Origin of the sequence: Streptomyces uncialis, from assembly GCF_001905345.1 — a bacterium.
GTDB classification, from domain to species: Bacteria; Actinomycetota; Actinomycetes; order Streptomycetales; family Streptomycetaceae; genus Streptomyces; species Streptomyces uncialis.
Genome location: NZ_LFBV01000002.1, coordinates 1,204,826 through 1,261,969 on the forward strand (window position 1 = coordinate 1,204,826; position 57,144 = coordinate 1,261,969).

Sequence of the window (57,144 nt, forward strand, 5' to 3'; positions counted from 1 at the left end):
GAGGTTGCCCATGGTGAGCGGACAGACGTCGGGGCAGTTGGTGTAGCCGAAGTAGAGGAGTGTCGGCTTGCCCTTGGTCTCGGCCCGCAGGTCGAACTTCTTGCCCTTGGTGTCGGTCAGGACGAGGTCGGGCTTGGTGAAGGGGGAGTCGAGGGGCGTGGCGGCCTTGGCGTCCGGCTCGGCGGTGACCTCAAGGATGTTGTCCGCGGCACTGTCGCCACCGTTGCCGCACGCGGTGAGGGTGAGGGCGGCGGCGGTGAGCAGGGCGGAGGCGAGGAGGGTCTTCTTGCGCATACTGCATTCTCCAGAGGGACCGTGGACGGCCTCCGGCCGGACCGGGGTGTCCGGCCGGAGGTGCGTCGTGAGCGTCCCGGCTGTCGGGGCGGGCCGAGACGGTGGAATCGGCCCGGGTGGTACGGCCGGCGGTCAGCCGGTGCTGTTCTTGCGGCGGCTCGCGAACACCCCGAAGGCCGCGCCGAGCAGACCGACGACGATGCCGGTCACGCCGAGGACGCGGGCGGTGGTGTCGCTGTCGTCGGACCCGGCGGCCGAGGAGGACTCGTGCCCGTCGTGTCCGTCGGCCTTGTCGTCCTTGGCCTCCGCGTCCTTGCTGTCGGCGGTGGCGGTGGCGGTGGCCTTGTCCTCGGCCTTGTCGTCGTCACCCGAGCCGTGGTGGTCGTCCTCGGCCTCGCTCAGCGCGAGCACGGGCGCGGGGAACTGCGGCTCCTCGCCACCCGCCCCGGGCACCTCGATCCAGCGCACGACCTCCTTGTTGGAGTACGTCTGGACGGCCTTGAACACCAGCTCGTCGCCCTTCTCGGGGAGCTGGCCCACCGAGACCGGGAACCGCTGGAAGAAGCCGGGCTCGATGCCCTTGCCGTCGGCGGTCCAGGTGACCTTGGTGACGGCCTCGGTGATCTCGTTGCCGTGGATCTTCAGGGGCTTGTCGAGCTTGCCCTTGGTGACCTCGGCCTTCCAGCCCGGCACCGGCTGCGGCAGGACGGAGGCGAGCGGCTGGCCGCCGGGGAACGTCACCTCCAGCTTGGTGGTGGAGGCGTCGTCGCGCTCGTTCGGGACCTTGAAGCCGATCGTGGCGTAACCGCCCTTGGCCGCCTCGCCCTCGGGCTGCACGGAGACATGCGCGAACGCGGGCGACGACAGGACGACGACCGCGGACGCGGTGGCGGCGACGGTGGCGGCGTACAGCGGCACACGGGACTTCTTCATGGGAAACACTCCAGTTCCATGGCCGGGCCATGGCGGTTCGGTGGTCATGACGGACGACGGGCGCGCCCTCGGGCCCGGACCGCCCCGCACTCCTCCGCGACGACGGCGGCGGTTGCCGCCAGCCGCGCGGCCGGGGACGGGCATCCAGGAGGACGCCGGCGGGCGCGCACAGGTGCCACCCGGCACCGGAGGACACGACGGACACCGCACGGGCCGGTCAGGGCGCCGGGCGGGCCGGGGGACGATCGCGGGCGGCACACGACGGCGTACGGACGCATGGCGCTCCCCGGCGGCACGGCGACGGGGCCGTGCCGGTACGGATCCCGGTACAGGGTCCGGCACATGTCCCGGCGCGAGTCCGGTACGGATGCCGTCCCGCATGCCGCTACGGGCTCCGGCAGGGAATCCGTCACGGATGCCGTCACGGATTCCGGGTGCGGGGGAGGAACGTCGGCACACCGGGGTCGCGGCGCCTGGGTCGGCGTCGGTCCGGGGCGAGGTGGGTCAGCGCGTCACGCGCAGAGCGCGTGGGCGGCCACCGGGGACGGCGGCCCCCGTCGGATCACCGAGTGCTGGAGTGCCTCGGTCCGGGGCACGGGTGGCTCGGACCGGTCGGCGGGCACGGGCCGGGGGCCGGTCGACGGCGCCCCGCCGGACTCCGCGAACAGGCACCGGACGAAAGCGAGCGCCGACCGCAGCGCGCGGACCAGCGCCGCCTCGGCGACGCCCTGCGCGGAGAGCCGGACCAGCCGGATCAGCGCGAGATCGCCCCGCCGCAGCAGCCAGCCCACCAGCGCGGCGGACAGCACATGCGCGAGGAGCATCGGCAGGGTGGGCAGCAGATCGGCCACCGAGCCGGAGCCGGACGCCACGGGGGACGCCGGGTCGAAGTGGTGAGGTACGCCGCCGCCCGCACCGCCGCCGGGCAGCACCCGGGCGTCGGTGAGGATGCGCTGGGCCTGCGCCGGGCCGATGGCCACGGCACCCGCCCCGCACATCAACTGCGCGGCCTGCGCGATCAGCGAGGCGTCGGACGGCGCGCCCGGCACGGCCGGACCGTGCTGGCCGATGCCGAAGAGCGTATGGAGCGTCAGCTGACCGGCGGCCAGCAGCGCGGCGATGCCCGGCAGCGACCGGGCCCGTCCGGCCAGCGGCACGGCCACCGCGAACACCACGAGGAACCCTGCCGTCACCGACCACAGGGGCACGGACTCGTACGAGGCGAGCACATGACCGGCCGCGGACAGCACGACACAGACCGCGGCGAACACCGCGGCCCGCAGCAGCCGGAGGTCTCTTCCGGCGCGTCCCTCGCGCTGGTGGGGGGCAGTCATGGCCGGGACATCATCCCACTGGGCCGACGGCCGTGGTGCGGCAGGTCCAGGACGGTCCGGTAGGTCCCAAAGGTCCCGGCCACGGGCGGTGCCGGACCGGCGGCCGGGCGGTCACGACCGGCGTACGGGGTGCCCGCGAGCCGTCCGGACGCCCCGGTGGGAAGGCGGTGCGCCTCCGCCGTATGGGCGGCATCACGTCGGCCGCGCGATTGCGGTCACGCACCGATGGCAATACGTAACGGTACGTCGAACCGCAGCCAGGAGGCTGGAGCATGAGCATCTCGTGGTCTCTCCATTTGCGGCGCGACGCTGCGAGCGTCCCCCTGGCCCGGCGGCTGCTGCTGCGGACGATGGAGACGGCGGGGGTCGACCCGGACATCTGTTTCGATGTGTCGGTCGCCCTCAGCGAGGCGTGTGCCAACGCCGTGGAGCACGGCGGCGCTGCGCGCCCCGGCGGGGCGTCGGGCGCGTACCGGGTCAGCGCGTACCTGGACGGCGAGAAGTGCTGTATCGAGGTCGCCGACTCAGGTCCCGGTTTCCCGTCGGCCCCGCACCCCAGACCGGCCGCCGCCCGGACCCCCGTGTCCGACGACGCCGAGCACGGCCGGGGACTGCGGATCATCCGGGAGCTGGCCGATCACGTGCACTTCACCAACCGCCCGGGCCGCGGCGGCGCCGTCGTCAGCTTCGACAAGATCCTCAAATGGACCGAGGACGCACCCCTGATGACGGTCTGATCCCCCCCCTGATCCCCCGACCTCCTGATCCCGGTGGCCCGGTCGGTCCGGTCGGCCGGTCAGGCGTCGGACGGTGCGCGGACACCGGCAAGGCGCCCGGACCCCCCGCGGTCCGCGCTCACAGCACCGCTTCCAGCCGCAGCGGGTCGGGCAGTTCGCGCCGGTAACGCCGCAGCGGTCCGCCGGGCTTCACGCCCGCCGTGACCGTACAGCTCAGTTCGGTCACCGTCCCGGCGCCGCAGCGCACCACGAGCCCGAGCGGATAGCTGCCGGTCAGCTCGGTCGCCTCGGTGCGGCGGAACTCCCACGCGGGCCTGGCGCTGCCGAGGTCCATCGCCTGGACGAGCGGCTGATGGGTGGTGAAGTCGCGGGTCCGGCCCAGCTCGCCCAGGGACGCCTCGGCGCCGAGCAGCGCGAGTTGCGGTCCGAGCCGCCAGGACCGCTGGGACCGCACCTCGTCGCTCAGCCGCAGCGGGTCCATCGAGTGGACGACCGGCTGCGGCGCCCATCCGGTGGACGACAGGGTGATCCCGACATGGGCGAACTCCAGCCGGGGCGCACGCGGTCCGGTGGCGAAGGTGATCGCGAGCCGGACCAGATAGTGGTCGTAGAGCGCGGCCTGGTCCTTGGCGTACCGCGCGAGTTCCGGGTCGGCGGCGAGCTCCTCGGGCGTCAGCCGCACCGCGTGCGGCCCACCGACCCGGACCCGTCCGGCCAGCGGCTCCGTCCCGTCCCCTCCGGCGGGCACGGGCCCGCCGGTGTCCCGCAGGACGCCCATGGGCGTCAGGACCAGGTCCCGCTCGACCAGCTGGGGATCGTTCAGTTCGATCATCGGCCACCTCCCGGGCTCGGGCCACGGCCGCGGAGGTGGTGGGCTGTCATGACGAGCCCCCGGTGCCGCGTCCCCCGCGGGTACCCATGCCCGGAAGCCTAACGACCGCGGACCGGTCACGCCCAACTCCGGGGCGAACCAGGGCGGATGGGCCGGACCGGGGACGCGTGCCCGTCCGGAGAGGTGGAGGTACGCCGACGGGCCCGGGACACCTGAAGGTCCCGGGCCCGTCGGCTGCGCGGCCCGCCGGAGGGCGTCCCGCTGGACCGCGCCCCCGCCGGAGGCCGTCCCGCCGGGCCCCGTCAGGGCATCGCGCTCAGCCCTGCTGGAGCTTCGCCATCCACAGCTCGATCTCGTCGGACCGCCGGGGCAGCGCGGCCGACATGTTCAGATGGCCGTCCTCGGTGACGACGATGTCGTCCTCGATCCGGACGCCGATGCCCCGGTACTCCTCCGGCACCGTGAGGTCGTCGGCCTGGAAGTACAGACCGGGCTCGACCGTGAGGCACATGCCCGGCTCCAGGGTGCCCTCGACATACGTCTCGGTACGGGCGGCGGCGCAGTCGTGCACGTCCATGCCGAGCATGTGCCCGGTGCCGTGCAGGGTCCAGCGGCGCTGGAGGCCCAGTTCGAGCACCCGCTCGACCGGGCCCTCGACCAGACCCCACTCGACCAGCTTCCCGGCGAGGACCCGCTGCGCGGCGTCATGGAACTCGCGGTACTTCGCACCGGGACGCACGGCCGCGATCCCGGCCTCCTGGGCCTCGTACACCGCGTCGTAGATCTTCTTCTGGAGCGCGGTGAAGGTGCCGTTCACCGGCAGGGTGCGGGTGATGTCGGCGGTGTAGAGGGTGTGGGTCTCGACCCCGGCGTCCAGCAGCAGCAGGTCGCCCGAGCGGACGGGGCCGTCGTTGCGGACCCAGTGCAGCGTGGTCGCGTGGGCGCCGGAGGCGCAGATCGAGCCGTAGCCGATGTCGTTGCCCTCGACGCGGGCCCGCAGGAAGAACGTGCCCTCGATGTAGCGCTCGCTGGTGGCCTGCGCCTTGTCGAGGACCTTCACCACGTCCTCGAAGCCGCGGACCGTGGAGTCGACGGCCTTCTGGAGCTCACCGATCTCGAACGCGTCCTTGACCAGCCGCGCCTCCGAGAGGAAGACACGCAGCTCCTCGTCGCGCTCGCCGGTCACCTTGTCCGTCAGGGCGGCCTCGATCGCGGCGTCGAAGCCGCGGACGACCCGGACCGGGCCGGTGGCCGCGCGCAGCGCGTCCGGCAGGGTGCGGACGTCGGCGGCGGGGATGCCGTACAGCTTCCCGGCCTCGGTGAGGGAGGTGCGGCGGCCGACCCACAGCTCCCCCTGGCCGTCGAGCCAGAACTCGCCGTTGTCCCGGTTGGACCGGGGCAGCAGATAGATCGTCGCGTCATGCCCGGTCGCGGTCGGCTCCAGGACGAGCACGCCGTCCTCGGTCTGGTTGCCGGTGAGGTACGCGTACTCGACGGACGAGCGGAACGGGTACTCCGTGTCGTTCGAGCGGGTCTTCAGGTTGCCCGCGGGAACGACCAGCCGCTCGCCGGGGAAGCGGGCGGACAGTGCCGCACGGCGTGCCGCGGTCTCGGCGGCCTGTGCGACGGGGGCGAGATCGTGCCTTTCCGTGTCCGCCCAGCCGGACCGCATGCTTTCGGCCAGCTCATCGGACACGCCGGGGTACAGCCCGTTCTTGCGCTGCTTGACCGGCTCTTCCTCCTCGGCGCCCTCCGAAGCGTCCGCGATGGCCTGGTTCTCCGGGTTCTCCGGATCTGCCAGCCTTGCTGCGGTCTCCGGGGCGAGCTCCTCCGACACGGTCTTCCTCCTTGGATACGGCTTTGGACCCCCTCCATCGTACGGTCGTACGGAAGGGTGCCCTGGCCGGAAGTGGTGGGTTCCTGTGGGTGCCATGTACACGCTGGGCGTACCGGGCCTCGCCCTGGGTGATCGAACCCGCGCCGCACCGGACCGTACGGCCCGCCACCCCGGTGCCCCTTCTCCCCTTTATTACGCCCAACGCGTGACGCCCCGTACCGCGCCCAACGCGTGACGCCCCCGGCCCCGAACCACGAACGACCCGCACAGGAACCCGTACGCCCCCCGGCCCCGCACCACGAACGACCCGCACAGGAACCCGTACGCCCACCGGCAAGAACCCGCGGGCGCGAGCGAGGGCGCCCCGCACGGGACAGGCGAACCCGCCCGCCCGACCCCCGCGCGCAGCCCGAAGCCCCCGCTCACCGCCCCGAAGCCCCCCGCCCGCTGCCCGAAGCGCCCCGCCCGGTTCGAACTGCTCCGGCTACTCGGACTACTCGGGCTACTCGAAGCGCGCCGCCAGCAGGACCACGTCCTCGTCGCTGGACGGATCGTCCGCGCCGTCCGGCAGCATCGCCCGCACCACATGGTCGGCGACGGCCTCCGGCGAGTCCCGCAGCCGCGCGGGCACACTCGCCGCCGCCGCGTGCAGCCGTGTGAAGGCGCGGTCCATCGGGTCCCCGGTGCGCTGGAGCAGGCCGTCCGTGAACAGCAGCACCGTTTCTCCGGGCTCCGGGCGCAGCTCCACGCTCGGTGCCTCCCAGCACGCCAGCATCCCGAGCGGCGCCGACAGCGAGGTCTCCACGTACTCGGTGCGCCGCTCGCCGACGATCAGCGGCGGGCAGTGTCCCGCCCCGGCCAGTGTGATCTTCCGTGCGGCGGGCTCGCAGTACGCGAACAGCGCGGTGGCGCTGCGCGCCGGTTCGGTCAGCCGCAGCAGCAGTTCCAGATCGGACAGAACCGCCACCGGGTCCTCGCCCTCCATCACCGCGTACGCGCGCAGCGAGGCCCGCAGGCGTCCCATCGCGGCGACCGCGCTGGGACCCGCGCCGCCGACCGAGCCGACCGACAGTCCGAGCGCCCCTTCCGGCAGCGGCAGCGCGTCGAACCAGTCGCCGCCGCCGCGCGGCCCGCTGTGGTGCCGTACGGCGAGCCGCATCCCGGGCACCCGGGCCAGCCGGCCGGGCAGCAGCTCCCCGGTGAGGGTCGTGGCCGCCGCCCGGACGCGCTCCAGATCGAGCAGCCGGCCGAGCTGTTCGCCCGCCTGGCGGATGTAGAGGCCGACCAGATGCCGCTGGCGTTCGACCGGTTCGGCGGGTTCGTCGTAGAGCCAGACCGCCGCGCCGAGCCTGCCCGCCGATCCGGCGGCCAGTGGCAGTGCGTAACTGGCCGCGTACCCGAGCCGGTCGGCGACCTCGCGGTGGCGAGGGTCGAGGGCGTCGTCCGCGCGGAGGTCGGGCTGCGCGATCTCGCGCTCGCCGTCCGGGGCGTCGAGGAGCCTGCCGTACGAGGTGGAGTCGCGCGGCACTGTCTCGATATGGCCTAGATCGGCGCGTGCGAGGCCCAGTCCGACCATGGTGTCGGGCCCGAGTCCGTCGGCCGGTTCCAGGACGACGAGTCCGCGTCGCGCCCCCACCAGGGCGCCTCCGGCGCGCAGGATCTCCTGGAGCGCGTCGTCGATGCTCCCGGTGCGGGTCAGCCGTTCGGTGAGTTCGTGCAGCGTGGTGAGGTCCGAGACCCACCCCGCGAGCCGGTCCTGGAGGACCGCAGAGGCGGGCGGGACCCCGGCTTGAGGATGTCCGTCGCCCGGGGCTCCGGCGCCCGGTTCGGCGGCGGACGGCCCGGTTCCCGGGGGTACTGGCGCGGCGACCGGCGCGACAGTTTGTGCGGGCGCGGGGACCGCGGAATCGATTCCGGCCACTTTCGGCGGATGCGGGGTTGTCATGGTGTCCGACTCCCGGGCCGGTGCGTATTGCTCAATAGCATCGCAAACCCCCTGTCATTCTGCGCCGCCAGCAATGTCTCCACATCTACACGCACTGGGAAGGGGATGTCCAGCATTGTCCTGCCGGGATGCCTGGTGTCCCATCGGTATTAGGTGTCAGGCAAGTTGGCCAAAAACCGACCTTGGTAACGGCATATTGCGGTCGACTGGCATTGTTCGACGGAGCGTCATAGCGGTCTTGATGGGTACGTAATCGGTGAAGGCCAGGAGCGGCCGGGAGCGTCCCGGAACCTGGCGGCGGAACCGGGCGTCATAACCTTCAGTGACCGTGCCCCATCCTCCGTGGCTCAGGCGGCGAGTACGACGCGGGACGGCGAAACGCCGAGCGCCGCCACCCCACGCCACGGCCATGCTTTTGATAGACGCAATACGGACGCAGCCAACGCCCGGCCCAGGGATCATCATGCCCACCGCGGGGACGTCCGGCGCGCCAGTACGAGTGCACGGTGAACAGCCGCTTCGTACGCACGGTGAACTGATCGATACATGCTGTGATGTGGTCTTCGGCGTTCAAGGAAAGGAACGAGCGCTCATGCGCGAGATCCTCGGAAGGCGACGCGGGCTCCTGTCCAGGCGGAACGACGGACGGCCCGAGATCCTCGGTGCGGCCCTGACCTTCGCGACCCAGTGGCAGTGGCCCGTACTCCCGGGGGTGGGGACTCGGCCGCGCGATGCCGGCTGTTCCTGCTCCGACCCCGACTGCGTGGTACCCGGCGCGCACCCCTTCGATCCGGGCCTGCTGGCCGCCACCACCGACGAGCGCATGGTGCGCTGGTGGTGGACCAACCGGCCCGGCGCACCCGTCATCCTGGCCACGGGCGGCGACGCGCCGTGCGCGGTCAGCCTGCCCGCCCCCGCGGGAGCCCGTGCCCTCGCGGCACTCGACCTCGCGGGGATGCGCCTCGGTCCGGTCATCGCGACCCCGGACCGCTGGGCGCTGCTCGTCGCCCCGTACTCCCTGGAACAACTGGGCGAGCTGCTCTACGCGAAGGACCACGTACCCGGCTCGCTCCGGTTCCACGGCGAGGGCGGCTACATCGCCCTGCCGCCGTCGGTGACCGGCGCCGGCCAGATCCGCTGGGAACGCGCGCCGCTGCCCGGCTCCGCGACCCCGTGGGTGCCCGGTGTGGAGGCCGTGGTGGACGGTGTGGTCGACGCGCTCACTCGTACGGGTGTGAGCGCGCCGGAGATGTAGGCGCGTAGGCGCGCGTGAGCGCCGGCGGCGGCCGCCCGGGGTCTATCTTCGGGCCATGAACTCCCGCCTGGTCATGCTCATGGGTGTCGTGGCGCTCGCCGCCGTGCTGCCGTTCGCGGTGGCGTCGGCGGGACCCGTCCGCGGACTGCTGGACGGTACGAACGGCGAGGCGGGCTCCGTGGGAGCGGGGGCCGCCGCAGCGCCGGGGGGTTCCTCCGCCACGGAACGCGGGAGTCTTGCCGCCTCCCGGGTGACGGGCGTGGCCGCGGATGCCCGTGCGCGCCCGGGGGCGCACGCCCGGCCCTGGAGCTCGGACGACTCCCCCACGCGGACCGGGGTCACGACCGCTCCCGGCGGGTCCGCCGTGTCCGGCGGCCCGGGTGCGCCGGCCGGTCCGGACGGCCCGGCGTTGGCCGGGAACCCCCGCCCGGAGCCCGGCCACCCGGATATGGCCGATTCCCCAGGGCACCGCACCCCGCCGCCGGACGCCCGTCCGAGGGCCCGGTGCGGCCCCGAACTCTCCTCCCCCGACGGTCTGGAGGCCCAGACCTGTGTCCTCGCCCATGACGGCGACACCTGGGCGCGCACCTACTACCGCAACGCGTCCGGGGCGAAACTGACGGCCGTCCTCACCCTGATGGCACCCCGCGCGCAGACCCTGCGGACCCGGTGCCCGGTGGGCGCGGCCGATGAGCCCGGGGTGTGCGAGACCCCGAGGGAACCCACGTCCGGCGGCCCCGGCGGGTACGCGGCGGTCGCGGAGTTCGCGGCGGCGCCCGGTACCGCGCACGGTCCCCACGGCGGCCCGCTGCTGCTGCGCTCGGGCAGCGGGACGAGGGCGTAGCGGGACGGGGTCCACCGGGACCGGGGCGGTACGGAGGTGCGGCGGTACGAGGGTGTGGCGGGGGCGCAGGCATGGCGGGGGTGCGGCGGCACGACGGTGTAGCGGGACCCGGGTGCGGCTGGACGATCGTCGGCCGGCGCGGGTCGGTCCCGGAGGTGCGGCCCGCCCGGCCCATGTGCGGGGCGAGGGCGGAGTGCGGTGGGGACGCGCGAGAACTGCGCTGTCCGGCAAGGGAGTTGAAAGTCCTGGTCGGCGTTGGGAATCGCCCGGCGCGCGGGGCGCGGGACCGCGGACATGGAAGCGCCCGGTTGCTGGCGACGGGGGATGCACCAGCAACCGGGCTACCAGAACGGTAACAAGAGATCGGCGGTTAGCAAATTCGATCTCGCCTATTCGGACAGCGATTCAGGCTTCCACGCGGGCAGTTGTGACCGGAGTCACCCGCCCTCCTTGCTGACCGGCCGGTCAGTTCGTGGCGACCGCCCGGACCGGCGACAGCGCTGCTGCGGGCCGTACCCGATCGGCCTTGCGCGGTGTGCCGTCCACCGGAGCTGGGGGTATGCCGACGGGCCCGGAAGGGGCGGCATCGGACGGTTCCTCCGCGGCCGTCCGACCGCGGTCCGGCCCGCCCGAGGTTGGCCGGAGCCTTGCGCCCGCGCGGGCGTCCGGAGGCGATCCGGGCGCGGCGGGCGGCGCGGTGCGGACCGGGGCGGGGGGCCGACGGGACCGTGGCGCGGGCCCGGAAGGTCGGACCTCTGCGGAGCCCCGGCCCACCGGACCCGGCCCACCGCACCCGGTGCCCTCCGGCCCCGGGCGCACGGGCGCGGTCGGCCCCGGTCGCACGGGCCCGGTCCACGGGACCCGGTCCCCTGCGGCCCGGTTCAGCGGTCCAGCAGTTTCAGCGGTTCAGGGGATCAGGGGATCAGCTCAGGGTGATCTGACGGTTGGTGAGCCCTCCGCGCGCGCGGCGCTCCTCCGGGGTGAGCGGCGTGTCCACCGCGAGCGCGGCGGTCAGACGCTCGGCGAACGCCGCGGCGGGCTTCTCGACATCCTCGGCGGTGGCGCCCGTGGGCAGGTCCCAGACCGGCACGGTCAGCCCGTGCGCCCGGAACGAACCGACCAGGCGGGTGTCCGCGCCGAGCGACGAGGTCCCGGCGGCGTGCAGCCGCGCGAGCGCGTCGAGCAGCTCGTCCTCGCCGTACGGCATGACCCAGCGCAGATGGTTCTTGTCCGGGGTCTCGCACCAGTACGCGGCGTCCACACCGGTGAGCTTCACCGTGGGGATCGCGGCCTCGTTGGCCCGCTCCAGGGACGCGGTGACCTCCGCGGTGGCGTTCCCCGCGTCCTGCACCCAGAACTCGAAGCCCGGGTGCACGACCGGCTCGAAGGCGCTGTCCGCCGCGATCAGGTCCTGGAGGCGCGGCCCGTCGACGGGGACCCGGCGGCCCTGCACGGGAGTGCCCGGCGCGACGTCGAGCGCACGCTGGAGGGTGTCCGCGAGGTCCCGGCTGAGGTCACCCGAGGAGGTGTCGTTCTGCACACCGAGGAGGACCGAGCCGTCGTCACGGCGCAGCGCGGGCCACGCCATCGGCAGGACCGTGGCGAGGGTGACCGAGGGGACGCCCTCGGGGAGCCCGCCCTTGAGCGTCAACTCCACCGTGGCGGCCGGGACCAGCTCGCGCAGCGCCACCCAGTCCGCCTCGCCGGGCAGCCCCTCGAAGGGCCGCTGCACCAGCTCGGTCGCCGCGTGGGACGCTTCGCGGCCGTGGCACGCCTTGTAGCGCCGGCCCGATCCGCACGGGCAGGGCTCGCGGGCACCTACGACCGGGATCTCCCTGTCGCCGGCACCGGCGGATCGCGGCTTGGCCTTGGTCTGGGGGCGCTTCTTGGCCATCGTGCGTGTCTCCCGCTCAGGGCTGGTCTGGTGTGCGTCGACCCTATCCGCTCCCACTGACAGTGACGGCCCGCCCCTGACCCGGGCCCGCGCCAGGACGGTCCGCCGGGACATGGAGTGCGTCCCTCCGCAGGGGCGGACGCCACCCCCGACCGGGCGTTCCACCGTGCGGACCGTTACGGCGCGGGGTGGACGGTACGGCCGCGACTGGCGTAGCGGGGGTACGCGCGCGGGGGACCGGTGGACCGCGCAGCGCGCGTAGACCGATCGCGTCGGACGTTCGCGGAGCGCGCGATACACGCCCGATCGGGCGTGACGCTTGCGGCTGCCGTACGGGCCCGCGGGCGCACCGGGGCGGCATAACGGGCATCACCGGACGGCACGCGGGAGTCGCGGCATACGGAGCGGCATACGGAGCGGCATACGGAGCGGCATACGTAGCGACGTACGGAGGGTGCCGCCGGGACGGCGTGCGAACGCGAAGCGGCGCGTTCGCGGCCATCCCGTGCGTGTCATGCCCTACGTGTCATGTCCTGTATGTCCTACGGCGCGCACCGTTCCACCGACCCACCGAGGCTGTGCGGACCCGGTGGATCTGGCGGACCTGGCGGATCTTGCGCGCCCGGTGGACCCGGCGGACCCGGCGATTCCGGAGGCGACGGGCCTCCGGCGGGCCACCGCGCGGGGATGCGGCGGACGGTCCTCAGGGCTCGGCCGGGGGTCCGGACGGCCGGGCCGTCTGATCCCGCCCGCTCATGCGTGCTCGTCGACGGCGCCACCGAAGTCCAACTCGGGGATCGCCGTGACCTGCGGTGATGTGACGCGCGTAGCGAAATCACCGCGACGGTCCGGGACATCGGGACGATCGTCCTGATGGTCGCGGACCACGACCCAGACGGTCATCTCACCGCGTGCGTCGTCCCGTACGCCCCAGTCGTCCGCCAGGGCGGTGATGATGTTGAGCCCACGGCCGCCGTGCGCGGTGACCGAGGGCGTCGCCGGAACCGGACGGGTCGGACCACCGCCGTCCGTCACCTCGACCGTCAGCCGCCCGGACGGGTCCACCCGCCACGCGGCCCGGACATCGCCGTCGCCCGCGAGGGCGTCGCCCAGCGGCCGACCGTGCCTGCACGCGTTGCTGAGCAGTTCCGACAGGATCAGGACGGCATCGTCCACCACCTGCTCGGGTACTCCGCCGCCCCGCAACTGCCCCCGCATCCGGCGCCTCGCCATTCCCACGCCCGCAGGGCCATGGGGTACGGCCATGCTCGAAGACGTGGGCACTTCTTGTGCCACCACAAATGCCACCCCCGAGACCTCCTTCGCCCCACGCCACCGTTTGGATGCCCCAATGGACTGGACCGGAAACCGGTCCGCGGGACTCCTGTGACGCACTCGTGGAGATCGGACACGCAGTGAACGCGCCGGGGCACACCCCGTGACGGGAATCAGCTCCGGCCGAGCTGTGCGAGCACCTGCTTGGGCCGGTTCGTGATGATCGCGTCGACCCCGAGACCGACGCAGAGTTCCACGTCCTCGGGCTCGTTCACGGTCCAGACGTGCACCTGGTGGCCCGCGCCCCGGAGCTTCGCCACGGCACCCGGGTGGTTGCGCAGGATGCGGATCGAGGGTCCCGCGATCCGCACCTCCCTGGGAAGACGTCCGTCCCGTATGCGCGGGGTCAGGAACTGCGCGAGGTACACCGTCGGCAGCGCGGGAGCGGCGGCCCGGACCCGGTGCAGCGAGCGGGCCGAGAAGCTCATGATCCGGACCGGGGAGTCGTCCCCCGCGCGCGGGGCGTCGAGTCCGAACCGTCCCAGCTGCGCCAGCAGCCGCTCCTCGACCTGACCGGCCCAGCGGGTGGGGTGCTTGGTCTCGATGGCCAGCTCCACCCGGCGTCCGGCGTCCGTGACCAGTTCCAGCAGCCGCTCCAGGGTGAGGACGGAGGCGGTCCCCGGCCCGGTGGCGCCGGGGCGGTCCGGGTTCGCCTCCCAGTCCGGGCTCTCCTCCCAGCCGGGGCCCTCCTGGCCCGCCGAGCTGCGCTTCCAGGAGCCGAAGTCGAGGGCGGCGAGATCGGCGAGTTCGAGGGCGGAGACCGCTCCGCGGCCGTTCGACGTACGGTTGACCCGGCGGTCGTGGACGCACACGAGGTGGCCGTCCGCCGTGAGGCGGACATCGCACTCCAGCGCGTCGGCGCCGTCCTCGATGGCTTTCCGGTACGCGGCCAGGGTGTGCTCCGGCTCGTCCTCGGAGGCGCCCCGGTGGGCCACTACCTGGATGGGGCGTCGGGTCTCGTGCTGCCGTGCGTGGGTCACCGAGTCATGGTGCCACCGGAGCGGGGAAGGTGTCCGTGGAGGACGTCGTCTCGTCCGCCTGGGGGACGTCCGACGGCCAGTCCGTAATGTCCGGCATAAAGAATGTCATCGTACGCACAGGATCGGCTTATGGTGCCCTGACGGCCCATGGGAAAAGCTGTCAGGACACCGCGTCGACCGCGGACCGTACGCGACCGTCACCGGTCGTGGGTCACCAGGCGCGGGACCAGACCGCCGACCGAGGCGTGGACCGAGGAGAGAGCAGCTGTGAGCACCGAGAACGAGGGCAACCCGGTACCCCCGGCCCCGTCCGCACCTCCCGTGCCGCCATCGGGCTCCCCCGCTCCAGCGCCCCACAGCCAGGCGGCCGGACCGGCACAGGGCGAGACCCTTCCGCCCCGGCCCGACACGCCCCCCGCGCGCGGGGCGGAGGAGACGCCTCCGCCGGGCGCGTACCGGGCGGACCCGTACGCCGACGCGCCCCACCCGGGAGCCGTCCCTCAGGACAGCGCCCCCGGCGGATACCAGGAAGCGCCGGAGCGACGGGCCGCGGTGCTGGCGACCAGCGGCGCACCCGGTACACCCGGCGCCCACGAGCACACCCAGGGCGCCCCCGCGCCCGCCCCGGGCCTCGCCCCGCCCGGCGGCGACCCGTACGCGGCGCCGCACGCCGCCGTACCGCCGCCCGTCGGCGCCTGGCCCCCGCCGCCCCCTCCGGCGGTCCCCACCTACGCGGACGCCGGCGGAGCGGGTGGCTGGGGAGCGGCGTACGAGTCGGCGGAGCACAAGCCGCGCGGCGGTCGCCGCGGCGGTCTGCTGGCGGCCGTGACCGCCGCGGCGCTCTTCGCCGGCGCCCTCGGCGGCGGGGTCGGCTACTGGGCGGCCGAGCGCAACGACGAGTCCGTGGACTCGACGACGGTCTCCGCGTCCGACACCCCCGCGGACCTGAAGCGTGATCCGGGCACCGTGTCGAACATCGCCGCCACCGCGCTGCCCAGCGTCGTCACGATCGACGCCAAGGGCGGCGGTGGCGAGGGCGGCACGGGCACCGGCTTCATCTACGACAAGCAGGGCCACATCCTCACCAACAACCATGTGGTGGCGTCCGCGGCCGAGGGCGGTCAGCTCTCGGTGACCTTCTCCAACGGCAAGAAGTACGACGCCGAGGTGATCGGCCGCGCCCAGGGGTACGACGTGGCCGTCCTCAAGATGAAGAACGCGCCCTCGGACCTGAAGCCGCTGCCGCTCGGCAACTCCGACAAGGTCGCCGTGGGCGACTCCACCATCGCCATCGGCGCGCCCTTCGGCCTGTCCAACACGGTCACCACGGGCATCGTCAGCGCCAAGGACCGCCCGGTGGCCTCCAGCGACGGCGGCAACAGCAAGGCGTCGTACATGAGCGCCCTCCAGACCGACGCGTCGATCAACCCGGGCAACTCCGGCGGTCCGCTGCTGGACGCGCGCGGTGCGGTCATCGGCGTCAACTCCGCGATCCAGTCCGCGGGCAGCGGCCTCGGCGGCGCGGGCCAGGCGGGCTCCATCGGCCTCGGCTTCGCCATCCCCGTCAACCAGGCCACCGAGGTCGCCCAGACGCTCATCAGGACCGGCCAGCCGGTGTACGCGGTCATCGGCGCCTCGGTCTCCCTCCAGGAGAGCGGCGGCGGCGCCACCATCACTCAGGAGGGCGCGGGCGGTTCGGACCCGGTCTCCCCGAACGGTCCGGCGGCCAAGGCGGGCCTCCAGCCCGGCGACGTCATCACCAAGCTGGACGACACGGTGATCGACAGCGGCCCCACCCTGATCGGTGAGATCTGGACCCACCAGCCCGGCGACTCGGTCAAAATCACCTACGAGCGCGACGGCAAGGAGCGCACGGCGAACCTCGTCCTGGGTGAGCGCAAGGGCGACAGCGGCTGACCCGTTACTCTTGTCCCCGCGCCGCCCCCGCCGGGCGGCACGGGGAGACGTGCCCGAGCGGCCGAAGGGAACGGTCTTGAAAACCGTCGTGGCAGCGATGTCACCGTGGGTTCAAATCCCACCGTCTCCGCAGAGGTCAGAGAAGTAGCTGGTGAGAAGGGGTGCCCCGGTTCCGGGGCACCCCTTCCCCGTGCCCGGGGTGTCTCACCCTGAGTCGCCCGTATCCCGCCCTTGACCAGGGTGTACGGGCCAGGGGCGGGCCAGGATTCGCGACCTACTCGCCGTCCAACTGGGCGCCGATCAGGCTGTTGGCATGCTCTTGCCCTCCGCGCAGGATCTTGGCGTAGAAGCGGAACAGCACGGCGACGCTGTGCCCGGCCCGACGGGCGACCTCCACCGGGTCGACCCCCGCTTTGATCCACAGCGAGACTCCCGCGTGCCGCAAGGAGTAGGGAACCTCCGCCAGGGGTGTTTTCGCGTCCCTCGGGCCAAGAGCCTCCTTGCGAGCGGTGGCCCACAGGCCGCAGTACTCCGTGGACCGCACCCGGCCGCCCTCGGCGGCCCGGAAGAGCCTGCCGTCCGGCGCTGTGCCGTACTGGGCACAGTGCTCCCGCAGCATCCGCACGAGGACCGGGGGAGCGGGCACCGGGCGGGTGGCACGGCGGGCCCGTCGCTTCAGGCCGCGCGTCTCGTATGACGTGCCGTCGTCCGTCCACCCGGCGCCGACCTCCGGGCGGCTTTCCTCCAGCAGTAGCTCGCCCCACGCGTCCGGGTCCTCCTCGGGCGGGAGTACATAGTCCGTGTCCTTGAGCGCGGAGACTTCGGCCGGCCGCATCCCCGCGTAGTAGATGCAGCCGAAGAACGCGGCCAGGTGCTCACCCCGTACACCCTGTTCCTTTACGCCGTTGATCAGCGCACGGGCTTGCGACGGCCCAGGGACGTACCGGAAGTCGACTTCGTCGTCCGTCTTGGGCGGCGTCCAGTCGATCCCCAGCAGGGGGTTCCGGGGGTAGTGCCCCTTCTCCACCGCGTACCGGAGACAGTTGCTCAGCGCCATGACCTTGCGGTTCACGGTGTTGTCAGCGGCGGCCTTGCCGTCCAGCTTGAGGGACAGCGCGGCGAGTGCTGCCCTCATGTGCTCAGGCTTCCCGGCCGTCGACAGCTTCATGGAGTTCTGCGCCAGCCAGGCCAGGGCAGCGGCGATCTCCTGCGGTGGGTCTTCATGGGCGAAGCGGGAGACGACCGATCCGTCAGCGGTTGCGACCGCCCGAAACGCCCATCCGTAGAGCGCGCTCCGCAGAACCTTGCGGTCCGGGGCTCCCCGAGTGGTGGTGACCAAGACGGGGGAAACGACTGCCAGGGCTTCAGCGATGCCCGCGCGATGCTTGGCGGCGGCCCGCGGCCACTTCATGAGGACGTAGGCCAGCGCGTGCTCGTACCAGGTCGGCTCAGTGAGGGCGGCGAGCTCGTCCACCGGCAAGCCGGTGTCCACGTCGAACTGCTGGCGGTTGCGCAGAGCCGACATCAGTTCGCTGCGACGGCCGTCGGCCTGAGCGTGGACCTTGAAGCTCTTCGAGTGCGGGCGGGTTCCTACGCGCCACCGCAGCTCGTAGGGCTTCGGACGGCCCTTTCGCTGCCTGATGGACCAGATTTCTACGTCGTACGTGTGCATGGGTCTCCCATGAGAAGAGGGCCCGCACGGTGGCGGGCCCCCTTGGTGGTGGCGGTGGTCAGGCTGCGGCGTCTCCCTCGCACGCCTCCCACCAGTCGTCCAGATCGCTGCGGCGGACCCTGAGCTGACCGTTCGGGAGCTTGCGGATGCGGGGGGCTTGGCCGCGGGCGCGCATCCGATAGAACGCGGCACGGCTCATGCCGATCTCGTCGAGGACTTCGGGGAGCTTGAGCATCTTGGGGTTGGCCATGCGGGACTCCTCATGCGGGCCGGGCCGTGTTGGTGTGGGGAGCACGTCGCACAAACAGCAATATCCGCAGAATCCCGTTCAGGGCTGTTGACCTGCGGCGATGCGGTGCGTGGGGTGGTGACCAGGGTCGCTCGCACAATCCCGCGATATTCCGCAATATTCAGCGGCCCGACGGAGGACAGGAAGCTCGGAGGGCGCTTCCGGGATTTGTGCGGAATATCGCGGGATTGTGCGGCGAGGTCCACCGGACGATGCGGGTGGGTTCCGTCGCAGGTCAGCGGCTTGCCTGGGGTTTCTGCGGATACTGCGGTTTGTGCGGGGTGATTCGGGGTGCTCAGCGGTCGCTGTGCCTGATGCCAGGGTGGGCCTGGATGCGGGGGGCGGGTGGCCGGCCACGCTTGCCGGTGCGCTCGGGCTGGTAGGTCCGCAGGTAGCCGTGGTCCTCCAGCAGGGCGAGGGCGGGTTCGAGGTCCGCGATGGTGGGGACCTCGGTGCGGGAGAGAACGGTGAAGAGGTCGCGTCGGCTCACGTCGTCCCACGCCTGGTCCCGGAGCGCGTCCAGCACGCTGCGAGCGCGGCCGATGACGGGATCGGCGCCCATGACGTCGAACACGGCCAGGGCGTGGGCGGTGTAGTACTCGCCCAGCTCGATGGCCGCGGCCATGGTGGCTTCGGTCACGGGGCGGGTGTAGCCGTTGCCAAGGTGGTCGGCGAGGTGCAGCAGTGCGGCCATCCGGGCGGTCGCTCCGGCGAGCTTCCCGGCCCAGTTGGCGATGTGGCCCAGCTTCCCGCCCCTTGTCTTGAGCTGGGGTTCCACCCGTTCCTGGAAGGCGATCAGGGCCGCGTCGGCTTCGGGGGTGAGCTGGATGACGGCCGGGTCGGTCCACTCCGCCAGGGACAGAGTCAAGTCGATGACGTTCGACGCGTAGGCGGCGGCTGTCCGTTCGGGGATGGGATCGGTGAGGATCTTCCGCTCACCAACCCGCGATACGGGGAGCGCGTACAGGAAGCGGGCCAGCAGGCCGCGCCCGTCGAACCCCTTCACCTTGCCGATCTCGCGGAGCACTTCGGGCTGCACGGCCAGGCCGATGGTCAGGGCGGGCGCGTCGATGTACTCCCGGCGGGTCTGCCGGTTGACCCTCAGCCGGTCTCCGGCATGGCCTTTGAGGAAGACCTCCATGTTCGGGGCGCCGGAGTAGCGGCCCGCGATGATGTCGAAGATGCCGCCTTCAGCCGACATGACGGAGAGCCGTCCGCCCTGCTCGGCCATGAGAGAGGTGACGGTCTCGGGGGTGGAGTCGTCCGCGAGGAGGACCGGGTCCACGGGCACGGTGAGAGCTTCGGCTGTCTGGGCCAGGCCCACAGCCGTGGCGACAAGCTCGTCACGCTTGCCCGCCTCCGCCGACGCGGCCTTGGCGGCGGCCCTGTCGGCCGCTTCCCGTGCCAGACGCGCGGTGACCTCCGACTCCACGATGACCGGCTTCATCGCGGTCTTGAGCTGCTTCTCCGCTTCGTAGAGCGGGTTGGTGAGCAGGGAGAACACGGCGGACTTGCGGTTGGCGGGCGGGAGCGCGACCACGGTGTACAGGTTCGTGGGTTCGCGCCAGGCGCCTCGGACGTGGACCACGGACCGGCCGCCGGCCGCTGTGGCGAGCACGGCCAGGGCGAGGGACCCGGCGAGGTCCGCCGGGGTCTGGGTCTCCTCGGCAACGGCGGTCACGAAGTCCCGCACCCACCCCGGCAGCACGTGCACAGGGAAGGGCGGACGGACCCGCGTTCCGGTCAGGGGAACGGGGTCTTCCCACACCCACGCCTCCGCGCCCGGCTCCGTCTCGGGAGGCGGTTCGAGGGTGGAGAACCCGGCCCACAACGGTGAGTCGTCCGGGTGCGGGTCCGGGCGAACAGCAGAAAGGACGCCTCCGGCGACGACTTCCTCGGCGCCCACGGGGGCAGGGGGCTGACCGGTCATGCGGCTGCACCTGCTGTGGTGGTGGCGCGGCGGATGCCGTCCCGGATGCTGGTGGCGATCCGGGTGGGCGCGAGGCCGGTGGGGGCGGCATCGGTGAGGCGGTCGGTGACCTCCTGCTCCGTGAGCGTGCCTGCCGCGACGAACCGGCCCAGGGCGTACGCGGCGTTGTAGAGGGTCACGTTCTGGGTGCCGGTCGCTGCCGCGGCGACCTTCGCGAGTTCGGCGTTGAGGGCGGCGGTGGTGTACCGGGCGCCGTTGCCGATACGGACACGCGGTGCGGGGACTCGGTGGGGTGCGGGCGGCGGTGCCAGGAGGTCACAGAGCCACGTGGGGAGGGGGAGGGGTGGGGCGTCGTGCACGACTTCGTACCGCCGTCCTCGCACACTGCTCCCGGCCCCGACCACGTACCCGCCCCAGGCACGCGTGTCGACCTTCCACCCCACTCGTCCCGCGCTCCCACGCAGCTCTTCTCCCTCGGGAGCGCTGAAGTACAGGTGCAGCCCGCCGCGTCGGGTGCGCACGGTGTACGTCTCGGTCGGCATCCGCTGACCGGCCCGCTCGCACACGGCGGCGAACACGTCCAGCCCGTCGGGGAATCCCGCCCACTCCGGCGGCGGACTGTCCCGCGCGTCCTTGGGCAGGTCCAGGTCGACCACGACCAGGCGGGCCGGGCCGGTGGCGATGCCGATGTTGAACGGGGCCGTCTGCCAGGCGTTGCGAAGCGTCGCGGGGTCCGTGGTCGCGCGCTGCTCGGGCGTACGGTGCCCGGCCGCGCACCGGCCGGTGTGGGGGCAGTCGCGTTCGGGATGGCCGGTGGGCCGCTTGTCTCCGGGGCGGAGAGGGAACACGGGCCAGCCGCGCTCAGCGGCGTCGAGTGCTGCGGACAGCAGCGCGGGACGGGGGGCAGGTGTCATGCTGGGAGACCTCCACTGTTCAGTTGGTTGGGCGGTTGGATGAGGGCGGCCCCGCTTCTTTGGCGAGAGGGGGCCGCCCTCGGTTTTTGCTACTGCTCGTGGGTCGGCGGGGTCTGGTGTCGGCCGTGGAGGGGTGACGTTGGGTGACTGATCTAGTGGGGCTTACTGGGTAGTGGGTAGTGGGGTCCCCAGTGGGGGATGCCTGTTCAGGGGCGATGTGCGCCCCACTGGGGGCCGTTACTGGGTAGTGGGGCGTTCCCCACTACCCAGTACTCAGTAGCGCTGTGTGGAGGCGTTCAGGCGTGGTCGGGGTGGACGTAGACGGAGTGCGGGCCGTTGTCCCGGTAGACCAGCTCGCCGCGTTCGACCGCGGCCTGAAGGGCTGCGCGCACGGTCTTGCGGTCCTTGCCGGCCTGCTCCGCGATGGCGGACGGCTTCACCCCGTCCGCTCCGCCCGCTTTGATCGTCTCCAGCACGGAGGGCAGCCACGCGGGCCCCTGCTCCCGCTCGTCCCGCAGCGCCGACAGGTTGAGTCCTGCGGCGGGCGGTTGGTCGGGTGTGGTCGGGGCAGGTTCGGGGGCGGTTCCGAACTGCTGCTCGATCTGGTCCATGAACGCCTGGACGGTCGCGTCCTCGTCGGGGTGCGGTGTCCCGGTCCGGCGGTGGGCGGACAGGTTGAGCCCCGGCCCGGCGGTGGGCCGGTGGTGGTCGGGGGCCGTGCCGGGGGTGGTGGTGCCGTCGTGCATCCATGCGGTGCGGCTAGGGTCCCAGCGCCGGGCGTAGGCCGTGCCTGCGGCCTTGGCCGACACGTCGTCCAGCCGCGGGTGCAGTACGGAGGTGGCGTGGACGATGTCCGCGATCTGGTTCGGCTTGATCCGCCACGCTTTGAACAGTCCCGCCGGGGATTCCGGCGTGCCCATGAATCCCGCGCCCTTGTACGGCGCCTGGGTGACCTTGAGGCCGCGTGTGCCGGGGAAGACCTTGGACAGGTCCATGCCCTCGACCTCGCCTCCGGTCAGGCAGACGCGGGTCTTGGCCTCCCGGCGGATCATGAGGTTGCCGAGGACGGAGCCGGTGGCGCCGAGGGCGGTGAGGACGGTGCGGATGCCCATGGCGCGCAGGAGGCGGATGACTTCCAGGATCTTCGCCGCGAGCTTGCGCATCTTCGGGTCGTTGCTGGCGAGGATTTCTGCTCCCTCGTCGATCACGACCATGATCTGCGGAATCCGCTCGGAGATGGGCAGCAGGTCGGTGTTCGCCTTGGCCATGAGGTCCTGGTAGGCGATCTTGCGGTGCTTGCCGACCGCGACCGCCGCGTCGAGCATCAGCATCGCCTCGTCGTAGGAGGCGGCGAGCCAGTCGATCCCCGGCCGCACCGGCTCCCCGTCACCGCTCGCGCTGAGGGCGGGGCGGACCCAGGGGAGGCCGGCCGATCCCGCGTTCAGGTCGATGACCCACGTCAGCATGTCCCTGGCACGGGCGAACGACGCGAGGACATCGTGGACGAAGTTCGTCTTGCCCGACCCTGTCGGACCCACGATCAGGGCGCACTGCTCGCGCAGGAAGGCACGGACCTCGCGGCCGTCCGTGCGGACGCCCCAGGGCAGGCCGGTGTGGATCGACAGAGGGCTGTAGTCGGTGGGGTACTCGATCTCCCCGGCCAGCACGTTGACGGTGGTGACGTCGATGAGGACGCGTCCCTGGTGGGTGCCCTGGGTGGCGGTGGCGGTGCAGCCGTGGGGGAGGCGGGCGTCCGCGGAGAGGCGGGTGGATTCCTTCGCGATCCGGTCGTAGGTGATGCCGCCGGCGGGGAGTTCGGCGTCGATGGTGAAGCCGGTGCCGGTGGGCCACATCTCGACCGCGAGGACGGTGAGGGTGATCCCGCAAACCCGCTGGACCCGGTCCACCCATTCCGCGGCGACCGCCCGGCGCTCCGCCGACAGTTCGCGGGCGACCTGCCGGTCGGCTGCGGCCAGTGACTCCAGCTCGCGGGCTTCCTCGTGCAGGAGGGTGGAGCGGGCGGCGGCGCCGATGCCGACGCCGAGGGTGGCGAGGGTGCCGAGGGCGGTCCAGGTGAGGGGGCCGGTGGTCATGGCCCAGGCGGTCCAGCCCGCGCCGGCCAGCCAGACTGCGGCCCGCATCCCGAGGGTGCGGGCCGCGAGCCGGTCGCGCAGGCCGGTGGCGGTGTGGCCGACGGCCCCGGCGGCGCCGACGGCCAGTGCCCAGTGCGGGGGCATACCGGTCGCGGCCCCTGTGGTGGCGACGGCGAGCGCTCCGGTGGTGGCGGACAGGGCACCGGTCACCGGTCCGTGACCGGCCGCCCAGTCCCACACCGGCCCCCTGCCCGCCTTCGGCGCCTTGCCTGCCTTGGGCTTGCTGGTGGTGGTGGGCTTGGCGGTGTGTGCGGTGGTGTCGGTCATGAGACGTTCCAGCCTTTCTCGGCCTCCGGGCCGTTGCGGGGGTCCTCGTGGCGGGCGATGTCCTGTTCGTGGGCCTCCCGGAACAGCGGCCCCAGGTCCTCCGCGACCGCGACCGTGCTCATCAGCGCCCCGTAGATGGCGTCGAAGCCGTCCGCGACGACCTTCTCCAGCGGGAACTCGGAGTCGGAGCGCTCGGCGAGGATGCGCATCACGTTCGCCACCGACGTCAGCGCGACGGGCAGGGCCTCGACCATGGCGAGGATCTCCATCGCGGAGTCGGGGTCGTACTGCTGCGCGGCGTTCTCCATCTCCGCCGCGTGCTCCTCGAAGTTGAATCCGGAATCGGACATGCCGTCTCCCTCGGTGGGTGTGCTGGGTACCGGACCGGCCGGACGCTCCGCCCGGTCCCCGATTTCCTCGTCTTCGTTCTCGTCCTTGTCGGCTTCCTCGGCGGCGGCGAGGACAGCCGCGTCCCGCCCGGCGCGCTCGGCCAGGGCGGTGCGGAGCAGCCGCGCGTACAGGCGCCGGCCGGGGTGCTGGAGCCACTGCCAGCCGAGCTTGCGGCCCAGCGGGGTGGTGATCATCCCGACGATGCCGAGGACCGCCGCCAGCAGCGCGGCTAGCAGACGGCGCCCCCGGAACCGCACCGCCGACCGCCGCAACGCCCGGCGCGTCCGCCGCCGGGCCACCGCCGACCGCAACGCGGCCCGCCGCTCCCTGATCTGCCGGGCGATCCGGCGGTCCCGCCCGGCCCGTGTGCGGTCCACCGCAGCGGAACGGACCCCGCCCGCCCGCCGCAGCACCCGACCTGCCGCCTGACCTGCGGCCCCCTTGCCGACGCCCTTGCCGGTGCCGGAAGCCGCGTTGCGGGTGCGGGCGTCGGTCTTCGCCGCCCGTCGGGCATCCGCGACGGCCCGGCGGGCCTTGGTCGTCCCGGCACGCCGCTCGGCCCGCGACCCGGCCGCCGACCGCTGCTCGTCCCGCACCGCCCGGACCTGCCGCAACCGCCCCCGCAACCGTCCGCCCCCACTTCGGGGCGTGCTGCGGGAGGCGTCGGCCGGAGTCCGGGCCGCAGCCGAGGACGACGGACGAACCGCCCCACCGCGTCCCCCGGCCCGGGAAGGACGGAGCGGGGAGGTGCCCCGGCCCGCCCCGGCCGGACCGGCACCGACGGTGCTCCTGCCGCGCCCGGTGCGGACACTGGTCTTGCGGTCGCTGGTCTTGGGACCGGACCCGGCGGACCTGCTGCCCGGCCTGGGGGGCGTGGCCGACGTTGCGGCGCTGGTCTTGCGGGGCTGGGCCGGTACCCGGCCGCCACCGGGCCGGGGCGCCTTCACGGGCGGCGCGGGCGTCTTGGACGCGGTGGTGGTGCGGGGTTTGGGGGTGGTGGCCTTGCGGCGGGTGCGGGTGGCCACGGTCGCGCCGAGGACGGCCGCGCCGGTCGTGGCCACCGCGAGAGCGGCCGGTCCACCGGACAGGGCGGCGGCGGCGAGCAGCGTCGTCGTGGCATTCGCCCCGGTCACCGCCAGCGGCAGCACTGGCCAGCCGCCCGGGGTGTGCGCCAACGGGGCCGGTGCGGGGGCGGGTTGCGGTTGCTGGGTCTGCGGGGGCGGGCTTTCCGGGGTGGCCTGCGGGGCCACTACCGGAGCGATCGTCGTGTCGGTCATGCTGGTGGTACTCCCTTCGGGAGTGTCAGCAGTCCCCGGGCGCGGCCGGCCAAAGCGAGCGCCCGGGGGCTGTGCGGTGGTCGGTCAGATATGCGCGCGTACGGTGCGGCCATGAGTGACGGGCCGGGGCTTGTCCCTGCTCCCCCTGGGGGTGGGTGGCGGAGTGGGCCCTCTCACCGCCCGTACGGGACGGTCGGATCGGGCAACCGGTCAGCCCCGGCGGCGGTACTTGGCGTTGAGAGACCGGGCCTCGGCCTCTGCGGCGACCTGGACGTAGTGCTCCCGGTAGCGGATCGAGAGGTCCTGTGACTCCGTCACACCGCGCTCGGCGGACAGGCGGGCCCGACGGCCCCACTCCTCCGCGCGGGCGGTGGCATCGGCCCGCTCCCAGTCCGCGTTCCGCTCGGCCTCCTTGGCCCGCTGGTTCCACTCCGCAGCAGCGGCGGCGGCCTTCTTCTTTCCGAACATGCCGGTCTCCTAGCGGTCGGTGTCGTTGCAGGGCACGCAGGTGCCGAGTGAGCGGGGGATGACGTATCCGGCGTCGAGTCCGCAGGCGGGGCAGGTGCGGCGGGCGAGCATGGCCAGGGCGAGGGCGCCCCACCGGCGGGAGGTCATCGGCCGGACCGGGAGGGCGAGGTCGACCCGGTACAGGTGGGCGACCAGCGGGCCCCGCCGACGGCGGGGGCGCTGGAGTTCCCCGGCGACGTCCTGTCCGCCGGGGCGCAGGCCCATGGCCCTCAGCTGACGGCGCGTCGCCAGCCCCTCCGGTGCCAGACGCCACGGGTAGGTGGGAAGAGCACCCATCACGCGGCCACCCGCTTCCAGGCGGCCCGCAGCCGGACCTCTGAGGCGGAGTGCCCGGCGGCGCGGAAGCGGACGGCCATCTCGCGGTAGGAGAGGGCGGGGGTCTCGCTGTGACGGATCTGGTCAACGACCTGGTCGAGCTGGTCGTTGGTGAGCGCGGGAGCCTCCAGCGCGGGGACGGGGTCGACGGGTCCCCAGACGGGGAGGGTCCAGGCGGGTGTGACGCCGGGTGTGACGCCCCTCGTCACGCAGGTCAGCGCCCTGCCCGTGTCCTCCCCGTCCCGCGTGTCGGACAGTGCCGACCACGCACGCGACAGAGTTCGGGCCGTGCGGGCCTGAACCTTGGCGACGCGGGCACCGGCCTGCGTCACGGCCGTCAGTCGGGTCTCCTCGGTGCCCGCCTCCGCCCGCAACCGGGCGCGGGCCACGGCCGCTTCGTCGCGCGCTTCCTGCTGAATGCCCCGGATGGCTCCGAGTGCGGACGAGGTGAGCGCGGTCCGCTCCCACAACCCGTGGATCATCCACAGGAGCTTGGCGGCGAGGGGGAGCCACGCGACGGCCAGCCACGCACCGGGAGACTCCTCACCCAGCGCGTGCGCCACGAGCACGCCCGTCGCCAGCATCCCGAAACCCCAGCCGGTGGCGGTCACCGCATGGCTGTGGTCGCCTTGAGCGGCCAGGCGGCGTTCGTAGGCGAGGGTGGCGAGCCATCCGCCGTCGATACCGAGACCGACGACAAGGGCGACCGGCCACGGCATCGCCCCGCCCAGCCACATCACCACCACAGCCAGGGTGAGGACCATGCTCACGGCCGTCATGGCGACCGCCGGACCGACCGTCCGCGCGTTCACGACCCACCCCCACGGCTCTCGACACGGTCCGTGTCGGCGTAGGCGGTCAGCTCCACCGTGGCGCCCGCATACTCGCCCCGCGCGGTCAGCACCCACGTCTGCCCGTCGCTCTGGAAGCGGCCGTCCGCCGAGCCGTCCGGCACCCCGAGTGCGGCCCGCCCCGCCTCGAACGCGGCCAGCGTGCTCATGCTCATGCCGCTTCCCCCGGTCCCATCGTCCGGTTGGCCAGGGTGCGGCGGGCGTCCAGCGCCCGGCGACGGGCCCGCCGCAGACGGCGCGTGTCCACCTCGGTCGGGTCCCGGTCCAGCACGCTGATGACCGCGTCGAGGTAGTCGATCTCCGCCCGGATCAGCGGCATCTCGGCATCGATCGCGTCCAGCTCGGACGCCGTCGGCCCCTCGTCGGAGCCGATCTTCAGTACCGTGGCCATGGGTCGTGATTCCTCTCAGGTGGAACGGCCCGAAAGGCGGCCCCGGTGCTGGAACACCGGGGCCGCGGCCGTTTGAACGGGTTGGTCAGACGGTGGTGATGAGCAGCGCGGCGATCAACAGCCACGCGTGGTGCCAGGACTGGTCGAGCGCGTAGGCGCCGGTCCCCAGATGCGCCGCCGGTCCGCCCTGGGCGGTGACCGGGTGCGCGGGGTGAGCCCCGGTGCCCAGGGTGTAGAACTCGGCCTTCCCCGTCAGCTCGGCCAGGCGGGCGAGGGTGGTGCGGCGGTCGGCCCACCAGTGGGTCACCGCATCGACCCCGAACCCCAGCATCAGCCCGAGGACCGAAAGGTCCAGGTCCAGCAGCCAGACGACCGGCGCCAGGACGATGCCCTTCGTGGCGGTCAGGGTGGCGACGTGTCGGGCGTCCGCCAGACGGCCCGCCCACCCCGCCGCGCCCTTGTGCGCGGCCTGGTGCGAGGTCTGCACCCAGTGATCACCCACACTGTGGGCGACGTACAGGGCGATGAAGACAGCGGCGAACGTGGCGGCCATCAGCCCTCACCCCGTGCACGGGCGTCGTCCTGCGACCGCTTGTTCGCCTCCGCGAGCTTGCGCGCCAGCTCGGCGTGCTCGGCCTCGGTCATCACCGGACCCCCGCCCCACCGCACGGCGGGCACGGGCGCCACGACTCCCGCCGGACACCCCCGGTCACCGTGACGACGACCGCGCCGCGGGCACCGCCGCACGCGGTACAGGTCCGGGCCTCATACATGCACACGCCCCACCGGGCGCCGAAACGACTACGATCCATGCCGGATCGCCTCCCTGCTTGTGTCAGGTAGGTGGTCAAGGCCCCGGCCGGTGCTGGAACACCGGACCGGGGCCGCCTTGTTCTGGAGCCTTCAGCTCCCCGCACGTGGCCCGAACCCCGCTGGGTTCGGGCCACGGAGGCAACCGCCAGCACCGACCGGTGCTGGACCCGCCCGCCACCGTTCGGGGGACTCCCGGACGGCCGCAGGTGAGGGGGTGACGCGGTGGGCTACCCGGTCGTGCCGGTCCAGCACGAGGGCGCCCCGGTACATCGCTGAGTCATCTGCCAACCTCTCGAAACGAGCGGACAGGACAGGGCTTCACCCGCCGGCCGTTGTCACGGACAGCGGGCCCCGGGCCCTGGGGCCGGGGCGTCATCGTCACTGCTCTGACGCGACAGCAGGGCGGCCATGTGGCAGGTGGCACCCATGCACGGTTGGCCTCCCCGCAAGGGAGGGATGATCCGCGCGGGTGTTCTCCAGAGCTGTCACACGAGCAAGGTGTGCCGCCGACGGCCCTTACCCGGCCGCCACAGGAACGGGGACTTCCACCCCGTCATTCATCACACGCTGTTCAGTTCTCAACGAACGGACGCTTCCTTAGACCCCCTTGTGAAGGGCTTCCGGGCGCACGGAACCAGGTGGCGAAGGTTCCGCCACTTGGTTATGCAAGTACCGTAGTCAGCCTCAACTTGGTTATGCAAGTAGCTCGGGGCATGGAAAGACGAAGGACCACCCCGGGTTGAGGGTGGTCCTTCGTCTTCTGAGTGGTGAAGCCCTAGGTCAGCGGCGTATCACGCTGATACCGGGACCTCGATCACGTAGCGAAAAATGTGCCTGTCGCACGGGATCAGCGAGTCCAGGACCTCAAGCGGTTGCCCATCGGTGTCGTACGCGGTGCGTAGAACGCGAGCTACCGGGACGCCCGGTGGGATGCGCAGGTCGTCGGCCTCGGTGGGACTTGGCATCCGGATGTCCAGATCCTCAACGAACCGGGCGACTCGGCGTTTGATGGGTCCGTCGGGGTCCTCGATGACAGCGTGCACGCCACCGCGAATGCGACGCGGCACTGCGATCGCAGTACCGTTCGCGAGCTGCGTCGAGTAGTACCCGTCAACGAACTGCATCGGCTCTTCGTCCACGGTGAACAGGCGTCGCCGTACGACGACCGGTGTGTCCCGCTCGACTCCAAGCAGCTCGGCGATCTCTGGCGGTGCCGGCACTTCTGACACGTCCCGGATGTGCTGAACGGCGCGCTGCCCCTGGGCCGCGGCCTCGGCGTTGAAGTTGGACATGCCGGTCGCCCGGCGGGCCCGGTAGTTGGCGCCGGCGCCCAGCATGCGCACCTGCGGACGCGGGCGGACGAAGGCGCCCTTCCCCTGGTGCGAGACGACCAGCCCCTCAGAGCGCAGCAGCGCGATGGCCTTCCGGATCGTCGCGCGCGTGGTGTTGAACCGCTCGGCCAACTGGTTCTCTGAGGGGATCTTGTCGCCAGCCTTCAGTGCCTCCCGGCCGATGTCGTCACGCAGTGCGTCGGCGTACTGCCGGAAGGGCGGGAGCTTGGGGGTCTGCTCAGACATGGGCTTCTCCTACCCTGGCTTGAATACCCAAGTAAGCGTACTGCGGCCCTGGCCCATTCCCCGGCTCAGGACGTTGTGTAGGACCAGCCTGACCAGCGCGTCACCGTGATCTCGATGACTGGCCCGTCGGGCCGGGTCTCGGCGTACTGCGGATACTTGCTTGCCAACCAGTCCAGTGGCGCGTTGCGCTTGTCGTCTTCCAAGACTCGGCCCGAGCCGTCGGCCCGCACCCACCAAAGCCGGGTCCAGTCGTCGTGATACTCGTCCACGAGCAGACTCACATGGTCGTTCGCGGTGATGTTCCTCAGACGCCGGAGATTCTGGTGACGCTTGGGCTTCTGATCCACCGCGATGGCCACGACATCCCCCTGTACCGCGAACGTGGCTGGGACCACGTGGGGCGTCCCCTCTTCGTCGGCGGTCGCTAGTCGGAGGACGCGTGCGGATGCGAACCGCCGGCGGGCTTCTGACTCGGAGAGCTGCATGGCTCAGTCGTACCCCATCTGAGAGCCGGGGCCAGCCCCTCATGGGCCATACACGGGCCAGGAAGAGCCATCCGTAGCGCGCTCCAGCGGAATACCCTGGTCAGAGCCCCATCTGTACTCATCTCGGAGGCGGTCTTGAAAACCGTCGTGGCAGCGATGTCACCGTGGGTTCAAATCCCACCGTCTCCGCAGAGGTCAGAGAAGTAGCCGCGTACAAGGGGTGTCCCGGACCAGGGGCACCCCTTGCGCGTAGCCGGTGCCGGGAGTGACCATGAGCCGCGCCCATCGTCCGACCGCGCGTCCGGCCCGTCCCGACGTGTCCGTCCCCCGGGTCTGGTACGCGTCGTACGGGTCGAACATGAACATGGAGCGGTTCCGGTACTACCTCACCGGCGGACGGCCGCCGGGAGCCGCGCGCGGTTGTCCGGGGTGCCGTGACCCCCGCCCGCCGGAGCGGTCCGTCCCGGTGCTGTTGCCGGGCGCGCTGTACTTCGCGACCCTCTCGCCCACCTGGACCGGCGGCCGGGCCTTCCACGACCCGGAAGCCGAGGGCGTGCTGTGGGGGCGCGCCCATCTCGTCACGGCCGGGCAGTTCTCCGATGTGGCGGCCCAGGAGATGTACCGGCCGCCCGGTACGGACCTCGATCTCACCGAGGTGCTGACCACGGGACGGGCCGCGCTCGGGCCCGGCCGCTACGAGACCCTGGTCTGCCCCGGGTACCTCGACGATGTCCCGGTGCTGACGTTCACGGCGCCGTGGCGTGCCCGCGAGGTCGAGGTGACGAAGCCGTCCGGCCCGTATCTGCGGCATCTCGCCGCGGGACTCCTGGAGACCGGCGCGTGGAATGCGGACACCGTGGCCCGCTATCTGGCCGCGGCGCCGGGCGCGGCCGGGCACTGGACGGCCGGGGAGATCGCCGCCCTGATCCCGAGCTGATCCCGAGCTGATCCCGAGTGGTCTCAGGCTGATCCCGCGCTGATCCCCAGCCGATCCACGCTGATCCCGTGTGTTCCGTACGGACGTTCGGGGCCGAGGTGGCGGTGGGGTGAGGTGTAACGATTCTCCAAGAATGTGCGGAAACGCTTCGTCTGTTGTGTCCCAAGGGTTTTCAGGGCAGAGGTCGGCGTTCCGAGGGGTTTGAGCCCCTCAGGGTGTTTATCGACTTGTCCTCACGCTTGCGAGGGAATCAGGGCTTCCCGCCTGGTTCGCCGGGCATCCGCTGGGCAACTCTGGTCTCGCGACGTTGTGATCCACCTGCGGCAGCCGGCCAACTGCCCGGGTACAGACGTACTTTCCGGTGCCCGCACCGGCCCGTACTTTTCTTATGGAGGACATGGAAATGGCACGTATCCGTACCGCCCGCGTTGTCGCCGCTGCCGCCGCTCTGCCCTTGGCCGCCGCCCTCTTCTCGGGTACGGCCGTCGCCGACAACGGGTCCTTCGCGAACGACGGATCGAACGCCGCCGTGGCGGCCATCTCCGGCGGTGGTGTCGGTGGCCACAACCTCGGCAACTCCTCCACCACGCAGCAGCAGGCCGTCGGTGACGGCGCCTCGAACCTGAACAGCACCGCGCAGGTGAACGGTTCCGCCTTCACCGCGATCGACCAGTCCCACAAGTCCGTGGCGGTCAACTTCGTCGACCTCTTCTGAGCGGTCCGCCCCGATGAATCCGTTCCGGGGTGAGGTGAGCTTCTAGGTCGGGTCCGCCTCACGACGGCGGCTCCATGGGTGGCGTGATCATCTGTGCGGCGGTGCTTCGGCACCGCCGCACAGACGTTTCTGCGTCCGGGGCGGTGCATCGGGCACGGGTGCGCGTACGTAGGGCGGTTGTGCGAACGACGCCCGTTCCCTGGTCGTGACAGCGGCGAACCGCCGAGCCCGTGAACAACTGACGGCTGACAGCGGACATGGGCCTACCCGGCGGGGCGACGGGATCCGGTCCGGCACGGGACCGGTCCGCGCGCCGAACTGGGCCGGGCGGGGGCGGGACCTGCGGCATCGGCTGTCGGGCCGCGCCGGGCGGGGGACCGGCGGCGGTCGGCTGTCAGGCCGCGATCAGCTCGGGGTCCTCGCGCAGCTTGCCCAGCGCACGGGACACCGCGCTCTTGACCGTCCCGATCGACACACCGAGCACCGCCGCGGTCTGGGCCTCGCTCAGATCCTCGTAGTACCGCAGTACGACCATGGCCCGCTGGCGGGCCGGAAGCTTCATGATCGCGCGCCACATCGCGTCCCGCAGCGCCTGCTGTTCCGCCGGGTCGCTCAGCGGGACGGTCTCCGGCTCGGGCAGCTCCTCGCAGGCGAACTCGTCGACCTTGCGCTTGCGCCACTGCGACGTCCGCGTGTTCACCAGGGCGCGGCGTACATAGCCGTCGAGGGCACGGTGGTCCACGATCCGGTCCCACGCGACATACGTCTTCGTGAGGGCGGTCTGGAGCAGGTCCTCGGCGTCGCTCGGGTTCGCCGTCAGCGACCTGGCGGTACGCAGCAGAACGGGCCCGCGGGCGCGGACGTACGAGGCGAAGGAGGGGTACGTCAGATGGGTCGCCGGAGCGGGGGCCGAGCCGCCCTGGGCCGGGACCGAGGTCGTGGTGCCGGACGGTGTCACGCCCGGAACCCGGGTCGGGGCCGCGTGAACCGTGGTCATCGGTGCCACGTGTGTCGATGCGCTGGTGCAGATAGGCGCGATGGTTGCGGTCATGGCTACACGCTAGGTTCGACCCCCGCCTCAGCGGATCGGCCGCAGGTCCCGAAGCCGTGTCCGCCTCAGGTTGTAGGAGCGGTGGTGCCCCCACCTACTGGAGGTGGAGACCGGTGCACGCCCCCTCGGGGTACAGCCCTGAGAACCCCGGCCCGGGGTCGGCAGCCGGTACCGCGCCGTCCGAAGAGCGCTCCTGGGCCGTCGGCCTGCCCCTGAACCCCGTGTCGCCGTCCCATCCGTACCCCCCGGCCCGCTCCCGCACCCATGCCCCGAACAGCTCCCCCCGGATCCGCGGTCATACCTGGGTCGTACCTCGGGCGTACGTGGGAGGCCGATGCCGTACCGGGCGGACAAGTGTCCCGGCGGGTAGTGACATACCGCCCGGTACGGCCGCAGAATCGCGACACGCACCGCGCACATCCCCACCATGCCCCGCAGGCCGGAAGCCGCACCGCGCACATTCCGCACCACGCCCGCAGGCTGGAACCCGCACCGCACCGCCGTACCCACTCCGGAGGCCCCCGTGCTGAGCACCATGCAGGATGTACCGCTCCTGATCTCCCGGATTCTTCGCCATGGGGCGACGATCTACGGTTCCTCCCAGGTGATCACCTGGACCGGGGAAGCCGAACCGCACCGGCGGTCGTTCGCCGAGGTCGGGGAGCGGACCGCTCAGCTGGCCCACGCGCTGCGCGACGAACTCGGCGTCCAGGACGACGACCGTGTGGCGACACTCATGTGGAACAACGCCGAACACGTCGAGGCGTACTTCGCCGTCCCGTCCATGGGGGCGGTCCTGCACACCCTGAACCTCCGGCTCCCCCCGGAACAGCTCGTCTGGGTCGCGAACCACGCCGCCGACCGCGTCATCATCGTCAACGGTTCGCTGCTCCCCCTGCTCGTACCGCTGCTGCCGCATCTGAAGACCGTCGAGCATGTCGTCGTCTCCGGCCCCGGCGACCGCTCCGCCCTCGCGGGTGTCGCTCCGCGGGTCCATGAGTACGAGGAGCTGATAGCCGGCAGACCGGCCGACTGCGACTGGCCGGAGCTGGACGAACGGCAGGCCGCCGCGATGTGTTACACCTCGGGGACCACGGGTGATCCCAAGGGGGTCGTCTACTCCCATCGTTCGGTCTATCTGCACTCGATGCAGATGAACATGGCCCAGTCGATGGGGCTGACCGACGCGGACACCAGCCTGGTGGTCGTCCCCCAGTTCCATGTGAACGCCTGGGGTCTTCCCCACGCGACGTTCATGACCGGGATCAATCTGCTCATGCCGGACCGCTTCCTCCAGCCCGGCCCGCTCGCCGAGATGATCGAGTCCGAGCGCCCCACCCATGCCGCGGCCGTCCCCACCATCTGGCAGGGCCTGCTCGCCGAGCTGACCGCCCGCCCCCGTGACGTCTCCTCCCTCGCCCAGGTCACCATCGGCGGCGCGGCCTGCCCGCCCGCGCTGATGGAGGCGTTCGACACGCTCGGTATGCGCGTCTGCCACGCCTGGGGCATGACCGAGACCTCCCCTCTCGGGACCACCGCACGGCCCCCGGCCGCGGCGGTCGGCACCGACGAGGAGTTCGCCTACCGCGTCACCCAGGGCCGGTTCCCGAGCGGTGTCGAGGCGAGGCTCCGCGGGCCCGACGGCAGGACCCAGCCCTGGGACGGCGCGTCCGCCGGGGAACTGGAGGTCCGCGGCCCCTGGATAGCCGCCGCGTACTACGGCGGGCCCGGCGGGGAGCCGCAGCGACCGGCCGACAAGTTCAGCGAGGACGGCTGGCTGAAGACCGGCGATGTCGGCACCATCAGCCACGACGGCTTCCTCACTCTCACCGACCGCGCCAAGGACGTCATCAAGTCCGGCGGCGAGTGGATCTCCTCCGTGGAGCTGGAGAACGCGCTGATGGCCCACCCGGAGGTGGTCGAAGCCGCGGTCGTGGCCGTTCCCGACGACAAGTGGGGCGAGCGTCCCCTCGCCACGGTCGTCCTCGCCGAAGGCGCCACCGCCGACTTCGAGACGCTCCGCGTCTTCCTCGCGGGGAAGGTCGCCAAGTGGCAGTTGCCGGAGCGATGGAGCCTGGTCGCGGCGGTGCCCAAGACGAGCGTCGGCAAGTTCGACAAGAAGGTCATCCGCAAGCAGTACGCGGATGGCGGTCTGGACGTCACCCAGCTCTGACCCGGCCCGACGGTCGCGTGTTTCACGTGAATCATCCGTCCGGTACGCCCGGGTGGGTGTGATTCACGTGAAACACACCCACCCGGGCGTTTCACGTGAAACTCAATTGGTGCCGATCCGGGCGAGCAGATCCACGATGCGGTCCTGGACCTCGGGGCTGGTCGACCGTTCCGCGAGGAACAGCACGGTCTCACCGGCGGCGAGCCGTGGCAGTTCGGTCCGGTCGACCGCGGCGGTGTAGACGACGAGCGGCGTACGGTTCAACTGGCCGTTCGCCCGGAGCCAGTCCACGATCCCGGCGCGTCGGCGCCGGACCTGCATCAGATCCATCACCACGAGGTTCGGTCGCATCTGCGAGGCCAGGGCCACCGCGTCCGCGTCGTTGGCGGCCTGGGCGACCTGCATACCGCGCCGCTCCAGCGTCGATGTCAGCGCGAGCGCGATCTCGGGGTGCTCCTCGATCAGGAGGACGCGCGGCGGATGCTGCTCGCTGTCCCGGGGCGCCAGGGCCTTGAGCAGCACAGCCGGATCGGCGCCGTACGCGGCCTCCCGTGTCGCCTGACCGAGCCCGGCCGTGACCAGGACCGGCACCTCGGCGGCGACCGCGGCCGTCCGCAGCGACTGGAGCGCGGTCCGGGTGATCGGTCCCGTCAGCGGATCGACGAACAGCGCGGCCGGGAAGGCGGCGATCTGCGCGTCGACCTCCTCACGCGAGTGCACGATCACCGGACGGTAGCCACGGTCGCTCAACGCCTGCTGGGTGCTCACGTCCGGGGCGGGCCACACCAGCAGCCGACGCGGATTGTCCAGCGGCTCCGGCGGCAATTCGTCGTCCATCGGCCGGGGATGCGGCTGGTCGGAGACCTCCACCGCCCCGCCCGGACCGTCCAGCGGCTCGGGCCCCTCGTCGGCGTCCTGGTCCGGCGCCCCTATGGCGTACGACCGGCCGGCCCCGGCCGTCGCGGCTGCGAGCCGCGCCTGGGACGACGACCCCGGCCCGGGCTGCCGCCCCGGTGCCTGCTGCGGCGGTACGGGAAGCGGCCGTGCCGTCGGTTCGGGCTGCTCGGGACCGGTGTCCGGCCGGGTGCCGAGCTTCCGCCGCCGCCCCGAACCTCCGGCGCCCCCACCGAGCGAGCCCTGGCCGCCGGAGCCGCCCTGCGCATCACCGGCGGGCCGTGCCACGGGTACGCCCTGCCCGAGGGTGCGCACGCTGAAGGCCCGCCCCTGGGTGGAGTCCGGGTCGTACGGGGTGCCGTCCGGGTGGACACCCTGGGGCTGTCCGTCCTGCGCGGCCATCCGCTGCGGAGGCAGCGGTCCACCGGGCACGGGACCGCCCCAGGCCGTGGTGGGCCGGGCGGGCGGAGCGTGGTGCGGCGGCTGCCCGTGCGGGTCGGCCGGGGCAGGCTGACCGGGCTGACCGGGACGGCCCGCGCGCGCCGGAGGAACGGGACCGCCGTGCGGAACCCCTGGCTGCTGCCCGGACCCGTCCGGCTGCTGCCCGGTCTGCCCGGTCCGCCTCTGCGGAAGCTGCTGGGGTGCCTGCGGGGAATGCGGAGGCCGCGGCGGCTGGGGCGGTCCGGCCTGCGCCGGGATGCCCTGACCGTCGGTGCCCGCCGGGTGGGTCTCGCCGGGGTACGGGGCCTGACCCTGACGCGGGACGGCCCGCGCGGGCGGGACCTGCGGCGGCGGGGGGAACTGCCCCTGCGGCGCATGGCCCGGGGCACCGACGGGCGCGCCCTGGGCGGGGAACCCGTCGGGCGGGGTGCCCGCACCGGGAACGCCCTGCGGAGAGGCTTCCGCGTTCGGGAAGCCGGGGGCGGCATGGTGCGCGGGCGCGTTCGCCCCGGCCCCCTGACCGGGGTGCCCCTGCGGCGCGCCACCCGGCACGGGCACCGGCTGCGGCGGTACGCCCTGCGGGGAGACGGGGGCACCGGCGGCGGCACCGGGACCGCCGCGTCCACCGGGACCGCCGCGTCCACCGGGACCGCCGCGTCCACCGGGTACGGCGGGTCCACCAGGTACGGCGGGTCCACCAGGTGCGCCGGGTCCACCGGGTACTTCGGTTCCCTCAGGCGAACCAGGCGCACCCGGTCCGCCACCAGGCATCCCGGGACCGCCCGGCATCGCGGGACCGTCAGGCATCCCGGCTCCGGGCATGCCATGACCGGCACCGCCTGGGCCGCCCGGACCCGTCGACGGACCTGTGGCCGGACCCGTCCGCGAATCCGCCGCGCCCGCTCCCGCTCCCGCGCCCATGGCCCTGCGGCGACCGGTGGGCTGTTCCGTGGGGTGGGGCTGGGGCGGGGTGTGCTCGTCGGCGACCGGGTCGTGCGGCGCGGTCGGCCGCTGCGCCCCGCCTCCGGCGAACCCGCCGGCGCGCGGTGCCTGACCGTGTCCGTCGGGGCCGACCCGTCCGACCCGCCCATGTGCGTCCGGCTCGTGGCCGCCGCCCTGGAGTGACCTCGGGAACGGTCCGGGAGGACCGCCGCCCGGGCCCGACTGCCCGTGCCCGCCGGGGAAGCCGGGCCGACCGGCCGCCGCCTCGCCTGCCTGGCCCTGACCGCCGTGGGCGTACTGCGTGGCAGCGCCGGGCACGGCCCGGTCCGCCTCCGCCGGAGGCAGCGCGAAGGCGGACCGGGGACCGCCGCCCGCGTCCGCCGCGGCGCCCCGCTCGTTCGCGGGTGCCAACGCCCGCCGCGCCCGCCGTCCGTCCTGCTGGACCTGTCCGGACCCGCCCCGGGGCATGCCCGCCGGATCGACGGGCCGTGCCCCGGAGGGCAGCGCCGGAGCGCCCGCACCCTGGCCGTACGCGTTCCGCGGACCCGCGCCGGGACCGGCGGGCAACGCCATCTGCCCGCCGTCGGGACGGACCTGCCGCCCGCCCGGTCCGCCGCCGGCCGCGCCCTGATCGACCGGTACGCCGCCGGGCGGCACCTGTCCGAGCCCCGCGGGTCCCGGGGGACCGGCCTCGCCGGACGCCACCACGGCGCCCTCGGCCGGGCTCGGCCGGCCGCGCCTGCGGCCCGTACCGTTCCCGCCGCCCGCCGCGGCGGCTCCGATGGCCCTGGCGGGCGGCACCGGCCCGGTGGGCTCGGGCGCCGCGTCCGCCGTCTGCTCGTCGGCCCGCCGGCCGCGCCGCCGTCCGGTGGGCGCCCCGGCGGCGCCGTCGGCGCCGCCCTCCGTGCCGTCGTCGCCGAAGTCGGCCTGACCCGTGGAACCCACGGGACGGAAGCCCTCCAGGAACGCGTCCGTCGAGCCCCGCCGGGCGCGCCGCCCGCCACGGGTCCCCTCACCGTCCGTACCGGACCCGTCGGTGCCGTCCGGACCGCCCGCGTACCCGCCCTGGCCGTCCGGATACCCGTCCTGACCGTCGGGGTAGGCGTCCTGACCGTCGGGGTAGGCGTCCTGACCGTCCGGGTAGGCGTCCTGGTCGCCCGCGTACGAGTCCTGGTCATCCCCGTACGAGTCCTGGTCGCCCGCGTACGCGTCGGGACCGTCCGCGTACGCGTCCTGGCCGTCGGCATCGGCAGACCGGTCCGTACCGGGCCGTGCGCCGGTCATCGCACCGGCCCCGCCGCCGATCGGCACCTCAAGGACGTACGCGCTGCCGCTCATCCCGGGGACCTCGTGCGTCTGGAGCACCCCGCCATGGGCACGGACGATGCCGCGCACGATCGGCTCGTGGACGGGGTCACCACCCGCGTAGGGGCCGCGCACCTCGATGCGGACGCCCTCCCCGCGCTGCGCGGCGGCCACGACGATCGTGGAGTCCATGTAGCCGTTCGCGGCGACCGGGGCGTTGCCCGTGGAGTCGACGCCCGCGACATCCGCGACCAGATGCGCCAGCGCCGTCGCCAGCCGCTCCGGGTCGACCTCGGCCTCGATGGGCGGGGCGTGCACCGCGAACTGGGCGCGTCCCGGGCCGATCAGCTCCACCGCGCCCTCGACACCGGCCGCCACGACCGCGTCGAGCATCGCGGGCCTGCGCGCCAGGCTCTCGCTGCCCCGGTCGAGCCGCTGGTACCGCAGCACGTTGTCGACCAGGGTCGTGATCCGGGAGTACCCGGCCGCGAGGTGGTGCAGGATCTGGTTCGCCTCGGGCCACAACTGCCCGGCGTCGTCGGCCGCGAGTCCGGCCAGTTCGTGGCGCAGCTCGTCCAGCGGTCCCCGCAGCGATCCGTCGAGCACGGCGAGCAGCTGCTCGTACCGCGCGCCCTGGGCCTCGTACCGGTCCTTCTCGCGTTCGGCGAGGGCCGCGTACCGGTCCTTCTCGGTGGCGATCTCCTCCGCGTGCCGCTCGGCGAGTTCGTCGAGCGCGGCGGTGTGCTCGTCGGCCAGCCGCCCGACCTCCGCGCCGTGCTCCGCGTCGAGCCGTTCGAGGGCGGAGGCGTGGTCGCGGACCAGCCCGTCCTTCTCCTCGATGAGCGCGTCGTAGGGGCGGCGGTCGGTGAAGGTCATGACCGCGCCGACGAGCTGGTCCCCGTCCCGTACGGGCGCGGTCGTCAGGTCGACGGAGACCTGTGTGCCCTTCTTGGACCAGAGGACCTGCCCGCGCACCCGGTGCTTGCGACCGGACTTGAGGGTGTCCGCGAGTGGTGAGCCCTCGTACGGGAACGGTTCGCCGTCGGCACGCGAGTGCAGGACGAGGGTGTGCAGCTCCTTGCCGCCCAGCTCGTTGGCCCGGTAGCCGAGGATCTGTGCGGCGGCCGGGTTGACGAGCACGATCCGCCCGTCGAGGTCGGTGCCGACGACTCCCTCGGAGGCGGCCCGCAGGATCATCTCGGTCTGGCGTTGCGAACGCGCCAGCTCCGCTTCGGTGTCCACGGTGCCGGAAAGGTCGCGGACGACCAGCATGAGCAGCTCGTCACCGGTGTAGCCGTGGCCGTCGTACGCCTGTTGGCCGTTCTCCAGATTCGCGGATGTGACCTCGACCGGGAACTCGCTGCCGTCGGTGCGCCGGGCGGTCATCCGCTTCGGCTTGGTACGCCCCCGGGGGTCGGGGCTCTCCGGCCGCCGCATCGAGCCGGGGATCAGCCGTGAGTCGAACTCCGGCAGCAGATCGAGCAGCCCCCGGCCGACCAGCGCGGTGCCCGGCGCTTCGAATGCCTCCAGCGCGATGGTGTTGGCGTTGACCACCGTTCCATTGGCGTTGACCAGTACCAACGCGTCCGGGAGCGCGTCGAGTATGGCTGCGAGGCGAGCAGCGCCTCGGGATGGCCTGCTGCTCACGAGACGCTTCCTCCCTGTTACCGCATCTTGCCGGCCGCGAAGGCCATCTTGCCGCGCGGGACGCGACGTGTCACGGGAGGGAGTCTACGGCCCTGGGTTGCGCTCGCGACGGCGGATGCGGGGGAGTCGGCGTGCGGAGGGTGTGCGGGTTCCGGGCGCTCGCGAAGTGCCCCCGGGCTGACCAGGGAAGGCCGCCGCGAGGGCACTTCGGGGCCCGGCCGGATCGCGTCGGGCGCGTGCCGGACGCGATCCGGCCGGGTGCCGGGTCCGGGCGGGGTCACGCGACGGGCAGGACCGGCACCAGCTCGTCCCAGCGGTGGATCTGGCAGCCGTCGGTGCGGGAGAACTTCGCGTCGACGGGCCGGCCGTGCCAGTGGCCGGTGACCCGGGCGGTGGCGGACCCGCCGTGCTGGAGCGTGCAGAAGGTGTCCGCGGGCAGCGGGGCGAACGGGTCGCGGTTCCCCTCCGACAGCTTCGTCAGCCGCTCGCACGCCTCCTCGGCCTCCGGGTGGGTGCCCCCGGCGGGCCCGCACCGGAGGCGGTACGTCCCGTCGAGCCCCCGGTCGGTGCCGCTCACCGCGATCGTGAGCCGGTCGGGTTCGCCGAGGAGGCGGTGCAGGGGGACGGTGTCGAGGGCGGACGCCGTACCGGGCACGGCGACGAGCCCCGACAGGGCGACGAAGGCGGCGGAGACGGAGCGGAGCAGACGGTACGACGGCATACGAGGTCCCTGGGTGGCTGCGCGGACGGGGTCCGGGGCGGTTCGGGTCACCCGGTCTAACGCGCGGGACGGGACGGGGTTGCGGACCGCGGTGGCGCCGACCGCCGCGCCGCCGGTCGCAGCGGCCCGGTGTCGCTCCGGGGCGCGGAGGTGGGTGGGGTGGCGGGTGCGGGTGCGGGTGCGGGTGCGGGCGCGACCGGCGGATGGGCCGGGTGCGGTCGCGGGTGCGGACCGGACCGGCGGACGGGGCGGGTGCGGGGCGCGGTCGGGGCGCGGGCAGGTTCTCCCGCCGGCTCCGCCGGTCCGCTCTCCGGTCCGCCTTCCGGCCCGCCCGCCCGTGCTCCGCCGTGGCGCGTCCGAAGTGCTTTGCCCTGTGGCCGGGCCGCCTAGTACCGTAGGGGGCGATTGGTGACAGCCCGCTGGGCTGTGTCATCATCTGCACGCACCGTTCGCGCTCGCGCGGGTGGTTGTGCGGGAGGCGTCGCCTAGTCCGGTCTATGGCGCCGCACTGCTAATGCGGTTTGGGTCTTAAAGCCCATCGAGGGTTCAAATCCCTCCGCCTCCGCACATGATCCTGAAGCCCCGGCCCCACGGTCGGGGCTTCAGGCATTCCACGGTCCGGCGCTCCTGGCGCACATCCGCCACGCGCCCGGGACCGACCGCCGACCACCGACCACCGGAGACGGGACCCGTCGGCCTGTCGGCCCGTCGCGCGGAGCCTTCCGCACCGACCCGCCCCGTCCGCTCCCACGCCCCCGCGCGACGGCTCGCCGCCCACCCCGTCGATTGCGGTCAGAATCAACAAAACCGCAGGTCAGGTCAGCGATGCGGAATGGATTTCGCCTCACGGCGCCGGTCATGTAATGTTGTTCCCGCAACGCCGACCGGCCGAAAAGCGGGACGGGGAAGCACACAGCACAACAGAACACAAGCACTCGTAGCTTAACGGATAGAGCATCTGACTACGGATCAGAAGGTTGCAGGTTCGAATCCTGCCGAGTGCGCAGCAGTGAGAGGGTCCCGGAGAGCATCCGGGGCCCTTTTGCGTTGTCCTGGTGCAGGTGCCTGCCGTCACCGGCTGTCGGTCGTGGGCCGGTGACGGTGATCCGCGCCCCCGTCGTCGTTCTCCGTGGTCAGCGGGGCTGCCAGGTGCTGGGGTGGCGGGCGACGGTGTGGAGGTGGGTTATCTGGGCGGGGGTGAGGGTGCCGGTCAGGGGGGCCAGGGACGCCAGCTGGCGGGGCTGGTAGACGCGGACCGTGCGCTGGGTGGGGGCGACCCGCGGGGGTTCGGTGTCCACGTAGACCAGGACCGGGTGGACCTCGAACGGGAACGCGCAGTGCCGTCGCAGGGTGCGGTGGGCCCGTTCCGCCTCGGCACGGCTGTTGCGGGGGTGGGGGCGGGGCGGTCCGTGGTTGATCCGCGCCATGTCGTCGCCCACCCACACCGTCTTGCCGGGGTGCCGTTTCGTGTTGATCGTGAAGACGCCGCCCGGGCCGATCAGCAGATGGTCCATGTCGTTGTGCGGGGACAGCTCGATCGAGTGGATGACCCGCCAGCCGTGCCGCGCGAGCCGGCCCAGCTCGGCCCCCACCACCTGCTCGCCCTTCAGCCCGGTCCGCCAGCTCGCCATCCGGTCCGGGCGCAGCCGTAACAGGATCAGCAGGCGTTCGAGGCGGCTCGGGCCCGTCAGCTCCAGCCGCGCCCGCAGCGTGGCGCCCGGCAGGTTGTCCGCCAGGTCCGGTGCCGGGACGCCTACCGGGGCCGGAGCGAAGTCCGGCGGGGGCGGGACAGCTCGGCCGGGGGCCGGCGACAGCGGTCCCGGGGGTGAGGCGGACGGGGTGCCGGGCCCCGTCGGGGTCCTGCGTGGCGGGGCCTTCGGACGGGCCCTCGGCGGCGGGGCCGTGGGACGGGGGACGGCCCGCGCGGTGCGCAGGGCGGCCAGCGCCGCTTGGTGGTAGCGGGGATCGGTGACCGTCAGGGAACCCGTCCTGCGGTCCAGCCAGGCCACCGACGTACCGTCCGGCAGGTTCACGTACAGCCGGTCGTGGCCGAACCGTTTCCACGCGCTGACCCTCAACTCCGCCACCGGACCCCCCTCGGCCGTGCCGTGCGCTGTCCCCGCTATCGCAACAGGGTCGGCGCGGTGTCACAAGACCGCCTCGTCCGGGGCCGATGTCAGTGGTGGGGGTTACTTTCGAAGGGTGACGTGGCGGTGCACCGGGGTGCGGTGGGACGGGGACACGGGAACGCCCCTGCTGGGATGGCAGGACGGCGGGCGGACCCGGCAGCGCGTGCTGCGTTACGGCGAGACGCTGGGGTTCCGGGTCGTCGGGGAGCGCAGATGCCCGGGGGTGTGGCGCGGCGGGAACCAGGTGCCGTGCGCGGTGGGTGCCGTGGTCGGGGCGCGCGCCGTCAGCGACCGGTGCGAGGAATGCGCGCGCCTGGACCGCGCCCGGTCCGTCGCCGCCGATACCTACGCCGACGACCCCCGCCCCTACCGCGTCTACCTCGCGTGGTTCGGGCGCGGGATGGTCAAGGTGGGGATCACCCGGGCCGATCGGGGGCCGGCGCGGCTGCTGGAGCAGGGCGCCGTCGCCTTCGTCTGGCTCGGCACGGGCCCGCTGATGGCCGCGCGCCGCGCCGAGGAACTGCTGCGCGCCGCGCTCGGCGTGCCGGACCGGGTCCCGTACGACCGGAAGCGGGCCGTACGGGCCGATCTTCCCGGGCCGGAGGTGCGGGCGGCGGAGCTGCGCGCGCTGCGCGGGGTGGCCGTGGCGCTGCCGGGATGGCCCGAGTCGCTGGAGCGGACGCCCGGCGGCTGCGCGGTCGTGGATCACGGCGAGGTGTTCTCGACGGCGGGGCTGCCGCCGGCCACGTCCGTGGTCACCGAACTGCGCGACGGCGGCGTCGTACGCGGGGTGCTGGTGGCGGCCGCCGGTCCCGACCTGCACCTTCGGGTGGACGGGTGGGCTGATCCCTCCGGGTCGGCCGATGCCCCGGGTCGGCCTGATGCCCGCGGTCGGGCCGATGCCCCCGGGCGGAGTGGCCCTGCGAGTTCCGGCGGTGGGCCCGGTCCCGGTGGGCGGCGGGTCGTCGTGCTGGACGGTCGGCTGATGAGCGGCTGGGAACTCGTACGGGACTCGGGGGAGATGGAGTACATGGGGGATGCCGCCGCCGATGGGGCCGGCCACGGGGGACGGAGCGGGCGCGGGGACGGCGGGGCCGGGGCGGTGACGGTTCCCGTGCGGGATGTGTCCGCCGTGCAGGGCGGGTTGTTCTGAGGGGAGGGCGTCACGCAGGGTGCGGTTGCCGGTCCGGCGCGGGTACCGGTCGGGCTTGGGTACCGGTCAGGGGTGCCGGGCGGGCCTGCGGGCAACGGCCTGACCAGGGGCGGTGATTCTCAGGTGTTTCACAGGCTGCCGATAGTTTTCTCTCAGAGCGTTCGCCCAGGGTTCTCGTCATGACCGTGACCCAAGGACGTACGGAACTGCTGAAGCCGGACGGAACTCCGGTCCGGGTACTCGTCGTGGACGACGAACCGACGATCACCGAACTGCTGTCGATGGCCATGCGTTACGAGGGCTGGAGCATCCGCAGCGCGGGCGACGGGCCGGAAGCGGTGCGGGCCGCCCGGGAGTTCCGGCCCGACGCGGTCGTCCTCGACCTCGCGATGCCCGGTATGGACGGGCTCGATGTGCTGACCCGGCTGCGGCGCGATCTGCCCGGGGTCCCGGTGCTGTTCCTCACCGCCAAGGACGGGGTCGAGGAGCGGATCGCCGGACTCACGGCCGGGGGCGACGAGCACGTCACCAAACCGTTCGGACTCGAAGACGTCGTCGCCCGGCTGCGCGGGCTGATCCGGCGCGCCGGGACGCTCGACCGGCGCGGCGCGTCCTTGCTGGTCGTGGGCGATCTGACGCTGGACGAGGACAGCCATGAGGTGGTCCGGGGCGGTACCGCCGTCCATCTCACCGCCACGGAGTTCGAGCTGCTGCGCTTCCTGATGCGCAACCCGCGCCGGGTGCTCAGCAAGGCGCAGATCCTGGACCGGGTCTGGAGCTACGACTTCGGCGGCCGGGCGAACGTCGTCGAGCTGTACATCTCGTATCTGCGGCGGAAGATCGACGCCGGACGGGAGCCGATGATCCACACGCGGCGGGGCGCCGGATATCTGATCAAACCGGCCGCGACGGTCTGAACGCCCGCACGCCGAAGAACCCCTCCCCGCGACCCGCCCGCGCGGCGCCCGGATAACTGATTGTACGTCGTATAGGGACTCCTCTACGGTGTACGTCGATCGTTGACGTGCACCGTAGAAGGAGTGGGTATGGCAGCCATGGCCGTGGATTCGGGGGGCCGGGAAGCACAGGGACATCCACGGCGCTGGCTGATTCTCGGGGTGATCCTCGTGGCCCAGCTCACGGTGTTGCTGGACAACACCGTGCTGAACGTCGCGATCCCCTCGCTCACCCGGGAGCTGGACGCGTCCAGCTCGGACATCCAGTGGATGATCAACGCCTACTCGCTGGTGCAGTCCGGGCTGCTGCTCACCGCGGGCAGCGCCGCCGACCGGTACGGGCGCAAGAAACTGCTCGCGGCGGGACTCGTGCTGTTCGGTATCGGCTCCCTCGCGGCCGGGCTCGCGCAGAGCTCGGGGCAGCTCATCGCCGCGCGCGCCGGGATGGGTGTCGGCGGGGCGCTGCTGATGACGACCACGCTCGCCGTCGTCGTGCAGGTCTTCGACAAGGACGAGCGGGTGAAGGCGATCGCGCTCTGGTCGACCGTGAACTCCCTCGGGTTCGCCTCCGGACCGCTGATCGGCGGCATCATGCTCGACCACTTCTGGTGGGGCGCGATCTTCCTGATCAACATCCCGGTGGCCCTGGTCGCGCTGGTCGCCGTGGTGCGGATGGTGCCGGAGTCGAAGGACCCGAGGGGCGACCGGCCCGATCTCGTCGGGGCGGTCCTGTCGACGATCGGTATGACCGCCGTCGTCTACGCGATCATCTCCGGCCCCGATCACGGCTGGACCTCCGGTCAGGTGCTCGTCCCGGCCGCCGTCGGTGTGCTGGTGCTGGGGCTGTTCGTGCTGTGGGAGCTGCGCATCCCGCACCCGATGCTGGACATGCACTTCTTCCGTGACCGGCGTTTCGTCGGCGCGGTCGCCGGTGCGGTCTTCGTCGCGTTCGGGATGGGCGGCTCGCTGTACCTGCTGACCCAGCACCTCCAGTTCGTCCTCGGGTACGGACCGCTGGAGGCCGGGGTGCGGACCGCGCCGCTCGCGCTGACCGTGGTCGTGCTCAACCTCGCCGGGCTCGGCGCGCGCATGGTCGTCAAGCTCGGTACGCCGGGTGCCATCGCCACCGGTATGAGTCTGCTGTCCGGCGGGCTCGCCGCGATCGCGCTGCTGTCCGGCGGCACGGACGGCACGTACGGGGGCATGTTCCTCGGGCTGGTGATGATGGGCGCGGGTATCGCGGTCGCGGCGCCCGCGATGGCCAACGCCATCATGAGCGCGATCCCGCAGGAGAAGGCGGGCGTCGGAGCGGGGATCAACGGCACCCTGGCGGAGTTCGGCACCGGACTCGGTGTCGCCGTCCTCGGCGCCGTCCTCAGCTCCCGTTTCTTCGCGCTCGTCGCCGTGTCGGCGGCGTCGCTCCCGGCCGCGCTCGCCGCCGCCGGTTCGCAGGCGGAGCGGGAGCGGATCGCGGACGCGTTCGCGTCCGGGCTGGCCACCAGCCAGCTCGTGGGCGCGGCCTGGGTGCTGTTCGGAGGACTCCTCGCGGCGGCGTTGCTGAGGCGTGCGGAGCGGGCAGACTCCTTGGTGTCCGCCCCGGCGGCCACGGACGCGTCGCCCGGACCGGCCGGCGGTACGGGGACCGGCCGGACCACCTCCACCGGTACGGCCACCCCGGCGGGCACCTCGACGGGTACGGGTACGGGTACGGGGGCCCCGGCGGGTACGGGCACCGGCGTCGGCACCGCGCCGGGGACCGATGGGGCCGCACGTGAGGGAGGGGCGGCCCAGGCCCCCTGAGCTCCGGCTTAGCATGCGGACAAGCGGTACGAGATGCCGCAGGACGTGATGAGCGGGACGGGTGGGCGGTGGACGAGCGATGACGGTGCTGGTCCGTACGGCCCGGAGGACGGGAAGAGGTACACGATGGTGAGGCCGGCCGACAGGTCCCGACGCCCTGGACGGTCCAGCGTCTGGCTGGCGGACGGGTCGCCCCGCGGCGCCTCGGCCCGCCGCAGCGCCCACCCGTCCGGGCTCGACCGTGACGTCATCATCCGGACCACGGTCGAACTGCTCGACGCGGAGGGGCTCGCCAAGTTCTCGATGCGCAGGCTCGCCGCCGAGCTGAACGTCACCGCGATGTCCGTGTACTGGTACGTCGACACCAAGGACGACCTGCTGGAACTGGCCCTCGACAGGGCCTTCGGGGAACTGCGGCTGCCGGAGCTGTCGCTCCCGGGCGGCGAGGCCCGGGGCCGCGGCCCCGGTTCGCCGCTCGCGGGGACCTTCGACGCGGGGACCTTCGGCGGCGCGGTGGGCCCCGTGGGCGCGGTCGCCGCCCCCGGGGAACCGGGGCCCGGGGACGAGGACGGGTACGGGTACGGGTACGGGAACGAGCCCGGAGCCGGAGCCGGGGTCGGAGCCGGGGTCGGCAACAGCGACGGCATCGGGAACGACGCCACCGCCACCCAAACCGCTACCGGCACCCAAACCGGCACCGCCACCGCCCCCCACCCCGACGCCGACTGGCGGGACATGCTGCGCAGCCTCGCGCGGGAGCTGCGGAACCTGCTCGTCCGGCACCCGTGGATCTCCCCGCTCGCCGGGACCTTCCTCAACGTCGGCCCGCACTCGCTGAACTTCTCCCTCACCGCCCAGCGGATCATCCGCCGCACGGGGCTCGCCGCGCACGAGCAGATGGGGGCGCTCTCCGCCGTCTTCCAGTTCGTCTACGGCTTCGGGACGATCGAGGGCCAGTTCCTCCAGCGGTGCCGGGAGGCGGGCATGAGCCAGGACGCGTACTTCCAGGAGGCGATGAGCGCGGTCGCCATGTCCCCCGCGGTGGCCCAGACGGTCGGTGAGGCGTCCGACCTCATGGCGGCACGCGGCGGCGACACCGTCGAGGAGATGCGGGAGCGGGAGTACGCCTTCGCGCTGGAACTGCTGATCGCCGGCATCGAGACGATGGTCGCCCGGGGCGCGGAAGCCGGTACGAGTACGAGTACGACTACGGGGACCGGTACCGCGCCGTCGCGTCCCGCCGGGTGACACGGGCGCGGGTACCAGTACGGGCGCGGGTACGGGGATGGGGCCGGGTGCGGGCACGGGCGGCGAATCCCCGCGTCCCGCCGGGCGAATCCCACGTTCCGCCAGGTGAACGTAAGGGCGGGCGCCGAAATCAGCGCGCGGCGGGACCGCTCACCTCGCGTGCCACCGGTGCGCGCCCCCGCAACGGCACCTCCTTGATGAACAGCGTGATGAGGAACGCCACCGCGGCCAGCGGGGCCGACACCAGGAACACGTCCGCTATCCCGTGCCCGTAGGCGCTCTCGACCACGCCCCGCAGCGGTCCGGGCAGGGTGTCCAGGTCCGGGATGGCCCCGCTCCCCGCCCCGCCGTCCCCGAACCGGGCGCCCGCCGGGCCGAGCGCGGTGAGCCCGTCCTCGACGTACCCGTTGATCCGGGTGGCCATGACCGCGCCGAGCGCCGAGACGCCGACGGCACCGCCCAGCGACCGGAAGAACGTCACCACGGAACTCGCGGCCCCCAGGTCCGCCGAGTCCACCTGGTTCTGGGTGCACAGCACGAGGTTCTGCATCATCATCCCGATGCCGAGGCCCATCAGCACCATGTACAGGGCGATGTGCCAGTACTCGGTGTCGTGCCGGATGCCGCCCAGCAGCCCGAGCCCGGCCGTCACCAGCACGCCGCCCGTGACGAGCCACGCCTTCCACTTCCCGGTACGGGTGATGATGAGCCCGGACGCGGTGGAGGACACGAACAGTCCGGCGATCAGCGGGATCGTCAGCACCCCCGACATCGTCGGTGACTCGCCCCGCGAGAGCTGGAAGTACTGGCTGAAGAAGACCGTCGCGGAGAACATCGTGACGCCCACGAACAGGGACGCGAGCGAGGCCAGGGTGATCGTCCGGTTGCGGAACAGCCGCAGCGGGATGATCGGCTCGGCCGCCCGCGACTCCACGTACACGAACAGCGCGCCCAGCAGCAGCGAGCCCGCGACCATCGCGTACGTCTGCCAGGACAGCCACGCGTACTTGTCACCGGCGAAGGTCACCCACACCAGCAGCAGGCATACGGCGGCCGAGACGAGGAACGCCCCGGTCCAGTCGACCTTGACCGGCCGCTTGACCACGGGCAGCTTGAGCGTCTTCTGGAGCAGCACCAGCGCGAGCAGCGCGAACGGCACCCCGACGTAGAAGCACCAGCGCCAGCCGAGCCACGAGGTGTCCGTGATGACCCCGCCGAGCAGCGGCCCGCCGACCGTCGCCACGGCGAAGTTCGCGCCCAGGTAGCCGCTGTACCGGCCGCGTTCACGCGGGGAGATCATCGCGGCCATCACGATCTGCGCGAGCGCGGACAGTCCGCCCACCCCGATGCCCTGCACCACCCGGCAGGCGATCAGCATCCCGGGACTCTGCGCGAGCCCGGCCACCACCGAACCGGCGACATAGATGACCAGGGCTATCTGGACCAGCAGCTTCTTGGAGAACTGGTCGGCGAGCTTGCCCCACAGCGGGGTCGTCGCGGTCATCGCGAGCAGCGCGGCCGTGACGACCCAGGTGTACGCGCTCTGGCCGCCGCCGAGGTCCCCGATGATCTCCGGCAGCGCGTTGGTGACGATGGTCGAGGAGAGGATCGCGACGAACATCCCGAGCATCAGGCCGGACAGGGCCTCCATGATCTGCCGGTGGGTCATCTGCGGCGTGCCGTCGTCCGTACCGGGCCCGGACGCACCGGCTCCCTCGGCACCGCTGCCCCGCACCTCGGGCGGTGTGGAAGTTGCCATGGTCGTCCTCTTCCTCTGATTCCTCTGGTTCGTACTGGTTCCGCCGGGCGCTCCGGCCCGGAGCGGTCTGCGGTGACGGTGGGGCGGTGACGGCGGGGCGGTGACGGCGGGCGGGATGTCCGCCCCGCCACCCCGCCGCTCCGCTCGTCACGTCCGCCGGGTTCGCGGGTGCGCGGGTGCGGGAGGTGGTGGGTGCGGGTCCGTCGACACCCGCACCGCTACGGGTACGGGTACGGGGCCAGGTACGTACGGCTTGGGTCCGGGGTCAGCCGGGCGCCGGGGCGGGGGTCCCGGCGAAGGGATCGGCGAGGGCCCCGGCGGGAGGCACGTGGCCTGGGACCGGAGCCGTGCCGCCTGGAACCGGGGCGGTGCCGTCCGGGACCGGGGCGGTTCCGGTGAACGTCGGCGCAGACGCGGGCCGGGACCGGGGGTAGGGGTGCCGGCCGGAGGGCGCGCGGCAGTCCCCGAACTCCCCGCGCAGCCGGGTCAGCAGGACGGTGAGCTGGCCGATCTCGTCGTCCGACCAGCCGTCCAGATAGTGCGCGAGCGCCCCCGAGTAGCGTTCGGCCAGTTCGTTGAGCTGGACCTTGCCGGACGGCGTCAGCCGCAGGATGCGGGACCGTTTGTCGTCCGGGTCGGGCGAACGGTCCACCCAGCCCCGGTCGGTGACATGGGCGACATGACGACTGGTCACGGACATGTCCACGGTGAGCAGTTCGGCGAGCTTGCTGATCCGCATCTCGCCGTGCCGGTCCAGTGTGTGCAGGACGGCCGCCGCCCCGGCGGGACACTCGGCGGGCAGCGCCCGCGCGAGCCCCCGGTTCACGGCTCCCACGGCACTGAGCTGCCGGGCCAGCTCCCCGAATCTGGCACGCGCGGCCATGACCCCTCCTGTTTGTTGCTTAGAGCAACCATAAGGGATCGTTGGTTGCCGAAGGCAAGCTAAATGGGGTCGGAGCCCTTAAAAACCTGGCAAATGTGCCGGGTGGGACCGGTAAAACCGCAGGTGGAAGCGGGTTTCCGGGCATCATGGGGCGACGGGACGGAATCCGGCCCGGTACGGCCGGGTGTCCCCTGCGGGTGCGGAACGGGAGCCGCGACCGTACGGAAGGGTGTTCCGAGGGTCGTCCCCGTACCCCGCTCTTGGGGGCGCCGCTCCAATTCGGCTAGTGTCCTGCCACATGGCACAGAACCCCCAAGCCCCGCAAGGCCCTCAGGGCGGTCACGACCCCGCGGGCAACACCCAGATGTTCCGCGCCTTCGTCGACGAGGGCGGCACCCCCCAGGCTTCGGCACACGGCACCCCCGCGTCCTCCGGTCCCCGGATCGGCCTGATCATCGGCGTCATCGCCGCGATCGTGATCGTCGCGAGCGTCGCCTGGCTCGCCCTCGGCTGACGGTTACGGCAACCACCGGACCCCGGCGGGACGTTGCGACGGTCCGCCGGTCCGGTTCCGCCAGGTACGGGTAGCCCGGGCGGGGTCCGTGAGGCCGGGTTCCGCGTACGCCCACTGTCCGCCGAGCGTTCAGGAAACGGGCTGGACGTCCCCGGCGAAGACGATGATCTGGTCGATGAGATTGCGCCGCAGGTGGACGATGTCCGTCCCCGCGAGGCGCGGCCCCTGGTCCGGTGTCGTGAAGGCCCACCGGTACCGGGCCCATTCGTCAGGCATGTCCACCCCCGAACAACGGACCATGGAACCGGCTCCCGCCGGATGCCGCCGGATGTCCAGCACGAAGCGCTCGACCGCCTCGATCCCCTCGCTGCGCCCCAACGGCCCCCAGAGGATGACGTCCGAGGTCAGAGCCTGGGACAACAGGGCAGTCACGTAGCTGTCGTCCGAGGCGTTGAACGCAGAGATGAACGTGTCGATCGCAGATTGCGCGGCTTCTTCCTGCATCCCCCAGTAATACCAGCCGCATCGCGGACAGCGCTCCGAGCACCCGCACGCGCCTCTCCGAATGCCCCTACCCCGCGAGCGGATCGACAACGCACGCTCAACCCGAGTCAGGTCGATCGGCACCCGAGCTGTGTGGACGGACAGGCCGGACCATGGCGTGGAGATCGGGAGCGCCTTCGAACGGGACGACGCTTCCGACAGTCTCGTAGCCCCAGGTCCGGTACAGGTCGTGGACTCGGACGTGCGCCTGGTGGACGAGCAGGGTGACGCGTTGTTCGCGGCGGTCCGCGAGCAGGGTGTCGTGGATGCGGACGGCCGTCCCGGTGCCGCGCCAGGGGGCGCGGACCATCAGTTCCGACAGGGCGAAGGTCCGGGCGCCCGACTCGGCGGTGAAGCCGTCGGGAAGGGCCGGGGTCACCTTGGCCCACCAGCGGGTGCCGGGACCGAGGGGCGCTCCGTACGCGTAGCCGACCGGCTGATCCCCGTCGTGGGCGGTCACGCAGGCGAAGTCCTTGCGCGCGGACCAGTGGTCCACGAAGCCCGCGAACGCCTCCCGCCCCGCGAGCGGATCGTCGCTCCCCGCGTACACCTCGTCGTGGACGTCGAGCAGCAGACCCCGGATCGAGGCCGCGTCCTGGTGACCGTGGTGCCGGAACCGGAGGTCGGGCCCGGTGGGCGTTGGCGGAGATGGCATGGCCGGACCCCTCTCGCACATGAAGAGCGTCACCGAGACGTGTACCCCGTCGCGAGGGATACGCCACCGTGTCGTCCCGGGCTTACATTGCAAGGGTCAGCAATGCGATGTGGGAGTCAGTATGCCCAAGCACACCGACGATTCCGCGCCCTCGGGTGACACCCTCAAGGAACTGCGGCTCGGCCGCGGACTGACCCAGGAACAGCTCGCCGAACGTGCGGGCACGAGCCTGGGGGTGGTGAAGAAGCTGGAGCGGGGCGGTACCGCCCGGATGGAGAGCTATCACGCGCTGGCCCGGGCCCTCGGGGTCCGTACCTCGCGGTTGTTCGAGCCCGCCGGTCCGCACTCCTCGACCCGGACCGACGACGACAACATCGACCTCATGCCGCTCCGGCAGGCCCTCGCCCCGGCCGTGACCTTCACCGGGTGCCTGCGGGTGGGCAGCCCCGACCCGGAGCCGGACCTGACCCGGCTCCGTGCCACCGCCACGGACATGGGCCTGGCCTACCGCCGCGACGACTACGGCCGCGTGGCCGAACTCCTGCCCTCCCTCGTACGGGCCGCCCATGACGCGGTCGACCACTTCGCGGGCGCTCCCCAGCACGGCGAGGCCTTGCGGCTCAGGTCGAACGTGTTGCAGATGGCGGGACGGTATCTGACCCAGGTACGTGCCTACGACCTGGCGCACACCGCGCTGCGGGACGCTGTCCAGGACGCGGTGCATGTGGACGACAAGGGCGCGGTCGCCGGGGCCGTCTACCAACTCGGCTGGCTGCTGATGCGCCAGGGCCGCCTTGACGAGGCCGAGCAGGTCAGTATCGCCACCGCCGACGCCGTGGAGCCCCGGATCTACCAGGCCACCGGAGCGTCACTCGGGGCCTGGGGCAAACTGCTCGTCCACGCGAGTGCGGCGGCGGCCCGGAACAACCGCGACCAGGAGGCGCGCGAGATGCTGCGACTCGGACGGGCCGCAGGTGTGGCGCTCGGTGGCGGTCAGGCTGTGGAGGCGTCCAGTTGGGGCCGGTTCGACTGGCGGACGGTCGCGTTCCAGGGGATCGAGAACCAGCTGGTGGCACGTCGGCCCGACCGGGTCCTGGGCTTGTCGGCACGGCTGCCCGCGCCGAAGGACAAGAAGGAGCGCCTCTTCATGCGCCGGCATCTGCTCGATGTCGCCCAGGCGCACGTGATGCTGCGGCACTTGGACGAGGCCACAGGCGTCCTGTGGTCCCTGCGGAACGAGACCCCGGAATGGCTCCGTCACCAGCGGATGGCCGCCGACACCTTCCGCGACATCATCAGAACCAGCAAGCGAGCCCGACTGTCGCCGCAGCACCGTGACTTGGCAGCCTTCTTCGGCCCGGAGTAGGGGTCCACGTATCTGTCGGTCATTCCAGTGGTTGGGCCCCGTGGGCCGTGGCGATCGCGTCGATACGTCGTGCGAGGTCGAAGTCCGCTGCGGTGAGCCGGTGCCCGGCGTCGTGAGTCGTGATCGTGAACCGCACATGGTCCCAGCGCAGGTCGATGTCCGCGTGGTGGCCGATCAGCCGTTCCGTGTCGGCGACATGCACGATCAGGGCGACGCCGCCGTGATAGCGAATGCCGTAGCCACGGGTGATGTGGTCCCCGTCGCGACGCCAGCCGGGAGCGCCATCCAGGGCTGCTGCGATCTCGCGCTCGGTCAGCGGTGCGGGAGTGTCCGTCACGCTCGGTTCCCTTCTGGTGGGCCCGACGTTGGCTGCGGGTGCCCTCACTTTCCCTGAAGGTTCGGCAGCGTGCTCTGCGGGTGCACCGCAGGTGATTCGGAGCGATGAAGTGCGTGCCGTGCCGCGAGCACTGGAATGGCAGCGATCTTCTCGGGGGTCAGATCGGACCATACGATGCCGCTCGGACGTCGTGGAGCGGGGCACCGGATCACCTCGTCAGGTGTGACGATGTAGTCCACGGAGAAATCGTGCTCGGATTCGGGAATGTCCTCTTCGAGCACCTGGAGTTGATGAACTGGTGCGATGATCACGGTCCGCTCCGTTACCAGGCCGGCCTCGATCAATAGCGCCACCTCAAGGTCGGAGTATCCCGCCCCCTTGCCGATACGTGCTCCAGACCGGTTCACGGCCACGCTTCCACACACCACCAAGTCGATGGGTTCCATGTCTTCGACACCGACACGAGGCGCCAGCTGGGCCGCTCCGCTCTTTCCGGCCGCTTCCTCAGCGGGAAGCCCGAGCGCGTCGGGATCGAGCAGGTAGAACGGTTCGAGCGTAGCCATGCGTGGTACGGCCATATAGAGACGTTTGCCGTCCTCCAATGCCCTTACCCGTACGGGCAACTGCGCTCGGTCGGGGTTTGCCTTGACGACCGTTGACCGTTGCCACACGTCGAGTCCGGCCAGACGTTCCGCCGTCGCTTCCGCACCGTGGAAGCCAGGAATCTTGCCGAACGAATCCGGTGGCGCGCCGCCTCCGTCCATCAAGCGATGCCACGCCCGCTCGCGGACACGTTGCTTGAGCCGGTCGATGCTTGTCATGCCCCTCCTACTCAGCTAGCAGTCATCAAGGCGAGCAAGCGGTCGTTGATGTCTTGCACCCATGGCTCCGAACGCCATTCGCCCAGTTCCCTGCCAGCCGTGAACGCCAGGTTCAAACCGCCTCCACCACGAGTCAGTTCCACGGCGTCGATGGTCCGGTGCAGGGTTGCCGCTGCCTCTTCGAGCTTACGCTGGCGGATGAGAGCGAGCGTCAGGTTGCCGAGCGCGATGCTTTGGCTCTTTCTCTTCGCGGTCAGCGCAGTCACGGTCGCGGACAGAATGGGTTCGGCCCGCTCCGGCAGGTTCAGATGCAGATAGCAGGACCCGCGCAGCCTATTGAACTCGTTCACCGTGTAGCGGTCTGCGGCCAGGTCGTCCTCATTCACCCGGTCGAACTGAGCTCGGGCCTTCCTGAGCGAGTCCTCGCAACCCTTGGCGTCTCCGGCCATGGCCTGCCCTTCAGCTATATGGAGCAGGGACAGGCCCAGCAGTGACGGACTGCCGAGCTGGGCGACAGCCGCAGCCTCTTGGGCCAGCACGAGACCTTTGCCCGGATTCCTCTCACCGTACAAAGCCACGAAGCTCTTCCGCAGCACGGCGTGCGCCTCAGCGTTCGGGTCGCGTACCTGTCGCGCGGCGTGGATGGCTGCATCAAGGTAGTAGGCAGATCCGGCGTGGTCGCGCCGCTGACTCACATCCCAGACGAGTTGGCCCATCAGCGTCGCTGATTCGGCCTCTGCCCCCAGCAGCGCCCGTCTCACTCGGGAATTGCCCGCATGCTGCCGCAGGTAGCTCACCTGTCCGTGCAGTTGGCCGGCCGGTCCGAGTAGCCCCGTGGACGGAGCTTTGTCATAGGACTCATCCAGGTGCCGGATGCGTTCGTGCAGATAGGCGACGGCGATCAGATCGACACTTGAAGGGCGTTCAATCGCGTAAGCGATCCGCTCGCTCGGGCCCGGTCCGCCGACGATGACGATGTCGTCCAGGAGGGCTTGCAACTCGTCGCCTGTGACTGCGAGCAGCCTTGCCAGCTTCGGACGTATGGGTGGCTGTGGTTCAGTCACGGCCGTCTCCCAACGGATGACCGTCGTCCGTTCAACGCCCAAACGAGCAGCCAGACTTTCTTGAGTGAAGCCTGCTGACTTGCGGCGTTGGGACAAGCGCACCCGCTTGCTCGCCATGCCCTCACCCCCTTCGACCGGCGGATGCCAAAGGCTAAACCCGATTCGTCATCCGTGCAGGTGAGACCGCCGAACGCCACACTTCTGCGTCATCCTTGCCACCGTTCTGCGGTGGTGTTCGCCGGGCATTGCCGCTTCGCTTGTGCCTGGTCACACGGGTGGTTCTGGAAACGTTCGGAATATCAAGACGGATTGCCGGAAGCCAGCTGAGATCGGGCAATGCGTGTGGCCGTCAATCCTCCAACCCCCAGCCGGGGCCACCGTCCGGGCGACCGCGTGATGCCGACCGGGCCATGGCCGTCAGCGAAGGAGCCGACGTGCAGCACTGTCCAGCTGTTCCGGAACCAGCGGGAGAAGCTACCTCCGCTGCGGTCCATCCACTCCTGACCGACCGCCTCATCGCGTGGGCCCATGACCGTGACATCGGTGAGCGGGCGGCTGTGGCGGCGTTGATCGAGGAGGGGGACATCCTCGCGCGGGGGGATGTGCGGGATCTGCTGGTCGTGGAGAACGACGCCTTCGTGTTCTGCCATTGGCCGAGGTTCGAGGCGCGGTACCGGTGTGTGCTGGTGCTGGACGAGGGGGAGGACGCGTTTCTGACGCTGGTGCTGGCAACGGCGTTCCCGCGGCTCGTTCCGTTGTGGAAGGTGGAGGTGCTGGGGGAGCGGCGGTTGGGGATCGTGCTGCGGGCGCTGGCGCGGCTCGCGGGGTGCGCGACTCTCGCGGTGGGGGTGCGGTCGTGAGCGCGGCGGCCGGGGTGATCTGTTGCCGGTGCGACGGGGGTATCGGGCCCGGAGAGCCGTACGAGACGCTGCTGCGGCACTCGATGTCGGGGCCGGGGACCCGGATGCACCGGCATACCCGCTGCCCGGACGAGTCCAGCACTCGCCAGGCCGCCCTTCACGCGGCCTGGGGAAAGCTGATGACCCACCTCGGGGCCTGTGCCGTATGCCTCAGCGACGAGCCCGGGGAGTGTGTGACCGG

The 57,144-nt window shown here is 72.2% G+C and carries 46 protein-coding genes, 4 tRNA genes and 4 pseudogenes (2 of these 54 only partly in view); 20 read left to right on the forward strand and 34 right to left on the reverse strand.

All coding sequences use genetic code 11. The features are described from left to right. The 3 genes from AB852_RS13405 to AB852_RS13415 all read right to left on the reverse strand — a co-directional run. Positions 1–294, reverse strand: partial view of an SCO family protein gene (locus AB852_RS13405; RefSeq protein ID WP_073787358.1) — the 5' portion only. The gene continues 363 nt to the left of window position 1, outside the view; the window shows 294 of its 657 coding nt (coding positions 1–294); the start codon lies at positions 292–294; its stop codon lies off the left edge, out of view. Positions 295–426: 132 nt separating this feature from the next. Next, entirely contained in the window at positions 427–1,227 is an 801-nt protein-coding gene (locus tag AB852_RS13410) for a YcnI family copper-binding membrane protein (RefSeq protein ID WP_073787360.1), read from the reverse strand. Between the two features lie 512 nt (positions 1,228–1,739). Beyond that, positions 1,740–2,561 carry a hypothetical protein gene (locus AB852_RS13415; protein WP_073787362.1) on the reverse strand — a complete coding sequence of 274 codons (822 nt, stop codon included), beginning with the start codon at positions 2,559–2,561 and terminating at the stop codon, positions 1,740–1,742. A gap of 272 nt (positions 2,562–2,833) precedes the next feature. Here AB852_RS13415 and AB852_RS13420 point away from each other — a divergent pair, with 272 nt between their 5' ends. Next, positions 2,834–3,298, forward strand: a complete 465-nt coding sequence (locus AB852_RS13420; RefSeq protein ID WP_073787364.1) for an ATP-binding protein — start codon at positions 2,834–2,836, stop codon at positions 3,296–3,298. A gap of 118 nt (positions 3,299–3,416) precedes the next feature. On the opposite strand, the gene AB852_RS13425 is transcribed toward AB852_RS13420, so the two are convergent. The 3 genes from AB852_RS13425 to AB852_RS13435 all read right to left on the reverse strand — a co-directional run bounded on the left by AB852_RS13425 (position 3,417) and on the right by AB852_RS13435 (position 7,912). After that, the gene (locus AB852_RS13425; RefSeq protein ID WP_073787366.1) at positions 3,417–4,130 is read right to left on the reverse strand and encodes a hypothetical protein; all 714 of its coding nucleotides are present in this window, start codon (positions 4,128–4,130) and stop codon (positions 3,417–3,419) included. 316 nt (positions 4,131–4,446) lie between these two features. After that, positions 4,447–5,931: an aminopeptidase P family protein gene (locus AB852_RS13430; RefSeq protein WP_073787852.1), complete on the reverse strand. Its 1,485-nt coding sequence runs from the start codon at positions 5,929–5,931 to the stop codon at positions 4,447–4,449. Positions 5,932–6,469: 538 nt separating this feature from the next. Beyond that, positions 6,470–7,912, reverse strand: coding sequence for a PP2C family protein-serine/threonine phosphatase (locus tag AB852_RS13435; RefSeq protein ID WP_178391004.1), 1,443 nt, complete (start codon positions 7,910–7,912; stop codon positions 6,470–6,472). Between the two features lie 592 nt (positions 7,913–8,504). Here AB852_RS13435 and AB852_RS13440 point away from each other — a divergent pair. Beyond that, the gene (locus tag AB852_RS13440) at positions 8,505–9,167 is read left to right on the forward strand and encodes a bifunctional DNA primase/polymerase (RefSeq protein ID WP_073787370.1); all 663 of its coding nucleotides are present in this window, start codon (positions 8,505–8,507) and stop codon (positions 9,165–9,167) included. A gap of 55 nt (positions 9,168–9,222) precedes the next feature. Continuing rightward, positions 9,223–10,011 carry a hypothetical protein gene (locus AB852_RS13445; RefSeq protein ID WP_079184566.1) on the forward strand — a complete coding sequence of 263 codons (789 nt, stop codon included), beginning with the start codon at positions 9,223–9,225 and terminating at the stop codon, positions 10,009–10,011. Positions 10,012–10,933: 922 nt separating this feature from the next. Here AB852_RS13445 and AB852_RS13450 read toward each other — a convergent pair. The 3 genes from AB852_RS13450 to AB852_RS13460 all read right to left on the reverse strand — a co-directional run bounded on the left by AB852_RS13450 (position 10,934) and on the right by AB852_RS13460 (position 14,220). Beyond that, a complete protein-coding gene (locus AB852_RS13450; protein ID WP_073787372.1) occupies positions 10,934–11,905 on the reverse strand; it encodes a DUF5926 family protein in 972 nt (323 codons plus the stop codon). Positions 11,906–12,658: 753 nt separating this feature from the next. After that, entirely contained in the window at positions 12,659–13,300 is a 642-nt protein-coding gene (locus AB852_RS13455) for an ATP-binding protein (RefSeq protein WP_073787374.1), read from the reverse strand. A gap of 53 nt (positions 13,301–13,353) precedes the next feature. Further along, entirely contained in the window at positions 13,354–14,220 is an 867-nt protein-coding gene (locus AB852_RS13460; RefSeq protein ID WP_073787376.1) for a glycerophosphodiester phosphodiesterase, read from the reverse strand. A gap of 267 nt (positions 14,221–14,487) precedes the next feature. Here AB852_RS13460 and AB852_RS13465 point away from each other — a divergent pair, with 267 nt between their 5' ends. Together AB852_RS13465 and AB852_RS13470 are read left to right on the forward strand one after the other, a co-directional pair. After that, on the forward strand, positions 14,488–16,137 hold the full coding sequence (locus tag AB852_RS13465) for a S1C family serine protease (protein WP_073787378.1): 1,650 nt from the start codon (positions 14,488–14,490) through the stop codon (positions 16,135–16,137). A gap of 43 nt (positions 16,138–16,180) precedes the next feature. Continuing rightward, positions 16,181–16,267, forward strand: a tRNA-Ser gene (locus tag AB852_RS13470). A 144-nt stretch (positions 16,268–16,411) separates the two neighbouring features. Here AB852_RS13470 and AB852_RS13475 read toward each other — a convergent pair. From AB852_RS13475 to AB852_RS13540, 14 genes are all read right to left on the reverse strand, one after another. Next, positions 16,412–17,809 (reverse strand): tyrosine-type recombinase/integrase, encoded by a 1,398-nt coding sequence (locus tag AB852_RS13475; RefSeq protein ID WP_073787380.1) that lies wholly within the window; start codon positions 17,807–17,809, stop codon positions 16,412–16,414. Between the two features lie 58 nt (positions 17,810–17,867). After that, positions 17,868–18,059: a helix-turn-helix transcriptional regulator gene (locus tag AB852_RS13480; RefSeq protein ID WP_073787382.1), complete on the reverse strand. Its 192-nt coding sequence runs from the start codon at positions 18,057–18,059 to the stop codon at positions 17,868–17,870. A gap of 334 nt (positions 18,060–18,393) precedes the next feature. Further along, positions 18,394–20,028, reverse strand: coding sequence for a YfjI family protein (locus AB852_RS13485; protein WP_079184568.1), 1,635 nt, complete (start codon positions 20,026–20,028; stop codon positions 18,394–18,396). After that, positions 20,025–20,942: a bifunctional DNA primase/polymerase gene (locus AB852_RS13490; RefSeq protein ID WP_073787386.1), complete on the reverse strand. Its 918-nt coding sequence runs from the start codon at positions 20,940–20,942 to the stop codon at positions 20,025–20,027. The genes AB852_RS13485 and AB852_RS13490 overlap by 4 nt, the downstream gene beginning before the upstream one ends. 296 nt (positions 20,943–21,238) lie before the next feature. After that, positions 21,239–23,362: a hypothetical protein gene (locus AB852_RS13495; protein ID WP_245876740.1), complete on the reverse strand. Its 2,124-nt coding sequence runs from the start codon at positions 23,360–23,362 to the stop codon at positions 21,239–21,241. Next, positions 23,359–25,029, reverse strand: coding sequence for a hypothetical protein (locus tag AB852_RS39720; protein WP_073787388.1), 1,671 nt, complete (start codon positions 25,027–25,029; stop codon positions 23,359–23,361). The genes AB852_RS13495 and AB852_RS39720 overlap by 4 nt, the downstream gene beginning before the upstream one ends. A gap of 210 nt (positions 25,030–25,239) precedes the next feature. Next, a complete protein-coding gene (locus AB852_RS13505) occupies positions 25,240–25,497 on the reverse strand; it encodes a hypothetical protein (RefSeq protein ID WP_073787390.1) in 258 nt (85 codons plus the stop codon). Between the two features lie 9 nt (positions 25,498–25,506). Next, positions 25,507–25,833, reverse strand: coding sequence for an RRQRL motif-containing zinc-binding protein (locus AB852_RS13510; RefSeq protein WP_073787392.1), 327 nt, complete (start codon positions 25,831–25,833; stop codon positions 25,507–25,509). Then, on the reverse strand, positions 25,833–26,684 hold the full coding sequence (locus tag AB852_RS13515) for a protein spdB (RefSeq protein ID WP_073787394.1): 852 nt from the start codon (positions 26,682–26,684) through the stop codon (positions 25,833–25,835). The genes AB852_RS13510 and AB852_RS13515 overlap by 1 nt, the downstream gene beginning before the upstream one ends. Then, positions 26,681–26,878, reverse strand: a complete 198-nt coding sequence (locus AB852_RS13520; protein WP_143201224.1) for a hypothetical protein — start codon at positions 26,876–26,878, stop codon at positions 26,681–26,683. Before AB852_RS13520 ends, AB852_RS13515 begins: the two co-directional genes overlap by 4 nt. Continuing rightward, positions 26,875–27,114 carry a DUF6284 family protein gene (locus AB852_RS13525; protein WP_073787398.1) on the reverse strand — a complete coding sequence of 80 codons (240 nt, stop codon included), beginning with the start codon at positions 27,112–27,114 and terminating at the stop codon, positions 26,875–26,877. Before AB852_RS13525 ends, AB852_RS13520 begins: the two co-directional genes overlap by 4 nt. An 85-nt stretch (positions 27,115–27,199) precedes the next feature. Further along, a complete protein-coding gene (locus AB852_RS13530; RefSeq protein WP_073787400.1) occupies positions 27,200–27,670 on the reverse strand; it encodes a DUF3307 domain-containing protein in 471 nt (156 codons plus the stop codon). A 1,048-nt stretch (positions 27,671–28,718) separates the two neighbouring features. Next, the gene (locus AB852_RS13535; RefSeq protein WP_073787402.1) at positions 28,719–29,504 is read right to left on the reverse strand and encodes a GntR family transcriptional regulator; all 786 of its coding nucleotides are present in this window, start codon (positions 29,502–29,504) and stop codon (positions 28,719–28,721) included. A gap of 65 nt (positions 29,505–29,569) precedes the next feature. Further along, positions 29,570–29,989 (reverse strand): TIGR03668 family PPOX class F420-dependent oxidoreductase, encoded by a 420-nt coding sequence (locus tag AB852_RS13540; RefSeq protein WP_073787404.1) that lies wholly within the window; start codon positions 29,987–29,989, stop codon positions 29,570–29,572. A gap of 88 nt (positions 29,990–30,077) precedes the next feature. On the opposite strand from AB852_RS13540, the gene AB852_RS39725 reads away from it, so the two are divergent. The 3 genes from AB852_RS39725 to AB852_RS13550 all read left to right on the forward strand — a co-directional run bounded on the left by AB852_RS39725 (position 30,078) and on the right by AB852_RS13550 (position 31,641). Next, a tRNA-OTHER gene (locus AB852_RS39725) sits at positions 30,078–30,178 on the forward strand. A gap of 82 nt (positions 30,179–30,260) precedes the next feature. After that, on the forward strand, positions 30,261–30,926 hold the full coding sequence (locus AB852_RS13545) for a histone deacetylase (RefSeq protein ID WP_073787406.1): 666 nt from the start codon (positions 30,261–30,263) through the stop codon (positions 30,924–30,926). 403 nt (positions 30,927–31,329) lie between these two features. Next, the gene (locus tag AB852_RS13550; RefSeq protein ID WP_073787408.1) at positions 31,330–31,641 is read left to right on the forward strand and encodes a hypothetical protein; all 312 of its coding nucleotides are present in this window, start codon (positions 31,330–31,332) and stop codon (positions 31,639–31,641) included. Between the two features lie 394 nt (positions 31,642–32,035). Here AB852_RS13550 and AB852_RS13555 read toward each other — a convergent pair whose 3' ends face one another. Beyond that, positions 32,036–32,638, reverse strand: coding sequence for a SigE family RNA polymerase sigma factor (locus AB852_RS13555; RefSeq protein ID WP_237543069.1), 603 nt, complete (start codon positions 32,636–32,638; stop codon positions 32,036–32,038). A gap of 589 nt (positions 32,639–33,227) precedes the next feature. Here AB852_RS13555 and AB852_RS13560 point away from each other — a divergent pair. After that, positions 33,228–34,865: a long-chain fatty acid--CoA ligase gene (locus tag AB852_RS13560; RefSeq protein WP_073787884.1), complete on the forward strand. Its 1,638-nt coding sequence runs from the start codon at positions 33,228–33,230 to the stop codon at positions 34,863–34,865. A 102-nt stretch (positions 34,866–34,967) separates the two neighbouring features. Here AB852_RS13560 and AB852_RS13565 read toward each other — a convergent pair whose 3' ends face one another. After that, positions 34,968–40,094: a PAS domain-containing protein gene (locus AB852_RS13565; protein ID WP_079184569.1), complete on the reverse strand. Its 5,127-nt coding sequence runs from the start codon at positions 40,092–40,094 to the stop codon at positions 34,968–34,970. Positions 40,095–40,371: 277 nt separating this feature from the next. Continuing rightward, positions 40,372–40,815, reverse strand: coding sequence for an SSI family serine proteinase inhibitor (locus AB852_RS13570; RefSeq protein WP_073787410.1), 444 nt, complete (start codon positions 40,813–40,815; stop codon positions 40,372–40,374). A 474-nt stretch (positions 40,816–41,289) separates the two neighbouring features. Here AB852_RS13570 and AB852_RS13575 point away from each other — a divergent pair. Continuing rightward, positions 41,290–41,380, forward strand: a tRNA-Ser gene (locus tag AB852_RS13575). A gap of 366 nt (positions 41,381–41,746) precedes the next feature. Beyond that, positions 41,747–41,819 (forward strand) — tRNA-Arg (locus tag AB852_RS13580). Between the two features lie 129 nt (positions 41,820–41,948). On the opposite strand, the gene AB852_RS13585 is transcribed toward AB852_RS13580, so the two are convergent. Then, complete coding sequence (locus AB852_RS13585) at positions 41,949–42,902, reverse strand: nuclease-related domain-containing protein (protein WP_107499214.1); 954 nt, start codon at positions 42,900–42,902, stop codon at positions 41,949–41,951. A gap of 115 nt (positions 42,903–43,017) precedes the next feature. Here AB852_RS13585 and AB852_RS13590 point away from each other — a divergent pair, with 115 nt between their 5' ends. The 5 genes and pseudogenes from AB852_RS13590 to AB852_RS40700 form a co-directional block, all read left to right on the forward strand. After that, positions 43,018–44,097, forward strand: coding sequence for a DUF2797 domain-containing protein (locus tag AB852_RS13590; RefSeq protein ID WP_079184570.1), 1,080 nt, complete (start codon positions 43,018–43,020; stop codon positions 44,095–44,097). Between the two features lie 179 nt (positions 44,098–44,276). Continuing rightward, positions 44,277–45,014, forward strand: coding sequence for a response regulator transcription factor (locus tag AB852_RS13595; protein ID WP_073787416.1), 738 nt, complete (start codon positions 44,277–44,279; stop codon positions 45,012–45,014). A 129-nt stretch (positions 45,015–45,143) separates the two neighbouring features. Beyond that, positions 45,144–46,853, forward strand: coding sequence for an MFS transporter (locus AB852_RS13600; RefSeq protein WP_245876741.1), 1,710 nt, complete (start codon positions 45,144–45,146; stop codon positions 46,851–46,853). Between the two features lie 126 nt (positions 46,854–46,979). Further along, positions 46,980–47,276 (forward strand): annotated as a pseudogene (locus AB852_RS40695) (TetR/AcrR family transcriptional regulator); the annotation flags it as partial. A 285-nt stretch (positions 47,277–47,561) separates the two neighbouring features. Next, positions 47,562–48,101 (forward strand): annotated as a pseudogene (locus AB852_RS40700) (TetR/AcrR family transcriptional regulator C-terminal domain-containing protein); the annotation flags it as partial. Between the two features lie 136 nt (positions 48,102–48,237). Here the strand turns inward: AB852_RS40700 and AB852_RS13615 are convergent. Beyond that, positions 48,238–49,770 (reverse strand): annotated as a pseudogene (locus tag AB852_RS13615) (MDR family MFS transporter); the annotation flags it as partial. Positions 49,771–50,293: 523 nt separating this feature from the next. Next, positions 50,294–50,743 (reverse strand): annotated as a pseudogene (locus tag AB852_RS13620) (MarR family winged helix-turn-helix transcriptional regulator); the annotation flags it as partial. Between the two features lie 298 nt (positions 50,744–51,041). On the opposite strand from AB852_RS13620, the gene AB852_RS13625 reads away from it, so the two are divergent. Further along, entirely contained in the window at positions 51,042–51,257 is a 216-nt protein-coding gene (locus AB852_RS13625) for a hypothetical protein (protein WP_073787418.1), read from the forward strand. A gap of 129 nt (positions 51,258–51,386) precedes the next feature. On the opposite strand, the gene AB852_RS13630 is transcribed toward AB852_RS13625, so the two are convergent. Further along, positions 51,387–51,761 carry a hypothetical protein gene (locus AB852_RS13630; protein WP_073787421.1) on the reverse strand — a complete coding sequence of 125 codons (375 nt, stop codon included), beginning with the start codon at positions 51,759–51,761 and terminating at the stop codon, positions 51,387–51,389. Between the two features lie 97 nt (positions 51,762–51,858). Beyond that, on the reverse strand, positions 51,859–52,455 hold the full coding sequence (locus AB852_RS13635; RefSeq protein WP_073787888.1) for a hypothetical protein: 597 nt from the start codon (positions 52,453–52,455) through the stop codon (positions 51,859–51,861). Positions 52,456–52,576: 121 nt separating this feature from the next. Between AB852_RS13635 and AB852_RS13640 the strand changes: the two genes are divergently transcribed. Next, entirely contained in the window at positions 52,577–53,821 is a 1,245-nt protein-coding gene (locus tag AB852_RS13640) for a helix-turn-helix domain-containing protein (RefSeq protein ID WP_073787423.1), read from the forward strand. Between the two features lie 19 nt (positions 53,822–53,840). Here the strand turns inward: AB852_RS13640 and AB852_RS13645 are convergent, their stop codons facing one another. The 3 genes from AB852_RS13645 to AB852_RS13655 are packed head-to-tail and all read right to left on the reverse strand — an operon-like array spanning position 53,841 to position 56,160. Next, positions 53,841–54,158 (reverse strand): 4a-hydroxytetrahydrobiopterin dehydratase, encoded by a 318-nt coding sequence (locus tag AB852_RS13645; RefSeq protein ID WP_073787425.1) that lies wholly within the window; start codon positions 54,156–54,158, stop codon positions 53,841–53,843. Positions 54,159–54,202: 44 nt separating this feature from the next. Next, positions 54,203–54,979 (reverse strand): 5-formyltetrahydrofolate cyclo-ligase, encoded by a 777-nt coding sequence (locus AB852_RS13650; protein ID WP_073787427.1) that lies wholly within the window; start codon positions 54,977–54,979, stop codon positions 54,203–54,205. A gap of 11 nt (positions 54,980–54,990) precedes the next feature. After that, on the reverse strand, positions 54,991–56,160 hold the full coding sequence (locus AB852_RS13655) for a helix-turn-helix transcriptional regulator (RefSeq protein WP_073787429.1): 1,170 nt from the start codon (positions 56,158–56,160) through the stop codon (positions 54,991–54,993). Between the two features lie 317 nt (positions 56,161–56,477). Here AB852_RS13655 and AB852_RS13660 point away from each other — a divergent pair, with 317 nt between their 5' ends. Further along, on the forward strand, positions 56,478–56,903 hold the full coding sequence (locus tag AB852_RS13660) for a hypothetical protein (protein WP_143201225.1): 426 nt from the start codon (positions 56,478–56,480) through the stop codon (positions 56,901–56,903). Beyond that, a protein-coding gene (locus tag AB852_RS13665) for a hypothetical protein (RefSeq protein ID WP_073787433.1) crosses the window boundary here: on the forward strand, positions 56,900–57,144 show its 5' portion. 49 nt of this gene lie beyond the right edge of the window; only the first 245 of its 294 coding nucleotides appear in the window; the start codon lies at positions 56,900–56,902; its stop codon lies beyond the right edge, outside the window. Before AB852_RS13660 ends, AB852_RS13665 begins: the two co-directional genes overlap by 4 nt.

Bases quoted from the DNA above. Each gene is read 5' to 3' on its own strand.
- AB852_RS13410 (WP_073787360.1), bottom strand. From the start codon at position 1,227: ATGAAGAAGTCCCGTGTGCCGCTGTACGCCGCCACCGTCGCCGCCACC.
- AB852_RS13415 (WP_073787362.1), bottom strand. From the start codon at position 2,561: ATGACTGCCCCCCACCAGCGCGAGGGACGCGCCGGAAGAGACCTCCGG.
- AB852_RS13420 (WP_073787364.1), top strand. From the start codon at position 2,834: ATGAGCATCTCGTGGTCTCTCCATTTGCGGCGCGACGCTGCGAGCGTC.
- AB852_RS13425 (WP_073787366.1), bottom strand. From the start codon at position 4,130: ATGATCGAACTGAACGATCCCCAGCTGGTCGAGCGGGACCTGGTCCTG.
- AB852_RS13435 (WP_178391004.1), bottom strand. From the start codon at position 7,912: ATGACAACCCCGCATCCGCCGAAAGTGGCCGGAATCGATTCCGCGGTC.
- AB852_RS13440 (WP_073787370.1), top strand. From the start codon at position 8,505: ATGCGCGAGATCCTCGGAAGGCGACGCGGGCTCCTGTCCAGGCGGAAC.
- AB852_RS13445 (WP_079184566.1), top strand. From the start codon at position 9,223: ATGAACTCCCGCCTGGTCATGCTCATGGGTGTCGTGGCGCTCGCCGCC.
- AB852_RS13450 (WP_073787372.1), bottom strand. From the start codon at position 11,905: ATGGCCAAGAAGCGCCCCCAGACCAAGGCCAAGCCGCGATCCGCCGGT.
- AB852_RS13475 (WP_073787380.1), bottom strand. From the start codon at position 17,809: ATGCACACGTACGACGTAGAAATCTGGTCCATCAGGCAGCGAAAGGGC.
- AB852_RS13480 (WP_073787382.1), bottom strand. From the start codon at position 18,059: ATGGCCAACCCCAAGATGCTCAAGCTCCCCGAAGTCCTCGACGAGATC.
- AB852_RS13485 (WP_079184568.1), bottom strand. From the start codon at position 20,028: ATGACCGGTCAGCCCCCTGCCCCCGTGGGCGCCGAGGAAGTCGTCGCC.
- AB852_RS13490 (WP_073787386.1), bottom strand. From the start codon at position 20,942: ATGACACCTGCCCCCCGTCCCGCGCTGCTGTCCGCAGCACTCGACGCC.
- AB852_RS13495 (WP_245876740.1), bottom strand. From the start codon at position 23,362: ATGACCGACACCACCGCACACACCGCCAAGCCCACCACCACCAGCAAG.
- AB852_RS39720 (WP_073787388.1), bottom strand. From the start codon at position 25,029: ATGACCGACACGACGATCGCTCCGGTAGTGGCCCCGCAGGCCACCCCG.
- AB852_RS13505 (WP_073787390.1), bottom strand. From the start codon at position 25,497: ATGTTCGGAAAGAAGAAGGCCGCCGCCGCTGCTGCGGAGTGGAACCAG.
- AB852_RS13510 (WP_073787392.1), bottom strand. From the start codon at position 25,833: ATGGGTGCTCTTCCCACCTACCCGTGGCGTCTGGCACCGGAGGGGCTG.
- AB852_RS13520 (WP_143201224.1), bottom strand. From the start codon at position 26,878: ATGAGCATGAGCACGCTGGCCGCGTTCGAGGCGGGGCGGGCCGCACTC.
- AB852_RS13525 (WP_073787398.1), bottom strand. From the start codon at position 27,114: ATGGCCACGGTACTGAAGATCGGCTCCGACGAGGGGCCGACGGCGTCC.
- AB852_RS13535 (WP_073787402.1), bottom strand. From the start codon at position 29,504: ATGTCTGAGCAGACCCCCAAGCTCCCGCCCTTCCGGCAGTACGCCGAC.
- AB852_RS13540 (WP_073787404.1), bottom strand. From the start codon at position 29,989: ATGCAGCTCTCCGAGTCAGAAGCCCGCCGGCGGTTCGCATCCGCACGC.
- AB852_RS13545 (WP_073787406.1), top strand. From the start codon at position 30,261: ATGAGCCGCGCCCATCGTCCGACCGCGCGTCCGGCCCGTCCCGACGTG.
- AB852_RS13550 (WP_073787408.1), top strand. From the start codon at position 31,330: ATGGCACGTATCCGTACCGCCCGCGTTGTCGCCGCTGCCGCCGCTCTG.
- AB852_RS13555 (WP_237543069.1), bottom strand. From the start codon at position 32,638: ATGACCACGGTTCACGCGGCCCCGACCCGGGTTCCGGGCGTGACACCG.
- AB852_RS13560 (WP_073787884.1), top strand. From the start codon at position 33,228: ATGCAGGATGTACCGCTCCTGATCTCCCGGATTCTTCGCCATGGGGCG.
- AB852_RS13570 (WP_073787410.1), bottom strand. From the start codon at position 40,815: ATGCCGTCGTACCGTCTGCTCCGCTCCGTCTCCGCCGCCTTCGTCGCC.
- AB852_RS13595 (WP_073787416.1), top strand. From the start codon at position 44,277: ATGACCGTGACCCAAGGACGTACGGAACTGCTGAAGCCGGACGGAACT.
- AB852_RS13600 (WP_245876741.1), top strand. From the start codon at position 45,144: ATGGCAGCCATGGCCGTGGATTCGGGGGGCCGGGAAGCACAGGGACAT.
- AB852_RS13625 (WP_073787418.1), top strand. From the start codon at position 51,042: ATGGCACAGAACCCCCAAGCCCCGCAAGGCCCTCAGGGCGGTCACGAC.
- AB852_RS13630 (WP_073787421.1), bottom strand. From the start codon at position 51,761: ATGCAGGAAGAAGCCGCGCAATCTGCGATCGACACGTTCATCTCTGCG.
- AB852_RS13635 (WP_073787888.1), bottom strand. From the start codon at position 52,455: ATGCCATCTCCGCCAACGCCCACCGGGCCCGACCTCCGGTTCCGGCAC.
- AB852_RS13640 (WP_073787423.1), top strand. From the start codon at position 52,577: ATGCCCAAGCACACCGACGATTCCGCGCCCTCGGGTGACACCCTCAAG.
- AB852_RS13650 (WP_073787427.1), bottom strand. From the start codon at position 54,979: ATGACAAGCATCGACCGGCTCAAGCAACGTGTCCGCGAGCGGGCGTGG.
- AB852_RS13655 (WP_073787429.1), bottom strand. From the start codon at position 56,160: ATGGCGAGCAAGCGGGTGCGCTTGTCCCAACGCCGCAAGTCAGCAGGC.